The organism is Mesorhizobium sp. CAU 1732, from assembly GCF_039888675.1.
GTDB lineage: Bacteria > Pseudomonadota > Alphaproteobacteria > Rhizobiales > Rhizobiaceae > Aerobium.
In genome coordinates this window covers 1,632,014-1,688,172 of sequence record NZ_JBDQQR010000001.1, presented here as the reverse complement: position 1 = coordinate 1,688,172, position 56,159 = coordinate 1,632,014, and the positions used below count along the sequence as shown (strand labels likewise).

General features: G+C 63.3%; 51 protein-coding genes, 1 tRNA gene and 2 pseudogenes (1 of these 54 cut by a window edge). 26 read left to right on the top strand and 28 right to left on the bottom strand.

The window, feature by feature from the left end:
* From AAFN55_RS08250 to AAFN55_RS08225, 6 genes are all read right to left on the bottom strand, one after another.
* A protein-coding gene (locus AAFN55_RS08250; protein ID WP_347798372.1) for a bifunctional (p)ppGpp synthetase/guanosine-3',5'-bis(diphosphate) 3'-pyrophosphohydrolase crosses the window boundary here: on the bottom strand, window positions 1-1,951 show its 5' portion. Its footprint begins 278 nt before the window's first position; only the first 1,951 of its 2,229 coding nucleotides appear in the window; it begins with the start codon at window positions 1,949-1,951; its stop codon lies off the left edge, out of view.
* A 108-nt stretch (window positions 1,952-2,059) separates the two neighbouring features.
* Window positions 2,060-2,455 carry a DNA-directed RNA polymerase subunit omega gene (gene rpoZ, locus AAFN55_RS08245; RefSeq protein WP_347798371.1) on the bottom strand — a complete coding sequence of 132 codons (396 nt, stop codon included), beginning with the start codon at window positions 2,453-2,455 and terminating at the stop codon, window positions 2,060-2,062.
* A gap of 91 nt (window positions 2,456-2,546) precedes the next feature.
* Entirely contained in the window at window positions 2,547-3,185 is a 639-nt protein-coding gene (locus AAFN55_RS08240; RefSeq protein WP_347798370.1) for a phosphoribosyltransferase family protein, read from the bottom strand.
* Window positions 3,182-3,856 carry an energy-coupling factor transporter transmembrane component T gene (locus AAFN55_RS08235; RefSeq protein WP_347798369.1) on the bottom strand — a complete coding sequence of 225 codons (675 nt, stop codon included), beginning with the start codon at window positions 3,854-3,856 and terminating at the stop codon, window positions 3,182-3,184. The genes AAFN55_RS08240 and AAFN55_RS08235 overlap by 4 nt, the downstream gene beginning before the upstream one ends.
* A complete protein-coding gene (locus AAFN55_RS08230) occupies window positions 3,853-5,370 on the bottom strand; it encodes an ATP-binding cassette domain-containing protein (protein ID WP_347798368.1) in 1,518 nt (505 codons plus the stop codon). Before AAFN55_RS08230 ends, AAFN55_RS08235 begins: the two co-directional genes overlap by 4 nt.
* Window positions 5,371-5,390: 20 nt before the next feature.
* Window positions 5,391-5,963, bottom strand: a complete 573-nt coding sequence (locus AAFN55_RS08225; RefSeq protein ID WP_347798367.1) for an aminotriazole resistance protein — start codon at window positions 5,961-5,963, stop codon at window positions 5,391-5,393.
* A gap of 254 nt (window positions 5,964-6,217) precedes the next feature.
* Here AAFN55_RS08225 and AAFN55_RS08220 point away from each other — a divergent pair, with 254 nt between their 5' ends.
* From AAFN55_RS08220 to AAFN55_RS08210, 3 genes are all read left to right on the top strand, one after another.
* Entirely contained in the window at window positions 6,218-6,808 is a 591-nt protein-coding gene (locus tag AAFN55_RS08220; protein ID WP_347798366.1) for an NYN domain-containing protein, read from the top strand.
* Window positions 6,808-7,476 (top strand): uracil-DNA glycosylase, encoded by a 669-nt coding sequence (locus AAFN55_RS08215; protein WP_347798365.1) that lies wholly within the window; start codon window positions 6,808-6,810, stop codon window positions 7,474-7,476. Before AAFN55_RS08220 ends, AAFN55_RS08215 begins: the two co-directional genes overlap by 1 nt.
* Window positions 7,477-7,693: 217 nt before the next feature.
* Window positions 7,694-9,361: an amidohydrolase gene (locus AAFN55_RS08210; protein ID WP_347798364.1), complete on the top strand. Its 1,668-nt coding sequence runs from the start codon at window positions 7,694-7,696 to the stop codon at window positions 9,359-9,361.
* Between the two features lie 232 nt (window positions 9,362-9,593).
* Here AAFN55_RS08210 and AAFN55_RS08205 read toward each other — a convergent pair whose 3' ends face one another.
* From AAFN55_RS08205 to dapA, 3 genes are all read right to left on the bottom strand, one after another.
* A complete protein-coding gene (locus tag AAFN55_RS08205; protein ID WP_347798363.1) occupies window positions 9,594-10,463 on the bottom strand; it encodes a lysophospholipase in 870 nt (289 codons plus the stop codon).
* A gap of 264 nt (window positions 10,464-10,727) precedes the next feature.
* A complete protein-coding gene (gene smpB, locus AAFN55_RS08200; RefSeq protein ID WP_347798362.1) occupies window positions 10,728-11,201 on the bottom strand; it encodes an SsrA-binding protein SmpB in 474 nt (157 codons plus the stop codon).
* Window positions 11,202-11,226: 25 nt separating this feature from the next.
* Complete coding sequence (gene dapA, locus AAFN55_RS08195; protein WP_347798361.1) at window positions 11,227-12,108, bottom strand: 4-hydroxy-tetrahydrodipicolinate synthase; 882 nt, start codon at window positions 12,106-12,108, stop codon at window positions 11,227-11,229.
* A gap of 271 nt (window positions 12,109-12,379) precedes the next feature.
* Between dapA and AAFN55_RS08190 the strand changes: the two genes are divergently transcribed.
* Window positions 12,380-14,470: a lytic transglycosylase domain-containing protein gene (locus AAFN55_RS08190; RefSeq protein WP_347798360.1), complete on the top strand. Its 2,091-nt coding sequence runs from the start codon at window positions 12,380-12,382 to the stop codon at window positions 14,468-14,470.
* Between the two features lie 43 nt (window positions 14,471-14,513).
* A complete protein-coding gene (locus tag AAFN55_RS08185; RefSeq protein ID WP_347798359.1) occupies window positions 14,514-15,410 on the top strand; it encodes an alpha/beta hydrolase in 897 nt (298 codons plus the stop codon).
* 114 nt (window positions 15,411-15,524) lie between these two features.
* Here AAFN55_RS08185 and AAFN55_RS08180 read toward each other — a convergent pair whose 3' ends face one another.
* Window positions 15,525-16,586: a porin gene (locus AAFN55_RS08180; RefSeq protein ID WP_347798358.1), complete on the bottom strand. Its 1,062-nt coding sequence runs from the start codon at window positions 16,584-16,586 to the stop codon at window positions 15,525-15,527.
* A gap of 596 nt (window positions 16,587-17,182) precedes the next feature.
* On the opposite strand from AAFN55_RS08180, the gene AAFN55_RS08175 reads away from it, so the two are divergent.
* A complete protein-coding gene (locus AAFN55_RS08175; protein WP_347798357.1) occupies window positions 17,183-18,223 on the top strand; it encodes a porin in 1,041 nt (346 codons plus the stop codon).
* A gap of 242 nt (window positions 18,224-18,465) precedes the next feature.
* The gene (locus AAFN55_RS08170) at window positions 18,466-19,437 is read left to right on the top strand and encodes a site-specific integrase (protein ID WP_347798356.1); all 972 of its coding nucleotides are present in this window, start codon (window positions 18,466-18,468) and stop codon (window positions 19,435-19,437) included.
* A gap of 317 nt (window positions 19,438-19,754) precedes the next feature.
* On the opposite strand, the gene AAFN55_RS08165 is transcribed toward AAFN55_RS08170, so the two are convergent.
* Together AAFN55_RS08165 and AAFN55_RS08160 are read right to left on the bottom strand one after the other, a co-directional pair.
* Window positions 19,755-19,845, bottom strand: a tRNA-Ser gene (locus AAFN55_RS08165).
* Window positions 19,846-20,051: 206 nt separating this feature from the next.
* Window positions 20,052-21,905 (bottom strand): EAL domain-containing protein, encoded by a 1,854-nt coding sequence (locus tag AAFN55_RS08160; protein ID WP_347798355.1) that lies wholly within the window; start codon window positions 21,903-21,905, stop codon window positions 20,052-20,054.
* Window positions 21,906-22,311: 406 nt separating this feature from the next.
* Between AAFN55_RS08160 and AAFN55_RS08155 the strand changes: the two genes are divergently transcribed.
* The 3 genes from AAFN55_RS08155 to AAFN55_RS08145 all read left to right on the top strand — a co-directional run bounded on the left by AAFN55_RS08155 (window position 22,312) and on the right by AAFN55_RS08145 (window position 25,854).
* Complete coding sequence (locus AAFN55_RS08155; RefSeq protein ID WP_347798354.1) at window positions 22,312-23,370, top strand: porin; 1,059 nt, start codon at window positions 22,312-22,314, stop codon at window positions 23,368-23,370.
* Window positions 23,371-23,481: 111 nt separating this feature from the next.
* Window positions 23,482-24,657: a serine hydrolase gene (locus AAFN55_RS08150; RefSeq protein WP_347798353.1), complete on the top strand. Its 1,176-nt coding sequence runs from the start codon at window positions 23,482-23,484 to the stop codon at window positions 24,655-24,657.
* An 87-nt stretch (window positions 24,658-24,744) separates the two neighbouring features.
* Window positions 24,745-25,854: a pyridoxal phosphate-dependent aminotransferase gene (locus AAFN55_RS08145; RefSeq protein ID WP_347798352.1), complete on the top strand. Its 1,110-nt coding sequence runs from the start codon at window positions 24,745-24,747 to the stop codon at window positions 25,852-25,854.
* Between the two features lie 21 nt (window positions 25,855-25,875).
* Here the strand turns inward: AAFN55_RS08145 and AAFN55_RS08140 are convergent, their stop codons facing one another.
* The 3 genes from AAFN55_RS08140 to AAFN55_RS08130 form a co-directional block, all read right to left on the bottom strand.
* Window positions 25,876-26,796 carry a helix-turn-helix domain-containing GNAT family N-acetyltransferase gene (locus tag AAFN55_RS08140; RefSeq protein WP_347798351.1) on the bottom strand — a complete coding sequence of 307 codons (921 nt, stop codon included), beginning with the start codon at window positions 26,794-26,796 and terminating at the stop codon, window positions 25,876-25,878.
* Between the two features lie 122 nt (window positions 26,797-26,918).
* Window positions 26,919-28,718 (bottom strand): NAD(P)/FAD-dependent oxidoreductase, encoded by a 1,800-nt coding sequence (locus AAFN55_RS08135; RefSeq protein ID WP_347798350.1) that lies wholly within the window; start codon window positions 28,716-28,718, stop codon window positions 26,919-26,921.
* 191 nt (window positions 28,719-28,909) lie between these two features.
* Window positions 28,910-29,860 carry a LysR family transcriptional regulator gene (locus AAFN55_RS08130; RefSeq protein ID WP_347798349.1) on the bottom strand — a complete coding sequence of 317 codons (951 nt, stop codon included), beginning with the start codon at window positions 29,858-29,860 and terminating at the stop codon, window positions 28,910-28,912.
* Window positions 29,861-29,942: 82 nt separating this feature from the next.
* Between AAFN55_RS08130 and AAFN55_RS08125 the strand changes: the two genes are divergently transcribed.
* The 3 genes from AAFN55_RS08125 to AAFN55_RS08115 all read left to right on the top strand — a co-directional run bounded on the left by AAFN55_RS08125 (window position 29,943) and on the right by AAFN55_RS08115 (window position 33,712).
* Window positions 29,943-30,413, top strand: coding sequence for a (2Fe-2S)-binding protein (locus AAFN55_RS08125; RefSeq protein WP_347798348.1), 471 nt, complete (start codon window positions 29,943-29,945; stop codon window positions 30,411-30,413).
* On the top strand, window positions 30,410-32,614 hold the full coding sequence (locus AAFN55_RS08120) for a molybdopterin cofactor-binding domain-containing protein (protein WP_347798347.1): 2,205 nt from the start codon (window positions 30,410-30,412) through the stop codon (window positions 32,612-32,614). Before AAFN55_RS08125 ends, AAFN55_RS08120 begins: the two co-directional genes overlap by 4 nt.
* 84 nt (window positions 32,615-32,698) lie before the next feature.
* On the top strand, window positions 32,699-33,712 hold the full coding sequence (locus tag AAFN55_RS08115; RefSeq protein WP_347798346.1) for a MerR family transcriptional regulator: 1,014 nt from the start codon (window positions 32,699-32,701) through the stop codon (window positions 33,710-33,712).
* A 3-nt stretch (window positions 33,713-33,715) separates the two neighbouring features.
* Here the strand turns inward: AAFN55_RS08115 and AAFN55_RS08110 are convergent, their stop codons facing one another.
* Window positions 33,716-34,714 carry a murein L,D-transpeptidase family protein gene (locus AAFN55_RS08110; RefSeq protein ID WP_347798345.1) on the bottom strand — a complete coding sequence of 333 codons (999 nt, stop codon included), beginning with the start codon at window positions 34,712-34,714 and terminating at the stop codon, window positions 33,716-33,718.
* Window positions 34,715-34,999: 285 nt separating this feature from the next.
* On the opposite strand from AAFN55_RS08110, the gene AAFN55_RS08105 reads away from it, so the two are divergent.
* From AAFN55_RS08105 to AAFN55_RS08095, 3 genes are all read left to right on the top strand, one after another.
* Entirely contained in the window at window positions 35,000-35,617 is a 618-nt protein-coding gene (locus tag AAFN55_RS08105) for a TetR/AcrR family transcriptional regulator (protein ID WP_347798344.1), read from the top strand.
* The gene (locus AAFN55_RS08100; protein WP_347798343.1) at window positions 35,610-36,773 is read left to right on the top strand and encodes an isovaleryl-CoA dehydrogenase; all 1,164 of its coding nucleotides are present in this window, start codon (window positions 35,610-35,612) and stop codon (window positions 36,771-36,773) included. Before AAFN55_RS08105 ends, AAFN55_RS08100 begins: the two co-directional genes overlap by 8 nt.
* A gap of 79 nt (window positions 36,774-36,852) precedes the next feature.
* Complete coding sequence (locus AAFN55_RS08095; protein ID WP_347798342.1) at window positions 36,853-38,460, top strand: carboxyl transferase domain-containing protein; 1,608 nt, start codon at window positions 36,853-36,855, stop codon at window positions 38,458-38,460.
* Between the two features lie 163 nt (window positions 38,461-38,623).
* Here the strand turns inward: AAFN55_RS08095 and AAFN55_RS08090 are convergent, their stop codons facing one another.
* From AAFN55_RS08090 to AAFN55_RS08075, 4 genes are all read right to left on the bottom strand, one after another.
* A complete protein-coding gene (locus AAFN55_RS08090) occupies window positions 38,624-39,121 on the bottom strand; it encodes a hypothetical protein (RefSeq protein ID WP_347798341.1) in 498 nt (165 codons plus the stop codon).
* 195 nt (window positions 39,122-39,316) lie between these two features.
* Entirely contained in the window at window positions 39,317-40,243 is a 927-nt protein-coding gene (locus AAFN55_RS08085) for an alpha/beta hydrolase-fold protein (RefSeq protein WP_347798340.1), read from the bottom strand.
* 454 nt (window positions 40,244-40,697) lie between these two features.
* The gene (locus tag AAFN55_RS08080; protein WP_347798339.1) at window positions 40,698-41,222 is read right to left on the bottom strand and encodes an N-acetyltransferase; all 525 of its coding nucleotides are present in this window, start codon (window positions 41,220-41,222) and stop codon (window positions 40,698-40,700) included.
* A 2-nt stretch (window positions 41,223-41,224) separates the two neighbouring features.
* Window positions 41,225-41,491: a YjhX family toxin gene (locus AAFN55_RS08075; RefSeq protein WP_347798338.1), complete on the bottom strand. Its 267-nt coding sequence runs from the start codon at window positions 41,489-41,491 to the stop codon at window positions 41,225-41,227.
* Between the two features lie 574 nt (window positions 41,492-42,065).
* Here AAFN55_RS08075 and AAFN55_RS08070 point away from each other — a divergent pair.
* Both AAFN55_RS08070 and AAFN55_RS08065 read left to right on the top strand, forming a co-directional pair.
* Window positions 42,066-42,209, top strand: a complete 144-nt coding sequence (locus AAFN55_RS08070; protein ID WP_347798337.1) for a hypothetical protein — start codon at window positions 42,066-42,068, stop codon at window positions 42,207-42,209.
* Window positions 42,190-42,651 (top strand): hypothetical protein, encoded by a 462-nt coding sequence (locus AAFN55_RS08065; protein ID WP_347798336.1) that lies wholly within the window; start codon window positions 42,190-42,192, stop codon window positions 42,649-42,651. Before AAFN55_RS08070 ends, AAFN55_RS08065 begins: the two co-directional genes overlap by 20 nt.
* A gap of 240 nt (window positions 42,652-42,891) precedes the next feature.
* On the opposite strand, the gene AAFN55_RS08060 is transcribed toward AAFN55_RS08065, so the two are convergent.
* Complete coding sequence (locus AAFN55_RS08060; RefSeq protein ID WP_347798335.1) at window positions 42,892-43,443, bottom strand: hypothetical protein; 552 nt, start codon at window positions 43,441-43,443, stop codon at window positions 42,892-42,894.
* Between the two features lie 44 nt (window positions 43,444-43,487).
* Entirely contained in the window at window positions 43,488-44,087 is a 600-nt protein-coding gene (locus AAFN55_RS08055) for a DUF922 domain-containing protein (RefSeq protein WP_347798334.1), read from the bottom strand.
* Between the two features lie 115 nt (window positions 44,088-44,202).
* Here AAFN55_RS08055 and AAFN55_RS08050 point away from each other — a divergent pair, with 115 nt between their 5' ends.
* The gene (locus tag AAFN55_RS08050) at window positions 44,203-46,170 is read left to right on the top strand and encodes an acetyl/propionyl/methylcrotonyl-CoA carboxylase subunit alpha (protein ID WP_347798333.1); all 1,968 of its coding nucleotides are present in this window, start codon (window positions 44,203-44,205) and stop codon (window positions 46,168-46,170) included.
* Window positions 46,171-46,784: 614 nt separating this feature from the next.
* On the opposite strand, the gene AAFN55_RS08045 is transcribed toward AAFN55_RS08050, so the two are convergent.
* On the bottom strand, window positions 46,785-47,042 hold the full coding sequence (locus AAFN55_RS08045) for a sel1 repeat family protein (protein ID WP_347798332.1): 258 nt from the start codon (window positions 47,040-47,042) through the stop codon (window positions 46,785-46,787).
* A 437-nt stretch (window positions 47,043-47,479) separates the two neighbouring features.
* On the opposite strand from AAFN55_RS08045, the gene AAFN55_RS08040 reads away from it, so the two are divergent.
* Window positions 47,480-47,818 (top strand): DUF2147 domain-containing protein, encoded by a 339-nt coding sequence (locus AAFN55_RS08040; protein ID WP_347798331.1) that lies wholly within the window; start codon window positions 47,480-47,482, stop codon window positions 47,816-47,818.
* Window positions 47,819-48,041: 223 nt separating this feature from the next.
* Here the strand turns inward: AAFN55_RS08040 and AAFN55_RS08035 are convergent, their stop codons facing one another.
* A complete protein-coding gene (locus AAFN55_RS08035) occupies window positions 48,042-48,341 on the bottom strand; it encodes a hypothetical protein (protein ID WP_347798330.1) in 300 nt (99 codons plus the stop codon).
* 169 nt (window positions 48,342-48,510) lie between these two features.
* Between AAFN55_RS08035 and AAFN55_RS08030 the strand changes: the two genes are divergently transcribed.
* The 4 genes from AAFN55_RS08030 to AAFN55_RS08015 all read left to right on the top strand — a co-directional run bounded on the left by AAFN55_RS08030 (window position 48,511) and on the right by AAFN55_RS08015 (window position 51,597).
* Window positions 48,511-48,678 (top strand): hypothetical protein, encoded by a 168-nt coding sequence (locus AAFN55_RS08030; RefSeq protein ID WP_347798329.1) that lies wholly within the window; start codon window positions 48,511-48,513, stop codon window positions 48,676-48,678.
* A 22-nt stretch (window positions 48,679-48,700) separates the two neighbouring features.
* Window positions 48,701-48,898 (top strand): hypothetical protein, encoded by a 198-nt coding sequence (locus tag AAFN55_RS08025; protein ID WP_347798328.1) that lies wholly within the window; start codon window positions 48,701-48,703, stop codon window positions 48,896-48,898.
* A gap of 94 nt (window positions 48,899-48,992) precedes the next feature.
* Window positions 48,993-50,495 (top strand): AMP nucleosidase, encoded by a 1,503-nt coding sequence (locus tag AAFN55_RS08020; RefSeq protein WP_347798327.1) that lies wholly within the window; start codon window positions 48,993-48,995, stop codon window positions 50,493-50,495.
* 67 nt (window positions 50,496-50,562) lie between these two features.
* Window positions 50,563-51,597, top strand: a complete 1,035-nt coding sequence (locus AAFN55_RS08015) for an endonuclease/exonuclease/phosphatase family protein (RefSeq protein WP_347798326.1) — start codon at window positions 50,563-50,565, stop codon at window positions 51,595-51,597.
* 105 nt (window positions 51,598-51,702) lie between these two features.
* Here AAFN55_RS08015 and AAFN55_RS08010 read toward each other — a convergent pair whose 3' ends face one another.
* Window positions 51,703-53,415, bottom strand: coding sequence for an electron transfer flavoprotein-ubiquinone oxidoreductase (locus AAFN55_RS08010; protein ID WP_347798325.1), 1,713 nt, complete (start codon window positions 53,413-53,415; stop codon window positions 51,703-51,705).
* 271 nt (window positions 53,416-53,686) lie between these two features.
* Here AAFN55_RS08010 and AAFN55_RS08005 point away from each other — a divergent pair, with 271 nt between their 5' ends.
* Window positions 53,687-54,286 (top strand): hypothetical protein, encoded by a 600-nt coding sequence (locus AAFN55_RS08005; RefSeq protein ID WP_347798324.1) that lies wholly within the window; start codon window positions 53,687-53,689, stop codon window positions 54,284-54,286.
* 30 nt (window positions 54,287-54,316) lie between these two features.
* Window positions 54,317-55,189, top strand: a complete 873-nt coding sequence (locus AAFN55_RS08000) for a uracil-DNA glycosylase (RefSeq protein WP_347798323.1) — start codon at window positions 54,317-54,319, stop codon at window positions 55,187-55,189.
* Window positions 55,190-55,220: 31 nt separating this feature from the next.
* On the opposite strand, the pseudogene AAFN55_RS07995 reads toward AAFN55_RS08000, so the two are convergent.
* The 3 genes and pseudogenes from AAFN55_RS07995 to AAFN55_RS07985 all read right to left on the bottom strand — a co-directional run.
* Window positions 55,221-55,415: pseudogene (locus AAFN55_RS07995) on the bottom strand (hypothetical protein); the annotation flags it as partial.
* Between the two features lie 194 nt (window positions 55,416-55,609).
* Window positions 55,610-55,744: pseudogene (locus AAFN55_RS07990) on the bottom strand (ABC transporter); the annotation flags it as partial.
* Entirely contained in the window at window positions 55,723-56,124 is a 402-nt protein-coding gene (locus AAFN55_RS07985; protein ID WP_347798322.1) for a hypothetical protein, read from the bottom strand. The gene AAFN55_RS07985 and the pseudogene AAFN55_RS07990, both read right to left, overlap by 22 nt.
* Window positions 56,125-56,159: the final 35 nt, after the last annotated feature.

Here is a 56,159-nt window from a genome sequence, read left to right as displayed (position 1 = left end):
TCCACCGCTCCGGCTGGTCGTCGAACGCGGTCAGCGATGGCGACTGGATCGGATAGATCGTGATGCCCGATCCCGGCTGGATGATGCCGACGATGCGGTCTCCCGGCACCGCGCCCTCGGGCGCGAAGCTGACCGGCAGGTCTCCGCGCACGCCGCGGATGGGCACCGCATCGCTTTTCGTTTCGGACTTCGCCTTGCGTGACGACGAGCGGCCGGGAATCTGGAACAGCATGCCCGCGGCATTGCGGATATTGAACCAGCCCTCCTCGCGCGCCTTCACCGACTGGGCAGAGCGATCCTCCTTGTGGTCGGGGAAAACCGCCTTCATGACGTCGGGAGACGACAGCTCGCCGCGACCGACGGCGGCCAGAACGTCCTCGACCTCCTTGCGGGCAAGGCGATGCAGGACGGGCTTGAGCTGATCCTTTGTGAAGGTCTTGCCGGCACGCTCGAATGCGCGTTCGAGGATACGGATGCCGAGACCCGAATACTGCTTGCGGATGGCGTTCTTGGTGGCGCGGCGGATCGCGGAACGCGCCTTGCCGGTAACGACGATCGATTCCCACGCAGCCGGCGGCACCTGCGCCTTGGAGCGGATGATCTCGACCTCGTCGCCGTTCTTCAGCTCGGTCATCAGCGGCATGATCCGGCCGTTGACCTTCGCGCCGACGCATGTGTCGCCGACATCGGTGTGAACCGCGTAGGCGAAGTCGATCGGCGTCGCGCCGCGTGGCAGCGCGATCAGCCGGCCCTTCGGCGTGAAGCAGAAGACCTGATCCTGGAACAGCTCCAGCTTGGTGTTTTCGAGGAAGTCTTCGGGATTGTCGCCTTCCGCGAGCGCCTCGATGGTCTGGCGCAACCAGGCATAGGCGTTGGTATCCTTGGAGATCGCGTGGCCCGAGCCGTTGGCCTTGCCGCCATGATCCTTATAGATCGAATGGGCGGCGACGCCGTATTCCGCGACCGTGTCCATCGCCTGGGTGCGGATCTGTAGTTCGACGCGCTGGCGCGAGGGACCGACGATCGTCGTGTGGATCGACCGGTAGTCGTTCTGTTTCGGCGTCGAGATGTAATCCTTGAAGCGGCCCGGAACCATCGACCACTTCATGTGGATCGCGCCCAGCGCGCGATAGCAATCCTCGACGTTGGCCACGACCACGCGGAAGCCAAAGAGATCCGACAGTTGCTCGAAGGACAGCGCCTTGGTCTCCATCTTGCGGAAGACGGACCATGGCTTCTTCTGGCGGCTCTTGACCTCGGCATAGAGCGCATCGTCGACGAACAGTTCCGAGAGCGCGTGCTCGATCTCGCCGATGACGCCCTTGTTGCGGGCGAAAATCTCGGCCAACCGTTCGGTGACCGCCTTGTGCGCCTCCGGGTTGATATAGCGGAAGGCGAGTTCCTCGAGCTCTTCGCGCATGTCCTGCATGCCCATGCGGCCGGCCAGCGGGGCATAGATATCCATCGTCTCTTCGGCGATCCGCAGGCGCTTTTCCGGCCGCATGTGATCAAGCGTGCGCATGTTGTGCAGCCGGTCGGCGAGCTTGACCAGCAGGACGCGGACGTCGTCGGAGATCGCGAGCAGGAGCTTGCGCAGGTTCTCCGCCTGCTCGGCCTTCTTGGAGACCAGGTCGAGCTTCTTGAGCTTGGTCAGTCCCTCGACAAGCTTGCCCATGTCGGGGCCGAAGAGCGTGTCGATCTCGGCGCGGGTGGCGGACGTATCCTCGATCGTGTCATGCAGGAGCGCGACCGCGATCGTCGCCTCGTCCATATGCATGTCGGTGAGGATCGCCGCCACTTCGAGCGGGTGGGAGAAGTACGGATCGCCGGAGGCACGCTTCTGATGCCCGTGCTTCTGCATGGCGTAGACATACGCCTTGTTGAGCAACGCCTCGTTCACGTCGGGCTTGTAGCGCTGGACGCGCTCGACAAGCTCGTACTGACGCATCATGGGCGGATTTCCTGCTCACCAAAACAAAACATGCGCCCGCGGCTTGCGGACGCATGCTTTAGATAAACACGATTTCGCTGCCGATAAAGGCAGCAGCCGCAACAGGCTTTAGAAATCGTCGCTCTTTTCAGGCGCAACGAGGTTTTCGATGCCTGCAAGCAGGTCTTCCTCGGTCATCCGGTCGAACGTCACGACTTCGTCGTCGCTGTCCGCATCGGCGGAAGCGGCGCTCGTGGCATCCGGAATCTCGGGCAGATCGGCTTCCGGCTCGTCGACTTCGACGTGCTTCTGCAACGAGTGGATCAGATCTTCCTTCAGGTCGCCCGGCGAGAGGGTCTCGTCGGCGATCTCGCGAAGCGCCACAACGGGGTTCTTGTCGTTGTCGCGATCGATCGTGATCTGGGCGCCCTGGCTGATCTGACGGGCGCGGTGACCGGCCAGAAGAACCAGTTCAAAGCGGTTCTCGACCTTGTCGATGCAATCCTCAACGGTGACGCGGGCCATTCGGTGCCCCTTTCATTGGTGGAATTGTCGGAGAGTTGCCGGTCCATAACGCGAACGGCCACGAAAGACAAGCGCGATGCACGGGCCGACGCTACAGCAGCGTGTCTTCTATCGGCTCCCACTTGCCATCACGCGGCGCAAATTGCGGGATATGGGCAAGACTGTGGATGAGCGACGCGTCCTCTCCCAGCGTTTCCTGCCAGTCCTTGGCCTCGGTCAGAATCACGCCGATGCCGACGACCGTGCCGCCGGCCTTCCGCACGAGTTCGACGGAGCCCTTGAGGCTGGAGCCGGAAGCGACGACGTCGTCCACAACCACGACGCGCTTGCCGGCAAGAAGCGGCGTGGCGCGGCGATCGAGAAGCAGGCGCTGTTCGCCCTTCGACGTGATCGACGAGATCGTCTGGACCAGCGCGTCGCCGAGATGGATCTTCGGCGATTTCTGCAGGACCACATAATCGTCGAGCCCGAGCGCGCGCGACACTTCGATCGCCACCGGGATGCCGAGCGTCGCCGCGCCGACCACGATTTCCGGCTCAAGCGGCTTCAACTTCCCGGCCAGCTTCGCGCCGACATGCTCGCCAAAACGTACCCCCAGGTCGATCACCATCATCAGCGAGATCGCGAAGTCCGGCTTGATGGCGACGATGGGCAGGTGAATGTCCATGCCCGCGACGTCCACAATCCAGGTCTGGTCGGTAACGGGGCTGGCGGCGGTTTCGTCGGTCATGCGGCAGGTCCTTTGCGTGGCAGTTTTGGTTCGACCATAAGCCCGACATTGCGCCATGTGGTGCGCTTGCGGGAAAGCTCGAACCCATAAATGGAGAGCGACAGCGAGATCGCGTGCGCCATGCGCACGGCCTGCACGAGAAGCGGCACGCCGCGCGCGAGCGCGAAGCGCAACCGCATCGGCAGCGAGACGTCGTCGATCTCCATGCCGCGTGCGCGCTGGGCGTCGCCGATCCGTTCGAATTCCTCGCGCAACATCGGAATGATGCCGAAAGTCAGCGACAGGACGAGCGTCGCGATGGGCGGCAGGCGCGCGGCGCTGCACGCAGCAAGGATCGAGCCGGGTGTGCTCGTCTCCATCACGAAATAGAAAACGGCCGTGGTGGTCACCAGACGCGCAGCCATCCCGGCCGCGGTCGGAAGCGCCGTCTGAAGCGTCTCGCCCTGAATCAGCAGGTTCGCGATCCAGCTCGCCATCACGAGCAGGACGAGAAGCGACGCGCCTTTGAGATAGCCACGCATGCCCGGAACCCGCGTCACCAGCAACAGCGCAACGATCATGAGCGACAGCGCGACGCCGAAGCGCCAGTCCGGCACGAACCAGGCGACCAGCATCACCGCGAATGCACCAGCCAGCTTGACGAAGAAATTGACGTCATGGATGGCGTTCATGCGGCGGCTCCGCGCGTCTGGACAGTAGGTGCCGGCCAACCGAGCGCTTTGAAAGCCGGTGATGACCAGCCGGCATGGGTCGCGCCATCATAGGCGATCTGTCCGCCTTCGAGGATCAGCAGCCGCGTCGACACCTCCTGTACGAGGTCGAGGTCGTGCGAAATCAACATGATGGCGCGGCCAGCCGAAACGGTGGAATCGATGAACAGGTCGAGCATGCGGCGGCCATGCAGATCACGCGCGAGCAGCGGCTCGTCGAGGATCGCCACGCCGGCCTGCGCGGCATCCGCGCAGGCAAGGCCGACCAGCGCCTGCTGCCGCGCCGAGAGTGCAAACGGGCTTGCCTCGGCGAAACCGGCGAGACCGTATTTCTCAAGCGCCTCGCCCGCCCTTTGACGCGCGCCGTCATCGGCCGGTCCACCTGCGGTGATCGCGAACAGGACCTCTTCGACCACGGTCAGGTTGAACAGGATTCGCCGCATGTTCTGCGGCAAATAGGCGATCGATCGCGCCCTGCGCGCGACCGTCCAACCTTCCGCACTTTCGCCATGGATGCTGATCGTTCCGGCACTGATCTTCGCAAGGCCAAGGATCGACTGGAACAGGGTGGTCTTGCCGGCCCCGTTGCGTCCGACAAGCGCCACGACCTCCCCTGCCCTGATGGCCAGGGAGACATCTTGCAGGACCGGCGTGCCGTCGGGCCGGGCAAGCCGGGTGCGAACGCCCGAAACGGACAGCAATTCGGCGCCCGGCTGCGGCCGGTGGTGTGCCGTTGCAATGCCCCTTGGAGGCATGATCCCCGCATCGAGCCAAACCTGCGACGTTGCCATGACGGATTGCGCGGAATGCGGCGCCGACACCGTTCCGTTCGCGAGAAACCGGACGCTTGTGGCAAGGCCTTCGAAAGCGCCCGGATCCTGCTCTGCAACCAGCAATGCGGGAATATCGCCGCCAAGCTTCGTCAGGATGCGCACGAGACGCGCGCGCGCGGCGGGATCGAGACCGGTCGTCGGCTCGTCGAGAACGAGCAGGCGCGGGGCCGCCGCAAGTGATGCGGCAATCGCGACCATGCGCCGTTCGCCGCCGGACAGCGTGAGCACGCGGCGTCCTCTGAGCGCGTTCAACTCGAGTTCCTCGATCAGCAGATCGACCCGATCGCGGATCGTTGCCTGCTCGACCCCGCGATTTTCCAACGGAAAGGCAATCAGATCCTCGACCCCGAGATCCCAAAGCTGATCCTCGACATTCTGCGCCACGCTGCCGATGGTGGTGAAAAGCGTATCGCGAGCCATGTTCGAGAGCGGTATGCCGTCGAACGAAACGGTGCCCGCAAACGTGCCCGGCGAGACCAGGCGCGGCATGACGCCTGCGGCCACGTTGAGCAGCGTCGATTTTCCGCTGCCCGCAGCACCGCAGACGAGCGACCGCTCGCCTGCGGCGACCGTCATCGAGGCCCCGGCAAGCACCGGTGGTGCTTCGCCGAAACCGACATTTACCGCATCCAATTCAAGCACTGTATTGCCTTGCCAATCTGTCAGAAGCGCGTGAAGCCCGCCGGGTGCGCGCTTTTGAGAATCTTGAGCGCCGGAATCACCAGGAGGGGCGTGCCGATGAGCATCGGGACGATGTCCGAGAGACCCAGATACATCACGGCCCACCAGAACGGGAAGATGCCCAGATAGGCAAGGCTTGCCGAGACGAACACGACCATGACAAGTCCAACAACGAGGCAGACTGCCGCAATTTTGATCAGCGCATTGCGATCAAAACGTGTCTTGGCAGGATCGAACATCAGCCCCGGAACCAGACCGGTAAGACCCACCATGATGCCATCGACGATGAGCGAGTGAGCGGGAATGAAGGTGCCGGCCAGAAGCGACCAGACGATTGTGCCGAGATAGCCGCAGATGAAGCCGCTCTTCCAGCCGAGCAGTATGCCGACCAGCGGCGGAAGAAACGCGAAAATGCGCCACTGGATCACCCCCGGAACGAGCTGGATCGGATTGGCATAGGCCCAGAGCACACCGGTTGCAGCGGCCGCAACGATGGAGAGAACGATTGGAAAGAGGGTATTGCCCTCAGGTTGAACTGCGGTAGCGTTTTGCATGACGAGGAATCCCCATTTTGCCTCCCGCCCCTGCTTAGCAAGTTGCATGCCGATCCGAACACGATCCTCCGCCGCACAGAATTTTCGACACCGGCAGGGACGATAGCAATCGCGTGATTTGAAGCAACGGCACTAGGAATGTCGAGTTATCGTCGTTATCTCGATCTATTACACACTGACGACTTTGGTGATTGCGGCGGTTTCGCCGGCTGGCTTTTTCGACCGGACCCATTGAACACCCAAGGATTTTCAGCATGTTCGACCCAAGGGAAAAGATAGCGCTCTTCATAGATGGAGCCAACCTTTATGCGGCATCGCGGGCACTCGGCTTCGATATCGACTACCGGAAGCTGCTGGCCAGCTTTCACAAGCGGGGGTATGTGCTGCGTGCGTACTACTACACCGCGCTGATCGAGGATCAGGAATACTCGTCCATCAGGCCGCTGATCGACTGGCTCGACTACAATGGCTACAAGGTCGTGACCAAGCCGGCCAAGGAATTCACCGATGCCGCCGGCCGCCGCAAGATCAAGGGGAATATGGACATCGAGTTGGCGGTCGATGCGCTCGAACTGATCGAGCATGTCGACCACTATGTCATCTTCTCCGGCGACGGCGATTTCCGCACGCTGGTCGAGGCGTTGCAGCGCAAGGGCCGCAAGGTATCCGTCGTCTCGACCATGTCGTCGCAGCCGCCGATGATCGCCGACGATCTGCGCCGGCAGGCCGACTACTTCATCGATCTCATGTCGCTGAAGAACGAAATCGGGCGCGAGCCGAGCGAACGTCCCGTTCGCAAGGTCGAGCCCGACCAAGAACCCGAATACGACGAAGACGATTTGTGATGCATGCAGAAGTGGCCGAAAGGCCTGAACCGCCGCGCAACTGCGCGCTTTGTCCACGTCTGCATGATTTCATCGCGCTCTGGCGCGAGCGCGAGCCCACATGGTTCAACGCGCCGGTGCCGACATTCATCGCGACAGAAGGCGACGAGACGGTGCGACTGCTGATCGTCGGTCTTGCGCCGGGACTTCGCGGCGCGAACCGCACCGGACGCCCGTTCACCGGCGATTATGCCGGCGACCTCCTCTACGCGACGCTCAACCGGTTCGGCTTTTCGCGCGGCACGTTCCAGGCACGCCCCGACGACGGGGTCGAACTCATCGCCACGGCGCTTACCAATGCGGTGCGGTGCGTTCCGCCCGAAAACAAACCCGTCGGCGCCGAGATCAACACCTGCCGGACGTTTCTCGAGCCGACCATCGCGCGCTTCCCAAAGCTCGAGGCGATCGTGACGCTGGGTACGATCGCGCACCAGTCGACCGTTCGCGCGCTCGGCCAGCGCGTCGCCGCCCTACCCTTCGGCCATGGCGCGCAGCACCAGGCGGGCCCGGTGCGGCTTTTCTCCAGCTACCACTGCTCGCGCTACAACACGAACACGGGCCGCCTCACCGAAGAGATGTTCGTCAGGGTCTTCCGCGACGTGCGCGCCTATCTCGACGAGCGTTCCTGAATTAGCGTGATGGGTTGAAAACCCATCCGTGCTCAGGCGCTTCAAGAATGCCCATTTCCCCTTGAGTTTTAGCTCAGTTTTCAAGGCGCTAGCTTGCAAGGGTTAGCTCCTGCAATCCATCCTGAAAGCCACCAAGCACGGGAAGATGGTTTACATATAAAATATCGAAGCCTAAATTACCTTGCGTAACGTCTCAATGACACTCGAGGGGAAGAGCATGATCGGCAAAGCTTTGCGACTTGGTGGAATCGCCACAGCCCTAACATTCTCGTGCGCGCATTTTGCGATAGCTCAATCGGCGGATGTGGCTGACGCAATTTTTCACAACGGAAGGATCATCACCGTCGACGCAGATTTCTCAGTCGCGGAGGCATTCGCCGTAAAGGATGGAAAAATTTTAGCGGTGGGAACGAGTGCTGCTATCCAGGAGATGGCCGGCGACGATACCCACGTGACCGATCTGGACGGCCAGACCGTAATCCCTGGCCTGAGCGATGGGCACCTTCATTCCGTTGGCGGGGGACCGGGTATCGATCTGTCGCAAACACGTTCAATGGAAGAATTTTTGGCGCAGGTCGCTGCGGCCGCCAAAGAGGCGGGGCCAGACGACATTCTAGTTTCTAATAACGATTGGCACGAAGCACAGCTTAGCGAGCAAGTTACCCCGACAGCGGACCAACTGGAAGAAGCAGCGCCTGGCATCCCTCTGGTTATCAGGCGAGGTGGTCACAGTTACTTCCTGAATCATGCGGCGCTGGATAAGTGGGGCATCACGAAAGACACGCCGGTTCCGGCGGGTGGTTCGCTCCCCAAAAATGATCGTGGAGAACTCACAGGCGAGGTCACCAACAATGCGCGGACCTTGGTGCCGCTGCCCCCATCCCAGCCGCAGACACTTGACGATCTGCTGGCGGAACAAAAGGTCATGAATTCATACGGCCTGACCAGTGTTCGCATTCCTGGAACGACCGTCTCGCACTACCGCCAACTCATTGAGTTGCGTGATACCGACAGGACATCTGTGAGGTATAGCGTTCTCTTTAGAAACGTTACCCCCGAGACGCTTGGGCAGGAGAATATCACGCCCGACGAGGGTGACGAATGGGTCCGAGTCTGGGGCATCAAGATGGGCGTGGACGGAGGCTTCGAGGGCGGTCATATGACCAAAGCCTACGAAGAGCCGCGTGGAAATGGGGGCACGTACTTCGGATTGCAGCTTCTGAGCCAAGAGGATTTCAATCAGCAGGTGTCCGCGTGGAACGATGGAGGGTGGCGCGTCACAGTACATGGCGTGGGCGATGCCGCACTGGACCAAATTCTGGACGGCTACGAAGAGACCAATAAGCAGCGCTCTATATTGGACCGCGGATGGGCTATCGAGCACGCATTTGTAAGTCGACCGGATCAGTACCCGAGAGCGAGAGACCTGAACCTTCAGCTCTCTGTTCAAAACCATTTGTATTTGGCTGCCCCAACACTGCATGGATACTGGGGTGATGAACGAGCAAACCATGTAACGCCCCTCAAGACGTACCTTGAAGAAGGATTTCTGGTTGTTGGAGGTACTGATTCGGCAGTCATCCCAGTAAACCCATTTTGGGTCCTGTACCACTTTATCTCTCGAGACACCATTAGTGACGGCGTCTATGGCGAGGACGAAGCTATATCTCGCGAGGATGCACTGAAGCTTTTGACAATAAACTATGCCAAGATGACTGGAGAGGAAAAGCTTAAAGGATCGATTGAGCCTGGGAAATTCGCGGATTTCGTTATTATCTCTGACGATTATCTCGCTATTGAAGAGGACGAAATCGAGAATTTACGCGCCGTTTCAACGTATGTTGATGGTGTAGAGGTCTACAATAGCGATGGCACACGCCCCTAAGGTCGAAATGCCTGCTTGATCCTCGTGGATTTCCATACTGTTGGGCATCTCTGCGAGAGGTGCCCATTTCCACCCCCTTACGCCACCCGCAATCGCATATTGGTGGCTTATGATAAGCGGCGAGAATTCATTTTTGATGGCTATGCCGTCTCGCGGGCCAAGGTTCGGTTTGCCAGATCCACCCTAGGCGTTGGATGCGACCTTCGACCGCCGGCAGGCAGCCCATCCTAAATTAGAAGGGGCCCGTTGCGGCGCGTGGCAATCGATCCTCGATCCAGCCCACGATATCGGCCATCACGTCCTCCTTGCCGTAGTCGTTCAGGAGGTCGTGATAGTGGCCCTTGTAGAGTTTGAGCGTCTTATCCTTCGATCCGGCGGTGTCGTAGAAGAACTGGCTGCCCGCCGGCACCGTCGCCTTGTCTTCGGTGCCGTGAAGGATGAGAATCGGAAGCGTGATCTTCGGGAACGAGACCTTCAGGGTCTCGTCGGCGCGCGCCAAGGCGGCGACCGTCTTTGCGGGCTGTGATTCCCCTGCGATCAGCGGATCATTATCCAGCGTACGCACCGCTACGGGATCGCGCGAAAAGTCCTTGTTCCTCAGCGTGAAGACCTGAAGCCTCGGTGCAACCGCGCTCAGTCCTTTCAGGAGGCTCAACACAATGTCGGGCGCAGGCACCTTGTAGGCGAAGCTCTCGCAGATCAGCCCGGCCAGTTCCGACTGATGATCGAGCGCATAGGTGCAGGAGATCACGCCGCCCGCACTGTGCCCGAGGAGGAATATCGGCAGTCCCGGCTCCCGCGACTTTGCGAGCGATATCAGCGTGCCGAGATCGTCGGTGTATTCCGAGACATGATCGACGTAGAAGCGTTCGCCCTCCGACTTGCCCCTGCCCCGCAGGTCGACGGCATAGACGGCAAAGCCGTTGGCTGCGAACTCCTCCGCGACGCCGGCATATTGCCCGCCATGCGAGTTGAACCCGTGGCATATCGCAACGACCGCGCGCGGCTGCGTCTGGGGATGCCACGAGCGAAAGACGATTCTGAGCCCCTTGGGGCTGCTGAAACTCTCCTCACGCGCCGCGCTTTGTGAAACGCCGACCATCGTAAGCTCCACGAGCTGCAATGCCGGGCGAACGGTCGCCCGACAGCTATGCTACCCCGCATGCCCGGTTCTTATGCAGTTTCGAAAGAAGGAGCCTCGTCAGACCACTCACACGAAGTGTCCGCCCACACGCTTCGGCCTGTCAACTGGCCGCATTCATGTAAAGCGTCAATTGACCGCAACTATTCGAGGTAGATCGCGGGCAAGATATGAATTTGGTCGGAGAAACGTCTGGGGAAACGCGATCGGTGCGGTTCGTGGAACCTAACCGCGCTCCTTGAGGAGCCGGCCCTTTTCGCGCGCCCAATCGCGCTTCTTCTCGGTCTCGCGCTTGTCGTGCAATTTCTTGCCGCGGGCGATCGCGAGCAGAAGCTTGGCGCGTCCCTGATCGTTGAAGTAAATCTTCAACGGCACCATGGTCATGCCTTCGCGATCGACCGACTGCGCAAGCTTTGCCATCTCCTTCTTGTTCAGAAGAAGTTTGCGGCGGCGGCGCGGCTCGTGGTTGAAGCGATTGCCCTGGAGATATTCCGGCAGATAGGAGTTGATCAGCCAGATCTCGCCACCCTCGACCGAGGCATAGCTCTCCTGGATGTTCGCATGGCCTTCGCGCAGCGACTTCACTTCGGTGCCGGTCAGCACGATGCCCGCCTCGTAGGTGTCGATCACCTCGAAGGAAAAGCGTGCCTTGCGGTTTTCAGCCGCAACCTTGTTGTTCGGATCTGATTTCTTGTTCATGTCGCCCAAACGCGCCCGAGGCGCGTCAGTTCAATAGCCCCGCATGGATCAGCGCGGCGTCGATGCGTTCGGCCGTCGCGCTTTCCACGGTGACGAGCGGCGAACGCACATGGTTTTCGATCTTCCCCAGGCGCGACAGCGCATACTTGGAACCCGATACGCCCGGCTCGATGAAGATCGCCTTGTGAAGCGGCATCAGCCGATCCTGAAGCTCGATCGCCTTCTCCTTGTCGCCGTTCAGCGTCGCTTCCTGGAATTCGGCGCACAGGCGCGGCGCGACATTGGACGTGACCGAGATCGCGCCGACGCCGCCATGGGCGTTGAAGCCCAGTGCCGACGCATCCTCGCCCGAAAGCTGGATGAAATCCTTGCCGCAGGTGATGCGCTGTTCCGACACGCGCTCGACCTTGCCGGTCGCATCCTTCACGCCGACGATGTTCTTGAACTCGGCTGCAAGGCGTCCCATCGTCTCCGGCGTCATGTCGATCACCGAGCGGGGCGGGATGTTGTAGATGATGATCGGCAGGCTGGTCGCCCGCGCGACGGCTGCGAAATGCGCGTAGAGACCGCGCTGGGTCGGCTTGTTGTAATACGGTGTCACCACGAGAACCGCATCCGCGCCGACGGCTTCGGCATGCTTCACCAGTTCGATCGCTTCGGCGGTGTTGTTCGAGCCGGCGCCCGCGATGACCGGAACCCGGCCGGCCGCAACCTCGACGCAGATCTTCACGACTTCGCGATGCTCGGCGTGGCTGAGCGTCGGCGATTCACCGGTCGTGCCGACGGGAACGAGCCCGCTCGTGCCTTCCTTGATCTGCCATTCGACGAGAGCCCGGAACGCATCTTTGTCGAGGGCGCCATCGCGCGTGAACGGCGTGACGAGCGCAGTAAGTGACCCTCTGAACATGATGCGAACTCCTGGATGCCGGCCTGTAGCACGGCGTGATGATACGACACGCGGGCTTCTAGCCCAGCGCGCGGTCGCGCACCATAGTCTTGACACTTCCATGCGGCAAGACGCAGCCGAAACTGGCTAACGGAACGGCTTCGCGTGGGCCAGCCCGGAGCGCCGGAAGCGCGACGATAACCTTTCGTTTACTCTATCTTCACCAGCCTGTTCCAGGCTTGCAGCATGCCCATCCCGTTCGTACCATTCCTGCACAAGGGATAGACAGCCAATGCTCTCAACCAGCCGTGTCGCGCTTGCCGGCATCGCCCTGCTTCTGACGCCCGGTTTCGCGCTGGCCAACGCCGCGCTGCCCGAGATCGTGCCCCTGCCCTTCGCGCGCCCGCAATCGCCTGCCGGCTCTGCGATCGACAGCGCCCTGAAGACCGGCTCGGTGCTGGCCGCCACGGCGCCCCGCATGGCCGCCGACCTTGCGACGACAGGCAGTATCTCCAAGCTCAAAAGTGGGCTCGACGCGCTTTCGGCCAACGATCTGGCGCAAGCGCGCCTCGTTCGCAACAACCTCCCGAAAACGTCGCTCGATCGCAAGATCCTGACCTGGGCCATCGCGACCCAGGGCGGGGCCGACGTTACGAGCGGCGAGATCACCGCAGCCGCGCGCGAGTTGACCGGCTGGCCGGGCATTTCGACGCTGCGGGTCAATTCCGAGCGCGCGCTCTATCGCGAGGATCCCGGTCCACGAATCGTCCTCGACGCGTTCGGCCCATCCAAGCCGCAGACGACCGAAGGCACCATCCTGCTGGCGCGTGCCCACCTCGCTGTCGGCGATGCCGATGCGGCGCGGGCGCTCCTGGCGCCTTATTGGCGAATGCAACGGCTCGACGCGAAGGACGAAGCTGCGATCATCCGCGAGTTCGGCGGCGTCATTCCGAGAGCCGACCACCGGTTCCGCATGGAGCGCATGCTCTACGCCGACCGCCTCGCATCCGCCGAGCGCGTGGCAAAACTCGCCGGCGCGACTGAACTGGCAAAAGCCGTCGCGGCTGTCTCGCGCGATGCCAAGGAAGCGGTCAAATTGCTGGCCGCTGTGCCCGAAGACCAGCGCTCCGCACTTTATACCTTCGCCGAATCGCGCCAGCTTCGCCGTACCGGAAAGTATCGCGAAGCCGCCGACATCATGCTCAAGGCGCCGAAGGAAGCGGCCAAGCTGGTCGACCCGGATGCGTGGTGGGTGGAGCGGCGCGTTTTGTCGCGCGAACTGCTCGACCTCGGCGACGTCGACACCGCCTACACGCTCGCGGCAGCCCATGCCGCCGAAAGCCCGGCGCTCGCCGTGGACGCCGAGTTTCACGCCGGATGGTACGCCTATCGCGGCAAGGGCGACCCCGTGACCGGTGCCCGCCACTTCGCCCGCATCGCCGAGATCGCGGAAGGCCCGATATCGCTGTCCCGCGCCTATTACTGGCTCGGGCGCGCAGCCGAATCCGGTGGTCCGGGTGATGCGAATGCGCTGTTCGAGCGCGCGGCATCCTACGGCACCGCTTTTTACGGCCAGCTTGCCGCCGCAAAACTCGGCCGCAACACGCTCTCCACCACCTCGCCATCGGCAAGCGATGCGGAACGCGCCGCGTTCGAGCGCCGCGAGGCCGTGCAGGCGATCAAATATCTCGAGCAGGCAGGTCACGAAAACCGCGCCGATGCACTCTATCGGGCGCTGGCGCAGAATCTGAAAAGCCCCGGCGAACTTGCCATGCTCGCGGCGATGGCCGAGAGCCGTGGCAATCACTTCCTTGCGCTGCGTGTCGGCAAATGGGCTGCCGCACGCGGCCTCGATGTCGGATCGCTCGCCCATCCCGTCGGCGCGATCCCCGCAAACGCCAACATATCGGGCGCCGGAAAGGCGCTTGCCTATGCGATCGCGCGGCAGGAGAGCGAGTTCAATGTCGGCGCGCGCTCGGGCGTCGGCGCACTCGGCATCCTGCAATTGATGCCGGGAACCGCGCGGGACATGGCGCGAAAGGCCGGCCTTGCCTATACGCCCGCCAAGCTCACCACCGACGCGGGCTACAACGCGACGCTCGGTTCGCAATATCTGGACGAGCAGTTGGCCCGTTTCGACGGCTCCTACATCCTCACCTTCGCCGGATACAATGCAGGCCCCCGCCGCGCGCAGGACTGGATGGAGCGCTATGGCGATCCGCGCGGCAAGGATATCGACGCCGTCGTGGACTGGATCGAGCGCATCCCCTTCACCGAAACGCGCACCTACGTGCAGCGCGTGATGGAAAACTACCAGGTCTACAAGATGCGGCTGACGGGGCGCATGGACATCGCCGACGATTTGATCGACGGGCGGACGTGACATCGTGGTTTCAAAAGGCGCGGCTGCACAGTCGCACTCTGACGTGATCGATCATGATGGTTTCGTGGAGCGCCGCTTTTCGGCGCCCGACGGCCTGACGCTCAGCGCGCGCATCTATGGCGAACAGATAGACGGCGGCTTGCCGGTGGTCTGCCTGCCGGGACTGACCCGCAATGCGCGCGATTTCCACGATCTGGCCGTTCATCTGTCACGAAACGCGCGGCTCCCGCGCAAAATCGTCGCGTTCGACTATCGCGGCCGTGGCCAATCCGCCTACGATCCCGACTGGAAGAACTACGATCTGATGGTCGAGACGGGCGACGTTCTGGCCGGCCTCACGGCATTGGGCATCGAGCACGCAGCCTTCATCGGCACATCGCGCGGCGGTCTGATCATCTTCCTGCTTGCAGCGATGCGGCCTGCCGCTTTGCGCGCGGTGGTGCTCAACGATGTCGGTCCCGTCATCGAAGGTGCCGGCCTCGCGCAGATCCGCGCCTATCTGGAGCGCGCGCCAAAGGCTGCGACGTTCGACGAGGCCGCAAAAATCCTCAAGGTTGCGAACGGCGCAGCCTTTCCCGCGCTTGCTGATGCCGATTGGGACCGCATGGCGCACGCGATCTATCGCGAGGACGGCGGCAAACTCCGTCCCGATTTCGACCCGAACCTCATGAAGACGCTGAAAGGCATCGACCTCAGCGCGCCGCTGCCGGTCTTCTGGCCGCAATTCGTGGGTCTCGGTGCCGTCCCCGTGCTGGCAATCAGGGGCGAGACGTCGATGCTGCTCTCGCCAGAAACGCTCGCGCAGATGCGCAAGCGGCACAGCCGCATCGAGACGATCACGGTGGCTGGCCAAGGCCATGCGCCCATGCTGGACACCGGCGACCTGCCGAAGCGCATCGAAGCGTTTCTGGATCGCACGGAAACAACGCCCGTATCGTAAAGGGCAGCAGGCGCAACGCGCCATCTGCCGGCCAATCACACGTCGACCCTATATATGAAGCAAAGAGCCCGGCGGTTTCCCGCCGGGCTCTTCGTCGTTCAAGCCGTCAGCTTATTAGAAGCTGCGGTCGAAACGGATGGTCGAACGGATGCGGTCATCATCGCCACCACCGACGAAGTCAACCTTGCCGTACTGGATTTCCGGACGGATACGCAGGCCGGTGACCGGACGCCAGTCGAGACCGGCGGTCACTTCCCATGAGCCGTCGGCACCGGCGTTGTACTCGGTGTCGTACCACTGGAACGCACCAGCAATAGCGAGCTTTTCGGTCACGTTAGCCTTGGCATAGACGAGAGCCGAGAACTCGGAGTCGTTCGCGAACAGAGCGTCCTTGCCAACGCGGTACCAGGAGCCAGCACCGCTGCTGTAGAACACCTGGCCGCCGAGAGCGACGATGCCGAGGTTGCCGTTGACGGCAAGCTTCGCACCGAACTCGTCAGCGAACGTGTCATAGCCAACCATGGCGCCGACATTGCCCCAGCCCTGCGTGAAGTTCACGCCGCCTTCGACGCCAACTTCGAACTGGTCGGTGTAGTCGATCTCGACAGCAGCGACGACAGCCGAGAAGCCGTTTCCGCCGTTGAAGGTGTAGGAGACTTCACCCGAGTTGCGGAAGCCGTAATCGGCATCGAACGGGCCGAACGGCGAGCCGTAGCCGAGGAAGCGCGAGTACGGGGTGTCGCCCTTACCAATGCGGAAGGTGCCCATAGCCTGCTGCAGTTCGATGAACGCATGGTTGAGCTGGATCGCGGTGGTCGAACCGCCAAAGCCCGAAGCCCAGTTGATGCGGAGCTCAGCGAAGCCGCGCAGCGTGCCCCACTCGGTCTCGTTACGGACGTCGAAGGTCGGAGCGAAACGAGCGAACTTCGTGAAGCGATCACCGCCGTCCTCAGCAGCACCCCAATCCGAGTAGCGCATTTCGTAACGGATGTAGCCGCCGATCTTCAGGCAGTTCTCGGTACCCGGGATGTAGAAGAAGCCTGCACCGTACATGTCGCAGATGCGGACGTATTCCATTGGCTCCGGCTCAGCGATCACGATCGCATCGGCAGCGCGGGCGCCGGTTGCAGCGACGAGAGCCGCTGCGGAGCCGAGAAGAAGGCTCTTGATGTTCATTTTCTGACCTCCAGTCAAAAGTTAAAAAACGGGTCTGGGCTTTTTTGGCTGAAGGACAGCTTTCCCTGCCCCATCCCCAATTTCGAAAAAGATGCGCACCGCGCTCCCTCTTCGAAGACGACCATACGCATCGCGCCGCGCCGTTCAACAAGGATTGCCTATCTATGGACACATTCGGCATTCGATCCAAAATCCCTGTTGCACAAATGACACGATTTGGAGGGTCGCGGTAAGCTTCCATTAACGAACGGGGGTCTGGCCGCGCCCGAAACAGCGCCTCGCGGCCCGATTTGGGCCGTCAACCACACCAGGCTGTGATTCCCGTTGCGAGAATGCACCTCGGAATCAGTGAGACCGGGTCGAGAGGCCGATCAGGCCGTCAGATCGGCGGCTACTGGACACTGCCGTGCCTCTAAAGAGCGACAAAAGCATTGCCGCCAGCCGCCGCGCCCTGGGGCCAAATCGGCTCGGTCGGCGCATAGAGCGGCCTGCCGCGCGTCGCCGAGCTGACGCCGGAAAGAACCGCCCAGAATCGATACCGCAAAGAAATCAGCACCTTAACGGGCCCCTTCATTTTCTTGACTGGAGGTCAGAAAATGAACATCAAGAGCCTTCTTCTCGGCTCCGCAGCGGCTCTCGTCGCTGCAACCGGCGCCCGCGCTGCCGATGCGATCGTGATCGCTGAGCCGGAGCCAATGGAATACGTCCGCATCTGCGACATGTACGGTGCAGGCTTCTTCTACATCCCGGGTACCGAGAACTGCCTGAAGATCGGCGGCTACATCCGTTACCAGATGAACTACAACGAAGACGGCGCGGGCGCGGACAGCTACAGCTTCACGAAGCAGGCGCGTTTCGCTCCGACCTTCGACGTCCGCACCGAGACCGAGTGGGGCACGCTGCGCGGCTTCGCCGAAATCCGTTTCAACTGGTTCTCGGGTCTTGTTCCGTCGACCGTCACCGAAGTGAACCATGCGTTCATCGAGTTGCAGCAGGCCATGGGCACCTTCCGCATCGGTAAGGGCGACACCCCATACGCTCGCTTCCTCGGCTACGGCTCGCCATTCGGCCCGTTCGATGGCTCCTACGGCTTCAACAACTCGGGTGAAATTTCCTACACCTTCAACGGCGGCAACGGCTTCTCGGCTGTCATCGCTGCTGTCGAGATTGCCAACAGCAACAAGTTCGACGTTGGCGTCGAAGGCGGCGTGAACTTCACGCAGGGCTGGGGCTCCGTCGGCGCCATGGCCGGTTATGACACCTTCACCGAAGAGTGGGGCGCAAAGGCTGTCGTGAACGCAACGTTCGGCCTCTTCTCGGTCGGCGCTCACGCCTACTACAGCAGCGGCGACAGCATCTACGCGATCGACAACCCGTTCGGCGGCGTGTCGGAAATCTCGGTCCTCGCCTATGCGAAGGCTAACGTGAACGAGAAGCTCGCTGTTGCGGCTGCCGTTCAGTGGTTCGACGACGAGAACGCATTCGACGACACCTGGCAGCTTACCGGTGGCCTCGACTGGCGTCCGGTTTCCGGCCTGCGTATCCGTCCGGAAATCCAGTACACGAAGACCGATGCTCCGGCTGGCTTCGACGACAGCAACTGGCGTGCAGCCCTCCGCTTCGACCGCAGCTTCTAAGGCGTCGAACGGATAAGAAACGAACGGCCCGACCACCGAAAACGTAGTCGGGCCGTTTTGCAAGCGAATGGGAAGCTGCGGGGGCATGCTTTCCCGATGGGAAATGAAATGGGGGAATCGATAACGAAAATTTGAAGAGTCCGCCCAAATGACGTTCGAGACACTTGCAATCCCTCTAATATGCACTCATTGTTTCGGTGGGGAGATCGTGAGCAATACTCACGATTTAAGGGGGGAATAACATGCCGGCCAGGTCTTTCCTGGAGCGGGAGGATGACGCGTCGCAGAACGCGCAGTTCCCCGCTTACGAATTCTCGTATTCATTGGGGTCTTTCTCGGTCGTCGAGGAATTTTCGCTATCTGATCTGTATACCAAGTACAAAGACCTGCTCTGGGATCACGGCAGTCACAAATACAACGTCACCTCATTCATACGTGAACTGGATGAAATCCGGCTCGGCAAAAAGCAGAGCGCCTTTTCAGACCAGGACATCGACTTCCTCATCGGAAAACTGCGCGAACGCGGCAACAGCAACGCCACCATCAATCGAAAGATGGCGGCGCTCAGCAAATTGCTGCGGAAGGCGTGCAAGATGGGGGATATCCATAATCTGCCTGACTTTCGTCGCCAGAAAGAGCGGGCCGGCCGGATTCGCTTTCTGACGCGGGACGAAGAACTGGCGCTGTTCACCGCGCTCGGCCTGCTCTCGAGCGAGTACAAGGCCTTGAGCATCTTTCTGGTGGACACCGGCGCGCGCCTCGGCGAGGCCGTCGGGTTGCGCTGGAGCGACGTCGCCAATGGCCGCGCAACGTTCTGGCTGACGAAGTCGAACCGCAGCCGGACCGTACCCCTCACTCAGCGCGCGCAGGACGCCCTCGTCCTGCAGCGCAACAGAACCCAGGGGCCGTTTCGCCATCTCAGGCAATACAAGTATCGCGCTGCGTGGAATCTCGCCAAGGACAACGTCGGATTGGGCGACGACAAGGACGTCGTTCCACACGTCCTGCGCCACACATGCGCCTCGAGGCTGGTGCAAGGCGGGATCGACATTCGACGCGTGCAGATGTGGCTGGGTCACCAGACACTTCAGATGACCATGCGCTATGCGCATCTCGCCACGCACGACCTCGACAGTTGCGTCGTGATTCTCGAGGACCAGGCATGCAAGCGCACCGAGAAGCGTGCGCGTCGCGTCGAGGCGGTGGCCGGGTAGGTCCCAAAGTCCTTTTTGCGGTGGAGCCGCCGCCAAGCACGCCCGGACGCTGCACTTGCCGGTAGGTTGCCCGGCAGCGCTGCCGCTCGTGAGATCGGTCGCCCGCGCCAAATCAAGCCCGTTTCCGTCGGCGGCGAATTCTGGACGCGATCAACGTCCGGCCTGCAGCAGCGCGATCACGTCCAACGAACGTCTTGGAAGAGGTCGGATCCGCGTTTTGCTCTGAATCAGTCGTAATTCCGGCCAGACCATCAAGCTGAGCGCGGAATCGGCGGGCCGCTATGGCACGTGATGGGTGGGCAGCGATCTGCGGCAGATGGCGGAGAGGATGGGATTCGAACCCACGAGAGCCTTTTGAGCCCTACTCCCTTAGCAGGGGAGCGCCTTCGACCACTCGGCCACCTCTCCGTTGCCCGCTCGATAAAGAAAATGTCGCGCACAATCAACAAGCCACTGACGTTCACGTGCAGAATCTGCGTCCCACGGTCTCCGCACGTCGCGTACGTCGTCATGCCGGCTACGAAACGACCCGGCAAACGTGGATTACGGGCGCGAACGGTTCCGTATAGCGCTATGGGCGCCCCCACATCGGCGCGGTACGCGAGGGCCCTGGTTCAGGCGTCGGTCCGGCGCGTTTTCAGTGACTTGCCGTCGCGTCCCTGCGCGAAGCTCATGAGGAGTTCGCTCGCATCCGCAGCCGTAACCGGCCGCGAATAGTAGAAACCCTGCCCCAGCCGGCATCCCATCGCCAGCAGCCTCTCGGCCTGCTCCTCGGTCTCGACGCCCTCCGCCACGACACGCATGTCGAGCTTTCCGGACATCGCAATCAGCGATTCCACGATGATGGCGCTTCGCTCGTCATTCATGAGCCGTGAGACGAATGATTTGTCGATCTTGACGATGTCGACGGGAAAGTCGAGCAGGTGGGTCATCGAGGCGTAGCCGGTGCCGAAATCGTCGAGCGCGACGCGAAGCCCCTGCCTTCGCAACTCGCTGACGGCCTCGGCTACGAAACTGTCGCCGCTGCCCATGAAGACCGCCTCGTTTACCTCCAGGATGAAGTGTTTCAGAGGCACGCCCGCGGCCGCGAACGCCTCGCCCAGACGTGTCACCAGATCGCCGCGCTGGAAGTCCGCGGTCGTCACGTTGAACCCGACATGCTGGTACGCGATGCCCAGATCGAGCCAGTGACGCACATCGAGCGCCACTTGCTCCAGCATCCTGCCGGTAATCGCATAGGCGAGCCTCGGGTCGCTGAACGCCTCCTCGAACTCTCCCGCCGCGTGGAGCGATCCGTCCGTCTCTTCGATCCGGGCCAAGGCTTCGAGGCCGATGATCTCGCCGGTGTCGATCCTCACGATGGGCTGATAGTAGGGATAGACCCGCCCAGCGGCCAGCGCGTCGCCGACGCGGGTTATGACGGCCATGCGGTGCGTGATCGAGGTGCGCATCCCCTGGTGAAACGCAGCGAAACCGCCACGGTTCGTGGCCTTGCCATGATAAAGGGCGAAGTCGGCATTCTGCAGCAGCGTATCCGCATCCATCGCCCCCGGCTCGAAGAGCGCACCACCCACGGTGACATAGGCCGGGATCGCGTGCTCCAGATGCTGGACGGGAATCTCCATGTTGCGGATCAACTCGTCCGCCATGCGCGCGAGATCGACCCCCGAGGCGCAATTGCGCAGGATCAGCCCGAATTCGTCTCCGCCGAGGCGATAGGCTTCCATGTCCGCACCGAACTCCAGCAGTCGGCGCGAGACCGCCCTGATCAGCGCGTCACCCGCCTCGTGGCCGAGCATGTCGTTTGTGGATTTGACATGGTCGAGGTCTGCCACGAGCAGGCCGAACGGTCGATCGAGCCGGGTGAGCTGGTTGAGCCTGAGATTGAAGCTCGCGCGGTTCGGAAGCTTCGTCAGCGCGTCCAGATAGGCGACCTTGTGCAGTTGCGCGAAGAGTTGCTGGTGCTCGATCGCGATCGCGCAGAGTTGCGTGCAATGCGCCACGATCTCGCGATCGAATGAGTCGGGACCGCGCCGCGTGTCGTAATAGAATGCGAACGTGCCGACCACGTTGCCGTCCCGCGCCTTGATCGGGCTCGACCAGCACGCCTTGAGACCCGGCGGCAAAGCGAGATGTCTGTAGTCGTCCCAAAGCGGATCGGTCTCGATGTCGTGGACTTCGACCGGCTCGCCCCTGAAGGCTGCGGTGCCGCATGAACCGACATTCGGCCCGATCGGCAGCCCATCGAGCGCACGAGAGTAGGCGCGCGGCAGGAAGGGCGCCGCCAGCGGCCGCAGCCGTCCCTCCGGATCGACGCCCAGGATCGAGCAGATGACGCCGTTTTGAGTCTCGCCCACCCTTCGACAGATCAGGTCCGCGATCCTGGCGACAGGGTCGCCATAGGCGATCATCCCGAGGATCTCGCCTTGCAGTGCGTTCAAGAGAGCAGCGATGCGGCTCGTCTGCATTGTGGCAGGCTCTTTCGAGAGTCCTCTATCGGCCGATTTTGGCCCTGTCAGCTTAAAGAAGCGTCAAGTGCATGCCTTGGATTCGTTGATTGAAGAGGCAAAGCAGCCGTTATCGAGGCCAGCATACACCTATCCGCCAGCGGGCGCATTTGGTGCGAAAACGTTTTAATCGATGCAGCGACCGCGCAATGCACAAAAAATCATCACACACTCGTAACATTTTCGACACAGTCGGCTTCCCGCGCGCTGAAACCGGCGGGTTGGGCATGCAAATTCGATTGAATGAAGCCGGCAAATCCCGGAAAGATTCGGTCGGGACACAAAGGCTTCCGTATCGCACTCTTCCCAAGCGCGGAACCGGCCGGGGCGGCCCATGCTGATCATGGTTTCATCGGAGAGATTCAGAATGAACATCAAGGGCCTTCTTCTCGGTTCGGCAGCGGCGCTGGTCGCTGTTTCGAGCGCACGCGCGGCGGATGCGATCGTCATCGCCGAACCGGAGCCGATGGAATATGTGCGCATCTGCGACATGTACGGCGCCGGCTACTTCTACATCCCGGGCACGGAGAACTGCCTGAAGATCGGCGGCTATATGCGCTACGAAATGCTCTACGACGAGTTCGGCGGAGTAGATGGCGGCTACAGCTTCACGAAGATGGCCCGCTTCGCACCGAACTTCTCGGTGAAGAACGAAACCGAGTGGGGCACGCTGACCGGCTATGCCGAAGTCGAGTTCGACTGGTACTCCGGCGTGGGATTTGAGAATCCGATCACGGGCGACGTAACCATCGGAAGCCTCACGAGCATCAACCTGCTCTACGCCTACATCTCGCTCGAGACGGCATCGGGAACCTTCCTGGTCGGCAAGACCGAGAACCCCTATTCGCGCTTCCTTGGCTTCGCAGGCCCGACACTCTTCGAGGGTGCCTATCCCTATTATGCATCGGGTGAGGTCTCCTACACCTACACCAACCAGAACGGCTTCTCGGCCATCCTCGCTGCCGTCGAGATCGAGACCAGCGACAAGTTCGATGTCGGCATCGAAGGCGGCTTCAACTTCGAGAAGGATTGGGGCTCGATCGGCGCGATCGCCGGTTACGACATGGACGCCGAATCCTGGGGCGCGCGCGCCGTCGGTCGCTTCAAGGTTCCGAGCACGGAAATCGAAGCAACCCTCCAGGGCTTCTACAGCTCGGAAGACACCCCCGGCATCTACCACGTCTACGATCCCTACGGCGACGTGACCGAGTGGTCCGTCCTCGCTGGTGCAAGCGTTGCACTGAACGAGAAGATCGGCCTCGCAGGCAGCGCCCAGTGGTTCGACACGGACGCATGGCAGTTCATTGCCAACGTGCCGTTCACCCCGGTCGATGGCTTTGCGGTCACGCCTGAAGTCGTATACTCGACCGGCGATGGCCAGAGCGACTTCTGGCTGGGCCGCGTCCGCTTCCAGCGCTCCTTCTAGCTCCAGGCTTCCTGGACCAACGAACCCGGCGGGCAACCGCCGGGTTTTTTGTTGACTTGGCGGTGGCGCGACGGCCTATCAGCGGCACGCGACAACCCGATGGAGGACTATGTGACCGAAACCGTTCAGCGCGCCGATATCACGCTCGCAAACTGGCGCGTTCACCCCTTCAGCCGGTACAGTTTCCAGCATGTCGCGGAGTTCGTGCCGGTGGCGGACATCCAGCCGCCCCGCGCCAGCGAAGAGCCCTCGCCCGGTCCCGCGGCGCTCAGCAGCATCAGCCTCAGCGATCGTGACGGCACGGCCATTTCGCCGATCGATCACATGAAGCGCTCGTATACGGACCATCTGGTTGTGATGCGCGACGGCGCGGTCATTGCGGACTGGGTCGCCGACGGCGTCGATCCCGTGCGCCCGCACGTCGTCTTCTCGATCTCGAAATCGGTGACCGGCCTGCTTGCCGGCATCGCGGCGGGAGACGGGCTGCTCGATCCCGAAGCCCTGATCCCGACCTACGTGCCCTCCATGCGCGGATCGGGCTACGCGGACGCGCGCGTCAGGGACCTGCTCGACATGACGGTCGCGCTCGATTTCGACGAAGAATATCTCGACGATGGCGGCGCCTTCGACCGCTACCGCCGTGCCATGCTGTGGAACCCAGAGCGGGCCGGCTCCACGCAAGAGACGATGGAGGGGTTTCTCGCGACGCTTGCCAAACGCGGCGACGACCACGGCAAGCGCTTCTACTACGCATCGCCCGACACCGATCTGCTCGGCCTCGTCATCGAGCGCGCGACCGGCGTTCGCTACCACCGCTATCTCGCGGATAAGCTCTGGGCACCCATGGGCGCGCGCGGCGCGGCCTATGTCACGGTCGATCGCGTCGGGACGGCCCGCGCGGCGGGCGGCGTCTGCATCACGGCGCCGGACCTCGCGCGACTGGGGCAACTGGTGATGGATGGCGGACGCGCATCCGACGGCACGACGGTGGTCCCCGCAGACTGGATTGCCGATCTCCACGCCAACGGAAACCGTCAGGCCTGGGTCGACGGCAACTTCGCCGCCGTGTTCGCCAATGGCCGCTACCGCTCGTGCTGGTACGACGTGGGCGACGGGCGCGGCAGCTTCGCCTGTATCGGCATCCACGGACAGTGGCTGTGGGCGGACCCGAAAAGCCGTGTCGTCATCGCCAAGACCGCCTCGCGTCCCGATGCGAGCGACGATATCGCGACGGCGCTGGAGGTCGACATGCTGGGTCAACTCGCCCGCGCCTTCGAGGGCATCTGACCCAGACGGCTCCTCCGAAATCCGAATTCCACTTTGCGGTGCGATGTTCTATTGCATCGAGATCGTTTGACTGGAGACTTCCGCGCCATGCCGACGCGCCCTCGCCTCACCGCGCTTGCCGAAACCCTGCCCGCGACCGTTCCCTTCGTCGGCCCGGAAGCGCAGGAGCGCGGCAGGGGCCGGCCGTTTCGCGCGCGCATCGGCGCGAATGAGAGCGGCTTTGGCCCCTCGCCCAAGGTTCGCGAGACGATCGCCCGCGAGGCAGGCGAGATGTGGAAATATTGCGACCCGGAGAACCACGATCTGAAGCATGCCCTCGCCGCGCATCTCGGCATCGGCGCGCAGAACGTGGTCGTCGGCGAAGGCATCGACGGACTGCTCGGGCTCATCGTCAGGCTCTTCGTCGAGCCGGGAATGCCCGTGGTCTCGTCGCTGGGCGCCTATCCGACGTTCAACTACCACGTCTCGGGTTTCGGCGGCCGGCTCGTGACGGTTTCGTATGTGGACGACCGCGAGGACATCGACAGCCTGCTGCAGGCCGTGCGGCGCGAGAACGCCCCTCTCGTCTATTTCGCCAATCCCGACAATCCGATGGGCACCTGGTGGGACGCCGACGACGTGGCGCGCCTGATCGAGGGGCTGCCGGAAACGACGATGCTGGTGCTCGACGAAGCCTATGGCGAGACCGCGCCGCAATCGTCGATACCGCCGCTCGATGTCGCCCGGCCGAACGTCCTGCGCATGCGCACCTTCTCCAAGGCCTACGGGCTTGCCGGCCTGCGATGCGGCTACGCCATCGGCGAGGCGGACACGATCAGGGCCTTCGACAAGGTCCGCAATCATTTCGGCGTCACGCGCATGGCGCAGGCGGCAGCGCTCGCCGCGCTCGGCGACCAGCCATGGCTCGAAAGCGTCGTGGACCGTGTCGCAACGTGCCGCGAACGGATCGCCCGGATCGCTGAGGCTAACGGGCTCTCGACCCTGCCATCGGCAACGAATTTCGTGGCGATCGATTGCGGCGGAGACGGGGCGCTGGCGCTCGAAATCATGCAGGGCCTGCTCGCCCGCGACGTTTTCGTGCGCAAGCCGATGGCCCCCGGTCTCGACCGCTGCATCCGCGTCAGCGTCGGGCCCGACGATGAGATCGACCTGTTCGAGGAGGCGCTGCCCGCAGCACTGGCCGAGGCGCGCGGCTGAGCAGGCCTCGTTGTTTGTGCCTTACAGGTCCAGCAGCCACTGTTCGCCGACGAGGTCCTTGCCGAAACTGTGGCGCGGCTCCTCTCTCACCTGCACGAAACCGGCCCGTTCGTAGAGCCGTCGCGCGTGGTCGAGCACGCTGATCGTCCGCAATTCGAGCTGGCGATAGCCGCAGCGGCGCGCCTGGGCGATGCATTCACCGACCAGCATGCCGCCGACGCCCCAGCTTCTGGCCGATGCCTCGACATGAAGCATGCGAAGCCTTGCGCGGTCATCGCCCTGATGCACGAGAAACACGGCGCCGATGCGCTGAAAGCCGCGCTGGGCAATCCAGCAGAAATCCCTCCCCGGCTCGAAATTCTGGATGAACTCGGCGCAGTTCCGGGCCAGCCGTCCCTCGAATTCGATCGTCCAGCCATACTCGGTGGCGTAGAGCGTCGCCTGGCGTTCGATGACCCAGCCTATGTCGCCGGGTCGATGCGCACGCAGGGTCACGGTGGCGGGCGAGGTGTCACCGCCAAGCGCTTCCTCGATCGCAATCATCGCCTGCGTGAGCGATGCCCGCTCCTCATCGTCCAGAGAACTGAGAATCGAGGCGGCAGATCGATCCGCCCTCTCGTGCACGCCATTCAGGACTTTCTGGCCTTTCTCGGTCAATTCGAGCGCACGACTGCTGCCGTCCCCCGGATCGCCGACATCGAGAACCAGCCCCAGCTCCGCAAATCCGCTCAGGATGCGCGCGAGATAGGCGATATCGAGCCGCAGATCGGCCGCTATCGCAACGGCCTCGGGCCGCGATCGGCTTCCAAGCTCGAAGAGCACGCGCGACTGCGCGAGCGTGAATTCGCTATCGGCCATCCTCTCGTTCAGCACGCCCATCCTGCGCGTGTAGAAGCGATTGAAAGCCCGCAACCTCTGAACGCTGTCGTCTAACCTCTGCACACCCCATCCCTCCCATGACCGCGCCACCGTCAGCGCAACCAGTACGATGAGTCAATGCGTTCGTCTTCAGAATGCGGATGCGCCGGCCGGCGCGCAATCCGGCCAGCGGTCAGGCGTCGCAATCAGCCTTTGTGATGCACCGGCTGAAGTCCGTAGACCGAAGTCGGAATGCCTTCCATCCGCGCCTTCAACTGCAGCGCGAGAAACTGCGAATAGTGGCGCGACTGATGCAGATTGCCGCCATGCATCCACAGGGCCTCCTGCTGGGTCGGCTTCCACATGTTGCGCTGCTCGCCTTCCCACGGTCCGGGATCTTTCGGCGTTGCCGAGCCGAGGCCCCAGCACTTGCCGATCCTGTCGGCGGTCTCCTTGTCGATCAGGTCGGCCACCCATCCGTTCATGGAGCCGTAGCCCGTCGCATAGACGATCACGTCGGCGGGGATTTCCTTGCCGTTGTCGAGCTTCACGCCGGTTTCGGTGATCTCCTCGACCTGGCCTGCTTCCAGTTTGATCTTGCCGTCGATGATCAGTTGCGAGGCGCCGATGTCGATATAGTAGCCTGAGCCGCGCCGCAGATATTTCATGAACAGGCCGGACTCGTCCGTGCCGAAGTCCAGCCTGAAGCCGGCCTTTTCGAGATCCTCGTAGAACTTGGCGTCGACCTCGCGGATCTTGTCGTAGATCGGGATCTGGAACTCGTGGAGGATCGCATAGGGCAGTGAGGCGAAGATCAGGTCGGCCTTGGCCGTCGTCATGCCGCCCTGCACGGCGCGCTCGGAATAGAGATCGCCGAGACCGATCTCCATGAGCGAATCCGAGCGCACGATATGCGTCGTCGAGCGCTGGATCATGGTCACGTCCACGCCGGCCTCATAGAGTGCGGCGCAGATGTCGTGGGCCGAATTGTTGGACCCGATGACGACCACCTTCTTGCCCTTGTAGCCGTCCGGCCCGGGATGTTTCGAGGAATGGTGCTGCTCGCCCTTGAAGCGGTCCATGCCCTTGAAATCCGGCACGTTCGCCTTGCCCGACATGCCTGTCGCGAACACGAGTTGCTTTGGCTTCAGCGTGATCTCCTTGCCGTCACGCTCCACGACGACGGTCCATTCCCCGGTCTTCTCATCGTATTTCGCGGACTTGGCCGTGGTGTTGGTCCAGTAGTTCAGCTCCATCACCTTGGTGTACATCTCGAGCCAGTCGCCGATCTTGTCCTTGGGCGAGAAGACCGGCCAGTTCTTCGGGAAATCGAGATAGGGAAGGTGGTCGTACCAGACCGGATCGTGGAGGCAGAGCGACTTGTAGCGCTTGCGCCACGAGTCGCCCGGACGCTCGTTCTTCTCGACGATGATCGTGGGAACGCCGAGCTGGCGCAGCCGCGCGCCGAGCGCGATACCGCCCTGCCCGCCGCCGATGATGACGACATAGGGCTGCTTCTCGAAGCCGAGCGTGCGGAGTTCCTCCTCGCGCTCCTCGATCCAGTTCTTCGAGCCGACATTCTGGCCGTGCTTCGCGCCGAGCGGGCGGGTGAAGCCGGATTTCTCCTCATGTCCCTTGAGTTCGACCATCGTGGTCAGAAGGGTCCAGATCAGTCCGTCCTTGAACCGGACGAGCCCGTAGCCGCGCGCCACATCCGTCTCGAAGCTGATCCAGGCCTCCATGACGCCATCGGCCTCGCTTGCTTCCTCGCCCTCCGCGACCTGCCAGTTCGACGGCTTCACGTCGGCCAGGCGGGCGATGAGCATGTCGCGGACCTGGTCGCGGCCCTCCATCGTCTTGATGTTCCAGGTGAACGCGACGAGGTCGCGCCAGTAGCATTGCTCGGCGAAGAGAGCGACGGCGGCCTCGACATCGGCGGATGCAAGCGCCTTGTCGAGCTTGCCGAGAAGGGCCTGAACCTTGGTCGTCGGGGTCTTGTCGAGCATCGTGTTTCCTCCACTGGCTGTGATGTGAATCGCGCGTCGAGCGCCTCTTGGGCCGGCTGACGAGAATGCCGCGCATTGCGGACGAGCGCCGCTCTTCCCTCGACGCTCCTCGAAACGGCATCCTGTCGCCTCGCAAGCCGGGGCACAACTCGCCAATGGTACAAGAGCAGCCGACGGCCTTCGCCGAACGGTTATCTGAGGCGACGCGCCGTTTCCTCGCGCTCGAAATCCACCAGCGAGGCGCGCATATGGTCGACGAAGGCACGCAGCTTGGGCAGTGCCTGGGCGCGGCTCGGGAAATAGATGTAGAGGCCGGGCGTCATCGGCAGATAGTCCGTCAGGACCGTCTCGAGCCTGCCGTCGGCAATCTCGTCGGCGATCAGCGGTTCGGCGACATAGGCGAGGCCGATGCCGTCGCGCGCGGCCGCGATGTTGGCGCCTGTGTCGTTGACGATCAGCGGCCCGTGCACAGGCACTTCGAGCGTCCGGTTGCCCTCCCAGAACTCCCAGCGATAGATCGATCGCGAACTCGTCTGGCGAAAGCGGATGCAGCGGTGGTCCGCAAGACCCTGCGGCGTCTCCGGCCTGCCGAAGCGCGCAAGATAATCGGGCGATCCCGCCACGACGAAGCGGAAGCGCGGGCTGACGCGCACCGCGACCATATCGGCCTCCAGGGATTCGCCGAGGCGAAAACCCGCGTCGAACCCGCCGGACACGATGTCGGTAAAACCGTCATCGGCGAAGATTTCCACTTCGACATGCGGATGGTCACGCAGGAACGACGGAAGCACGCGGCTGATCACGGAGGCGATGACGCCGCGCGATGCGTTGATGCGAAGCAGGCCGGAGGGCGTCGCGCCCAGCGCGTTTGCCGCGTCGAACGCATCCTGCAGCCCCTGAAGCGCCGGCCGCGCGTGAGCCAGAAGCCGCTCGCCCGCTTCCGTCAGGCCGACGCTGCGCGTGGTGCGATGCAGGAGCGCCACGCCGAGGCGCTGTTCCAGCCCCTTCACCGTCTGGCTGATGGCCGATGGCGACACGCCGAGTTGCGTCGCGGCCGCCGTGAAGCTGCGCAGTTCCGCGACCCAGTAGAGCGCCGGAAGCGCGTCCAGGCCGCCTCTGAATTTTGTGAAGTCCAGCTTCATGACGCATGCACATTACACCGGGTTCTCTTAATGGGAAAGATCGTCATCATGGCGCGAAGCATGGCTCACTCCGGAGATCGCCTTGACCATCCGCTTCACCCTGAACGACCAGCCCTTCGCCTATGAAGGCGATCCCGAAAAGCCGCTTTTGTGGGTGATCCGCGACGAAGCTGGCCTGACGGGAACCAAGTTTCGCTGCGGCATCGCCGCCTGCGGTGCATGCACCATCCACGTCGACGGCATCGCGACGCGCTGCTGCACGCTTCGCGCGGCCGACGCGGCGAACACCGAGGTTCGCACGATCGAGGGGCTGCGCGGGCCGGCAGGCGAACCGCACCCCGCGCAATCCGCCTGGATCGACGCGCGCGTGCCGCAATGCGGATATTGCCAGTCGGGCATGATCATGGCCGCCACCGCGCTGCTTGCCGAAAACCCGGAACCGACTGATGCCGATATCGATGCGGCGATGACCAATCTGTGCCGCTGCGGGACCTATCCGAGGGTGCGCGCGGCCATCCATGCGCTTGTGCGCGAGAGCGGGGTCCCGTCATGAGGCGGCGGGCATTCCTGCTTGGGGCCGGTGCGGCGGTCGGCGGCCTCGTCGTCGGCTACAGCGCGTGGTCCGCCTCGTTCGAGCGCCAGGCGGAAGAGCTTCTTGCCGGCGATCCCGGCCACCTGTTCGGCGGCTGGATCAAGATCGCGCCGGACGACACGGTGACCGTCTACGTCCCGCATGTCGATATGGGGCAAGGCACGCATACCGCGCTCGCCATGCTTGCTGCCGAAGAACTCGACGCGGACTGGGCAACGGTTCGCACCAGACGCGCACCGGGCGAAAAGCCGTTCGCCAACCGCTTTCTCGCGCGCGGCTGGATCATCGACGACCAGACCTATCCCCTGGTGGACGGGCTGGTGAACACGGTCTTCGTCGAGGCGGCGCGCCAGATGAACCTGCAGATCACCGGCGGCTCGACCGCCGTGCGGTTCACCGGCCGGTTCGGCATGCGGCTGGCAGGCGCGACCGCACGCGCGCTGATGGTCGAGGCCGCGGCCCGCCGGTGGAACGTACCGCCAAGCCAGATCAAGGTTTCCGAAGGCATCGTCAGCCATGCCGGCTCCGGCCGCAGCGCGCGGTTCGGTGAACTGGCCGAGGCCGCATCCCGTCTGCGCCCACCAAGCGCGCGGCCTGTCTTCAAGGACCCGTCGACATGGCGGGTCGCGGGAACGTCGCCGCTGCGCCACGACATCCCGCCGAAGACCGACGGCTCGTTTTCCTATGGCATCGACCTTACCCTGCCGGACATGCTGCACGCAGCCGTCTCGTCGGCGCCGGTGCATGGCGGGCGGCTGATATCGGTCGACACGGCACCGGCGCGATCCGCCGCCGGCGTTTTCGAAATCGTCACGACGGAACGCGCCGTTGCCGTGATCGCGTCAAGCTGGTGGGAAGCCCGCAGGGCGCTCGATCTGCTCGCCCCGAACTTCTCCGACGATCGCCCCGCGATCCACGACCGCGACAGCCTCCGGGCGGCCCAGGACAGCGCGCTTTCGGCCGGCGAGCCGGACGAACTCGTCTCGCTTGGCAATGCCGGCCAGACGATCCAGGCATCGCCGCCGGACAGGATCGTCGCGGCGCGCTACCGCGTTCCCTGGCTTCATCACGCCGCAATGGAACCGGTCAACGTCACGGCGCAGCTTGCCGATGGCCACCTGACCGTCTGGGGCGGGGAACAGGACGCGCTTCTGGCAAAGGCACAGATGATGGAGCTGTCGGGCCTCGGCGCGGATGCCGTCACATTCCACGGCCTTGCAGCCGGCGGCGCGTTCGGCCGGCGTGTATCGCCCTCCGCCGACTATATGGAGCACGTCGTGCCGCTGGCGCGCGCCGCCTCGCCACGGCCGGTGAAGCTGATCCTGCATCGCGAAGAGGAATTCCCGCAGGGTGCCTATCGACCGGCACTGGCGACCGACATCTCCGCGTCGCTCGGCGATGACGGAATGCCCACCGCATGGTCGCAAACCTTTCTGGCGGGGCCGACCCGCAACGAAGGCTATGCGCTTCCCTATGCCATTCCCAACCAGTCGCTCCGCGCGATCCCCTTCGCCTCCCATGTCAGGACAGGCACATGGCGCGCGGTCGCGCACACGCAGCACACCTTCTGGACCGAGTCCTTCATCGACGAACTGGCGCATGCCGCGGGGCACGATCCCTACGACTATCGCCGCCAGTTGCTTCCCGAAGGCTCGCGATGGCAGCGCGCGCTCGACGCAGTCGCGCAGGATGCCGGATGGGCCGAACCGTCTGCGCCGGGCACCGGGAAAGGCATCGCGATCGCGGAAAGCTACGGCACGATCGCCGCGCATGTCGTCGAGATCGCGCTCGACGCGGCAGGCCGCCCGTCCGTCACCCGCGTCGTCGCTGCCCTTGATTGCGGAACCGTCATTCATCCCGACACGGCGCTCCAGCAGGTCGAAGGTGCCATCATCATGGGGCTGAGCGCCGCCATGCGCGAGGAAATCACGCTGAGCGACGGCGCGGTGGTCGAGCAGAGTTTTCACGACTATCCGATCTTCACCATGGCCGACACGCCCGCCATTCAGATCCGTTTCCTTGAAAGCGACGGCGCATGGGGCGGCCTCGGCGAACCGGGCCTGCCGCCGGCCGCACCCGCCCTCGCCAACGCCGTGTTTGCCGCCACCGGCCGGCGCATCCGCGACCTGCCGATCCTGCGCGCCTTCGATGGGGCAGCCTGACACCCCGAACATGCGCAAAGCCTGTTGACTCGGCCCCAGGGGCCGCCCCGATAAGGGTGGCGATCAACATCGCAGAGGTGATTCATGACGTCGTCAGCCCGATATTTGAATGCGACCGAGGCCGCGAACCGGCTTGGCGTCTCGGCAAAGGCGCTCCGGCTCTACGAGCAGCGCGGGCTCATTGCGCCGCTCCGCACGGCGTCGGGATGGCGCAGCTACGGTCAGGACGCGATGGCGAGGGGCGCCGAGATCGTCGCCTTGCGCGAACTGGGTTTCAGCCTCGCGCAGGTCGAGCGCGTCCTCAACGGCGACGCCGCCGGATTGGAGCCGGCGCTTGCCGCGCATCAAGACGATCTGCAGAACCGTTTACGGCAGCTCGTCTCCACGATCGGGACGGTTGCATCACTCCGCGACGACCTCGCTCGCGGCAGAACGCCGACTGCTGGCGAACTCACGCGCCTTGCAGCGTCGGGAAGCGAGTTCAGCATTGCCTTCGACCTGCCCCATCCATGGGGCGGCGAGCGGTTCGAACTGGGCCGCATCCGCCCCCTCACCTACATCGTCGGCCCGCTGGGCAGCGGCAAGACGCGTCTGGCGTATCGGATCGCAGAGACGGTCCCGAATGCCGTGTGTCTCGGCCTCGATCGGACGGATGCGGCGGTAACGGCAGACCCGGACCTCCGCTCACGCGTCGATCACACGCTGTCCTGGCTTGTCGAGGACGGCGCCACCGTCTCCGACGCGCTGATCGCGCTCATGGCCGGTCTGGAGGCGGACGGGCGGTCGCTCATCGTGGTTGACATGATCGAACAGGGGCTGGATCAAGCGACGCAGGAAGCGCTGATCGCCCATCTGCGGCGACGCGCAGCGTGTGCACGGCCCATCGTCATGCTGACGCGGTCGAACGCGATCCTCGATCTGGCTTCAGTCGGCACCGACGAGGCGATCATCCTCTGCCCCGCAAATCACAGCCCGCCGAGTTTCGTCGCACCCTATCCCGGCACCCCCGGCTATGAGGCGGTCGCGACCTGTCTTGCGACACCGGAGGTTCGTGCACGGACGGAAGGCGTCATCGCGTGGCGGCCCAAGGTCGCCTGACGGCTACCGCTCGGCCGGAACCTCGGCGCGCTCTTTCTTCGGCTGATGCGGATCGGCGAGTGCTGCCTCGGGGCGGCTGATCGGCACGGCGGTCTGAGACGTCCGCTTGGCAAACCCCGTTGCGCCGTCACGCTGCAACAGACGGCGGAATGACGGATGCATGCCGCCATCCGAATAGGCGTATGACGAAAACGCCGTTCCCGATGTCACCAGCGATGCGATCGCACGGTCGTCCGCGTCGCGGCGGGCGGCGATTGCGGGATCCGTGTCCAGTATGGGCTGGCACTGGGCCAGCGGATCGGTTGGCACGGTGCCGGTCGCGTCCGGGCCGAAAGAGTATTGGCCGCCACAATAGCCGACGGCCGGCTGCTGCTTGGTGACCTCGAAGGCGTCGTAGCCCTTCTTGAGGTTGGTCCAGAATGCGTAATTCGGATTTTCGCGGTTCTTGGCCATGTTCTGCGGCGTCATCCGGAACGGGAACGCCTGAACCTGGAACGAGGTCTGGCCGCCGCGCAGCGCCTCGCGGGCGACCGCATAGATTTCGGCGACCCCTTCGTCGGTCATCGCGTAGCAACCCGACGAGGAGCACGCGCCATGCACCATCAGCGCCTCGCCCGTATGGCCGAGCGCCGCCTCGAGCCTGTTCGGATAGCCCAGATTGAACGACAGGTAGAATTGCGACTTCGGGTTCATCATGTTCGCCGAGACATGGTAGAAGCCTTCGGGCGCCTGCCGATCGCCATTGCGCGTCTTGGGACCAAGCTGGCCCGACCAGCGGCACATCGGGTAGGTCTTGAGCAGCGCATAGCTGCCCGACTTCGTGCGCTTCCAGATCTCGAGTTCGCTCTCCTGCTTGAAGATGCGGACCAGGATCGGATCGCGCTGCGTCATCGACTTGCGGTTCATTTCCGCGACGAGACTGGCAGGGATCGGCTGGATCGCCCTGGTGTCGAGGTCGAGCGTGCTCGACACGCAGCCCGTCGCCAGCACGGCAACAAGCATAAGTGCTCCAGCTCTCATAGAACGTAAACGCAATGAATGGCTCCAACGAAGAAGCGGACAATCTGTATGGCGCTCAGGCGCGCATATACCACTCGCGACAGCCTCGGTCATCATGATTAACGTTGTGTTTAGAACCGCGCTTTTTTACGGCGACACGATCGCGTGAACGATTGTGGTCCGATCGTCTGGGCACGAAGGCATCTGGAAATCGCCGGCTTCGTCACAGGCGCGCCTCTTGAATGAATTGAACGTTCGTTTTATTATCTCCCTTGAATGGGAGGAACGATGGCGCGAACGATCGGATCGGATGGCGGGAGGACGGAAGCGGCGATCCGTGACGCGGCGATCAACCTCATTGCGCGCTACGGCTACGAGGCGGTCTCGATGCGCCAGCTCGCGGCCGAGGTGGGCGTGCAGGCTGCGGCCCTCTACCGCTATTTCCCGACCAAGGAAGATTTGCTCTTCGCGCTGATGCGCGGCCACATGGACGCGCTCGTCGCGAGCTGGCGGGATGCGAGCCCCGGCGATGGCGACCCGGTCGCGCGGCTGTCGTCCTTCGTCACCAACCACATTCGCTTCCATGTCGAGCGGCGGCATTCCACTCATGTCAACAACATGGAACTGCGGTCGCTGTCGCGCGACAACCTCACCGCCATTCTCAAGCTGCGCGGCATCTACGAGAAAGAACTGCGCCAGATCCTGCGCGAGGGCGCGGAAACCGGCGCCTTCGAGATCGACGACGTCACGCTGACCGCAATGGCGATCATCCAGATGGTCACCGGCGTCATCGTCTGGTTCCGGCCGGACGAGCGCCTCTCGGTCGACGAGGTGACGCAAACCTATCATAAAATGACGATGCGCCTTGTGGGCGCTCGCGACTTCAGGGAGATGCCCCATGTATGACCACGCGATGAATTTCGGGCTCGGCGAGGACATCGACGCCTTGCGCGACATGGTGCGCCGCTTCGCACAGGAGCGGATCGCGCCGCAGGCCGCCGAGATCGACCGGTCGAACGAATTCCCCGCCCCGCTCTGGACCGAGATGGGCGCGCTCGGCCTTCTTGGCATGACGGCCGACCCCGACCATGGCGGCACCGGCATGGGCTACCTCGCCCACGTCATCGCCATGGAGGAGATTTCCCGCGCGTCCGCGTCGGTCGGCCTGTCCTACGGCGCGCATTCCAACCTCTGCGTCAACCAGATCAACCGCTGGGGCACGCCGGAGCAGAAGGCGAAATACCTGCCGGGGCTGTGTTCCGGCGAAACCGTGGGCGCGCTCGCCATGTCGGAAACGGGTTCGGGCTCGGATGTCGTGTCGATGAAGTTGCGCGCCGAAAAGCGCAACGACCGCTACGTTCTCAACGGCTCCAAGATGTGGATCACGAACGGGCCGGATGCCGGCACGCTGGTGGTTTACGCGAAGACCGAGCCGACCATGGGCTCGCGCGGCATCACCGCCTTCCTGATCGAGCGCGGCATGAAGGGCTTTTCCGTTGCGCAAAAGCTCGACAAGCTCGGCATGCGCGGCTCCAACACGGGCGAACTCGTGTTCGAGGATGTCGAGGTGCCTTACGAGAACGTGCTTCACGAAGAAAATCGCGGCGTCGAGGTCTTGATGTCCGGGCTGGATTACGAGCGCGTCGTCCTGTCGGGGGGGCCGCTCGGCATCATGGCGTCGGCGATGGACGTCGTCGTGCCCTACACGCAGGATCGCCGCCAGTTCGGCCACGCGATCGGCGAATTCCAGCTCGTGCAGGGCAAGCTTGCCGACATGTACACGACGATGAATGCCTGCCGCGCCTATGTCTACGCCGTGGCGTCGGCCTGCGACCGCAAGGAGACGACGCGCAAGGATGCCGCCGGCTGCATCCTCTACGCCGCCGAAAAAGCGACGCAGGTCGCGCTCGATTCCATCCAGCTCCTCGGCGGAAACGGCTACATCAACGACTACCCCACAGGCCGCCTCCTGCGCGACGCCAAGCTCTACGAAATCGGCGCCGGCACCAGCGAGATCAGGCGCTGGCTCATCGGGCGAGAGATGATGGGCGAGGCGGTCTAGTGAGACCGCGCCATCTCGCCCCTTCCCAATCGCGCCCATCCGATTCATCCTGCACCGCGCCACGCGAACGAGGAACCGCATGCCCGTCCTGAAATCCCAGCTCTCCACCGCCTCCGACGCCTTCAAGGCCAACGCGGCCCGCATGCAGGCGCTGGTCGCCGAGATTTCCGACAAGGCCGCGATCGTCCAGCAGGGCGGCACGGAAGAGGCGCGCAACCGCCATATCGGCCGCGGCAAGCTGCTTCCGCGCGAGCGTCTCGCGCAGTTGCTCGACACCGGCACGCCGTTTCTCGAGATCGGGCAATTCGCGGCGCACGGGCTCTACATGGACGAGGTGCCGGGCGCGGGCATGATCTGCGGTGTCGGCCGCATCGAGGGCACCGAGTGCATGATCGTCGTCAACGACGCGACGGTGAAGGGCGGCACCTACTATCCGCTGACCGTGAAGAAGCATTTGCGCGCGCAGGAGATCGCGCTGCAGAACAATCTGCCCTGTATCTATCTGGTCGATTCCGGCGGCGCGAACCTGCCCAACCAGGACGAGGTGTTTCCCGACCGCGACCATTTCGGCCGCATCTTCTTCAACCAGGCCAACATGTCGGCCGCCGGCATCCCGCAGATCGCCTGCGTGATGGGCTCGTGCACGGCGGGCGGCGCCTACGTTCCGGCGATGTCGGACGAGGCGATCATGGTTCGCAAGCAGGCGACGATCTTCCTCGGCGGACCGCCATTGGTAAAGGCCGCGACCGGCGAGGACGTGACCGCCGAAGACCTCGGCGGCGCGGACCTTCACACGCGTGAATCCGGTGTCGCGGACCACTACGCGATGGACGACGAGCACGCGCTCGCCATCGTCCGGCGCATCGTCAAGAACCTCAACCGCCGCAAGGCGCCTGCGCTCACCATCCAGCCCCCTCGCCCGCCGCTGCATGCGCCCGAAGAGCTCTACGGCGTCGTCCCCACGGACCTGCGCCAGCCCTATGACGTGCGCGAGGTCATTGCGCGCCTTGTCGACGGCTCGGAGTTCGACGAGTTCAAGGCGAATTACGGCACCACGCTTGTCACCGGCTTCGCCCATCTCCACGGCATGCCGGTCGGCATTCTGGGCAATAACGGCGTGCTGTTTTCCGAAAGCGCGCTGAAGGGCGCGCATTTCATCGAGCTGTGCTGCCAGCGCAAGATCCCGCTGATCTTCCTGCAAAACATCACCGGCTTCATGGTCGGCCGCAAATACGAGGCGGGCGGCATCGCCAAGGACGGCGCCAAGCTCGTCACGGCGGTCGCCACCGCACAGGTCCCGAAACTCACCGTCATCATCGGCGGCTCCTTCGGCGCGGGCAATTACGGCATGTGCGGCCGCGCCTACTCACCGCGCTTCCTGTGGATGTGGCCGAATGCGCGCATCTCGGTCATGGGCGGCGAGCAGGCCGCGACCGTGCTCGCCATGGTCAAGCGCGAGGGTTTCGAGCGCAAGGGCGAGGACTGGCCGGCGGAAGACGAAGCGAAATTCCGCAAGCCGATCCTGATGAAATACGAGCATGAGGGCCACCCGCTCTATTCCTCGGCCCGGCTGTGGGACGACGGCATCATCGACCCCGCCAAAACCCGCGACGTGCTGGCGCTCAGCCTGTCGGCGGCGCTCAACGCCGAGGTGAAGGACACGAAGTTCGGCGTGTTCAGGATGTAGACGGGGCCGCTGCTTCCGCCTGAATAGGCCCCCGACGACCCCTGCATGGTGCAGTGTCGAACGATCGGCAAGCAGTCATGGCAAAGCACCGCATCTCTACGATCCGTTTCGCCAGCGTCCATCTGCACTATGCCGCCAAGGCGGTGAAAAGCGCACCGGCAGGTCATGAGGTATCGTGGGCCGGATGCGGTGCGCCGGGGACGAACGCCGCGAGCCGCGACAGGGCGGCAAGCATGTCGCGACATACCGGTATCCGACTGGCCGGCATCCGACATGCTAGCATCCGCTTGGCCGGCACCGCGGCAGAGTCGCCGCCGATCTGCCGGCACGCGGCGGAGAGCCGCCTTGCCTGCCTGTCGAGGTGCCCTGCCAGCGCGCGAAGGCTGATCGCGAGACGCACGGCATCCCCAGGGCCTGCGCCCACTGGGCCGATTGGCATCGATGCGGCCGGCATGTCCGGGCCGACGACGACGTCGCGCGCCACGGCCTCGGCCTGCCGCAGGAACAGGAGCACCAGACCGCGGACGATGGGGGAGCGGCCGGCGGCCAGTTCGGCGAGGCCGGCCAGCGCACACAGCATGGCGACGATGCGGCCAAGCGCCGCCCGTTCCTCATCCATCCCCCGCTTCCAGTCCATCGCCGCCACTCCGTTGTTCAGCACGGCATTGTCCGGGAGGCGCAGAGGGAGGTGGATAGAATTTCCGCACCATTGCTGACACATGCTGACACCGTGATGTGTCTGGACGTGGCCGAAAGCGATGGCGGAAAAGGGAACGGCGATCGTGGGGTGGGGAGAGGACTGGCAGCTGTCGGGATGACGGGGCTGGAAAACCGCCTTTCAGCCCCGTTCCACTTATCAGCGTAGCGTGAGAAGATATTTCAGGCCATGAGTGAAGCCACGCGGCGCGACGGTAAGGTGATCCTCGTCGTCCAAAACAACCGACCTTAGCTGCAGGCTAGGGTATTCGCGGCTCTGCAACACTGATTCCAGCGCCAGATTGTCGGCAACCATGTCCACGGTCTGGCTGTAACGCAAATCGCCTTTGCGTTTGGCTTCATACTCACCGACATAGAGGAGGACCTTTGCCGGCAGGTCGTCGTTATGGCTCGCATAGTCTGCTTCCATCTTGAGTGCATGGCGCTTGTCAAACCAAAGAGATGGGCTACCGAGGATATAGCCGCTGAACAAACCGGGTTCGCTGAAGAGTATCTGTGCACCCAGCAACGCGCCGTAGGAATGGCCCAGAAATAGCGACCGATCAGGGTCAACCCGATAGTGGCCAGCGACGAATGGTTTCACCCGATCGGCCAAATATTTCTGGTAGGCCGCACCTTGCCCATGAATGGTGCCAGGTGGCGAACTACTCGGCCCGTTTGGTGTCGGGGTGTAGTCTCGGCGGCGACTCGCAGCACCGTCCTCGCCCTTGCCATACGACAGACCAACGAGAATAAACTCCTCAATCTGCGGTCCTTCGACGTTAAGGCGGCGACCGATCTGCCGGACTATAGGGAAAGCGTAATCGGCATCTGTGACGTAAAGCACGGGGTAGAGCCGCTGCGGCTGCTCAGCATAGGACGGCGGCAAGGCCACAAAAACTTGGTAGCCCCGACCGGATACTGGGTCAGGCACATCCCACACTTCACTGCCGATGATCTCATAAGCGTGCCCTTCTCCCAGCTGCGCTTGCGGAGTCGATTGGGCGTAGGTGTGAATCGTCCCACCAGAGACACCGAGGCCAGCAATAATGGCAATCAAAAAGGTCTTCAAAATATATCGCCGCATCAAGTTTTCCGCGCTCAGGAGTGGTGTTGGCGCGGATCGCTAGCGACGGACGGGCGCTGCATTAAGGCGAAGATCTTGTCAAATCCGTTCGTGCTTAACAAACGATGAGTACGCAGAATCTTGGCTTTGGTTTTCGATCATGGACGCCGCAAGGCTACCCATATTTCGTCGCGACTAATGCATGCTACTGCCTGCCGTTGCACCATGTCCGGTCTGCGTCGCGTCAATCAAGCCGCGTGACGGCTGGAATGGGGTCGGACATGGAAGTTGCTCTATCGCGGGTGCCCAAGGGTCCTCGGAAGGGCTCGTCTGGGGTGGGAAGGCGACCGTTTGCTTCTAGCCACGAGTGCTGCCACAGCCGACACGAACGGCCGAGATGAGGGACATGGGCGCGGACCAGCATGCATGTGGTCCGCGCCCATATCGGGTTCGTTGAAGGACGCGGACGTTTCGCTCAGTTCGCGTCGAAGGCAAGGTGATAAGCTACGGACCCTTCTGGCATCGGAAACTCGAAGGCTTGTGCCATAAAATACTCGGGCGGCACGCCCTCGTAGCGTAGCCTCGAATCCTGCTCGAACCCGAAGCGCGTGTAGAGATGCGGATCGCCCAACACGACGCAGCCCTTCGCCCCATTCGCCTTCAAAAGCGCCAACCCTTCGAGAACGAGGCGGGAGCCGATCCCATTTCCTTGTCGATCGGGATCGACTGAGACTGGTCCGAGGCCAAACCATCCCTCGTTCCGTCCGTCCACCGTAATGGGCGAGAAGGCGATGTGGCCGATCACCACGCCGTCGGCTTCCGCGACCAACGATATGGTCATAGATTTGGCTTGACGCAGGGCATCAACAATAGCGCCTTCGGTGCCGGAACTGTGCTCGGCTTTCGCAAAGGCGGCTTGCGTCACCTCCCGTATGGCAGCCGCGTCGCTCGGGGTTTCAGGACGGATTTGAGTGTTTGCTTTATGATCGCTGGTAGTCATTGTCATTTCCTTATCGATTGTCGAGCTGGGCGTGCACTGACGAGCGGCCCTTCCAACGAGATGCGGTAGGGTCCCGATGCCTTCGATTCCACGAGCCGCTTGCGCCGCAGCTTGGAGAAGACGCCGAGCGTGCAATCGGACAGAAGGTGGCCATTACGGGTGAAGCAGGAAACCGAAAGAATGCTGCCGCTATTGGATCGCTCGTGGCGGATGAAACCGCCCTGCCCCAGCACGTGCAGGACGCGCTGTTCGTTACGTGAGATGTTCATGGGAATGCCTGTGAAAATAAACGCGCACGCATTCGCCCTCGGCGCACTACGCCAAGATGAATGCCGTTCGCCGCCTCACTCGATCGAGGCAGTTAGCGGTTGTTCACAAGCTCCAACATGGACAATCCCTCATTTGGTTGGATGGGATGGAATCGATTTATCGCGAGCGGCAGGCTTCCGTCAATGCGACAGCGGCTACGTCTGCTTTCAGGCATGCAATTTCGAGGATTGAACGGCTGAGAAGGAGTCGAAAGCGGACTGTGGGAGATGAGTTGCTTGGCGGCGAAACTTCGGGCTGGATGGTCGGAGGGGCCATCGCCGCGGGGTCTGTGCGCCTCTTTTCAAGGCACTGATCGCACGACGCGCTGAAAGAGCGCCGCGGAACTGAACCTGTTGAACGCTCCAAGTGGGCGGCGACGGGGTCAACCATCTCTCATAGGTAATTTTTCCTATTTTTATCCCCACCGCTTGAAATGGCCGTACGCTTCTCCCGGATGAAAACGGGAAAGGCTGAAGGTAAAACTCAACAACAGGAATGTTGAGCACATTGCTGCATAGGAAGATCAGCGCCAGGATGAGTTCAGGTGATATCAATTTCGGCGGAGCCGTCCGTCGAAACTGGATGGAAAAGCTGGAATTCGGTACCCAATATAACATGGGTCTGGAGATCATCGAGGATACGTTGAAGGATTTCGGCTATGATCCCGCACGATTCTGAACTCGGCATCGATACGCTGCGAGATCGCTTTCTGAAGTATTTGGAGATTCATCAGCTTGCGATTCGGGATGTCGACATACCGAAGGCGAATCGGAATCTCCTCAAAGTAATACGGTATGGAGATGCGCTGGCGCGCACTCCCATGGGCAAGGATGTGCTGGAGGATCTTATAGGGAACCCACTCCCATTTGTTCGACTTCGCGCGGCGCAATATGTACGTAAGTGGACACCCGAGCGCGCCATCCCCGTACTGGGGAAATTGCTGATCGAGGAATTCCCGCCAGACATGTCACCCGACGAAAGGGTCGAGTTGCGCATCAGCGCCAAATACGCGCTCTACGGCTTCTTCGGCGTGAAGAGTTGGGATCCCAATGACCTGATCGAACCCTTGCGCAGCTATGGTATTGAACTGCCGTATCGCGACCATTCCCAATGGCAATGAAGGGCGCTTTCTGCGCCCATAGGGCTGACTTCCCTTCTCCCCGTTCACGGGGAGACGGTGCCCGAAGGGCGGATGAGGGGCAGCGCGAACGGTGGACGTCTTTGCGGAAGGATAAGGGCAACCGGCACAGGATTAGCCACCGCCGGACAACTTCGTGCCGCCCCTCATCCGGCACTTCGTGCCACCTTCTCCCCGCAAGCGGGGAGAAGGAAGAGCGCGCCCGCTCGGCCACTTCACGCTTTAGCCGTCGCAAGCCGTCTGCGGATCGAACGCCTCGGTGCTGGTGATGAAGCGCAGTTCCACAGTCGTCTTCGCCCCGTCCCTGTCCGCTCGAAGCATGCCGTTCGCCTCGCCTGCTTCCGCCGGTGTTTCGATCAGCCGTTCATTCACGCGGCCGGGCACGAGGTCGATCGGCTCCACGTAATTCGGCGCCTCGAAGGTGTAGATGGCGTCCACCGAAGTGAAGAGCAGGCGCACGGCCGCGCCGGCGGGGAGCACGATCGCATCGCCCGGGCCACACTCGACTGAAACATCCTCCGCGGGATATTCGCGGTCGAGGCGGTACTCGACCGAAAGCGCGCCGTCGTCGGCTCTGACGAATACCGAGAGCGCGCCGATCGGCGGCATGCCTGATGGCGCGGTCAGGAGTTCGGCTGCTGCAAGGCAGTCAGCCTTGGCCGAAGCGAACAGTTCGGCGCAGAATTCCTGCGGTGTCATCACCTCCTCGGCCAGCGCCGGGCCGATGAGCGTCGTAAGGGCCAGCCCAAGAGCGGGCCTCAATGCGGTGGTCATTCGCCGTACACCTTTCCGGAGCCTGACTTGCGATGCAGGCCCGCTCACCCGCCATTCGCCAGGTTCAGCACCAGTTGGTGCACGTTGCCGCCTTCGCTCAACTCGGCGCGGTCGAAGTCGCGGCTTCTGGCGCGCTGGGCTTGTGAGAGCGGGCCAAGGCGCGACTGCAGTTCGGCGCGGACCTTCTGGCAGCCGGGGTCGTTGGGGGCCGAGAGGCCGATCGAGGTGGCCTCGATCGCCTTGACCAGGTCGACGATCATCTCGCCATGCACCTTTTCGTGCGCGGTGACGCCGTCGATGAAGGTTTTCCAGTTGGTGCGCACCGGCTCGGGCAGGTCGCCGCGCGGTTTCGGCAGCCGGTAGGTGATGGTGAGGCTCGGCCGCGCCGTGGCGAGCACGCAGGAGCCGTCCGGCTGCGGGCGATAATCGCGCGACCACAGGAGCTTGAAATCGGTGAAGGCGATCGCGCGGCCGATGCCCGCCTTCGGGCCGTTCTCGCCGATCGATTGATAGAGCTCAATGCCGGATTTGCCGGAGATCGCGTAGTGCTCGACCTGCTCGGCAGCCTGCCATTGGGCGCTTGCGGTGGTGGTCAGCGCGGCGAGCGATGCCGCTGCAAGGCCCAGTCGAAAAGTCCGTGTCACGCGCGCCTCGTCGTCGGTTTCGGGTTTTCGCGACCTTAAAGACAGTTCTTCGCGCGGCAAAGGGGTGGAAATCGCCGCATTGCCTTGTATGGATGGTTATCGAGGAGGCCACATCATGTTTTCAAAAATCCTGATCGCCAATCGCGGCGAGATCGCGTGCCGCGTGATCCGCACCGCGCGCAAGATGGGCATTGCGACCGTCGCGGTCTACTCCGACGCGGATGCACGCGCGCTCCACGTGGAGATGGCCGACGAGGCGGTGCATATCGGGCCTTCGCCCGTCGGTGAGAGCTACCTCGTCGCCGAGCGGATCATCGCGGCGGCGAAGGCGACAGGCGCGGAGGCGATCCATCCGGGCTACGGGTTCCTTTCGGAAAACCCCGATTTCGTCGATGCGGTCGAGGCGGCCGGGCTCGTCTTCATCGGACCGTCGGCCTCGGCCATCCGCGCGATGGGCCTGAAGGACGCCGCCAAGCGGCTGATGGAGAAAGCCGGCGTGCCGGTCGTTCCGGGCTATCACGGCGAGGGCCAGGAGATCGTCATCCTCGCCTCCAAGGCGCGCGAGATCGGCTATCCCGTGCTCATCAAGGCGCGCGCCGGCGGCGGCGGCAAGGGCATGCGCAAGGTCGACGATCCCGACGCGTTTCCCGAGGCGCTGGCATCCGCCAAGCGCGAGGCCAAGGCCTCGTTCGGCGACGACCGGGTTCTGGTCGAGAAATATGTCGACAAGCCGCGCCATATCGAGGTGCAGGTCTTCGGCGACAAGCACGGCAACGTCGTGCACCTGTTCGAGCGCGACTGCTCGGCCCAGCGCCGCCACCAGAAGGTCATCGAGGAGGCGCCCGCCCCCGGCATGACCGACGCGATGCGCGCGGCGATGACCGATGCGGCGGTGAAGGCCGCGCAGGCGATTTCCTATTCGGGCGCCGGCACGATCGAGTTCATCGTCGATGCCTCGGATGGCCTCAAGCCCGACCGGTTCTGGTTCATGGAAATGAACACGCGGCTGCAGGTCGAGCATCCGGTGACCGAGATGGTGACGGGCGTCGATCTGGTCGAATGGCAGTTGCGCGTCGCGGCGGGCGAGCCCCTGCCCAAGACGCAGGACCAGATCTCGCTCGACGGACACGCCTTCGAGGCGCGGCTCTATGCCGAGGATGCGGCCAAGGGTTTCCTGCCGGCGATCGGCACGCTGCATCACCTGCGCTTTCCCGAAGGTCCGGGCATCCGCGTCGAAACCGGCGTTCGCGCCGGCGATGCGATCTCGCCCTTCTACGATCCGATGATCGCCAAGCTCGTCACCCATGGCGCAAACCGCAAGGCGGCGCTCGATCTCTTAAGCGAGGCGCTGGCGGACACGCAGATTGCGGGGTCCGTGGTCAACACCGCCTTCCTGGCGGCGCTGGCGGCCGATGCGGATTTCGCGGCAGGCGACGTCGATACGGGGCTGATCGCGCGCAAGCAGGATGCGCTCACGGCGCTTGCCGAACCGCAGTCCGCGCATCTGGCGGCGGCCGCGATCGCCGCAGCCGACATCGCGGCCGACCGCAACGCGGCCGATCCCTGGTCGTCGCTGGCGGGCTACGCGCATTTCCACGCCACGCCCAAGCGCATCCGCCTGGGCGTCGGGGACGAGACTGTCACGTTCCGGCTGAGCGTCGCTGCCAACGGCAATGTCGACTTGCGCTTCGGGGATGGTGTCGAGGGCACGCGGATCGCGCCGTCGCGCCTGCCGACCGCGCGCTGGCCCGGCCATGTCACGGTGTTTTCCGGCACGGCGAGCCACACCTTCACGGTCGCGGACCCGTTCGCGCTGGCCGAGGCCGCATCCGGCGGCAGCGACGCCTTGCGGGCGCCTATGCCGGGGTTGGTGAAGGTCGTGCGCGCCGCTGTCGGCGAGACGGTCGAGAAGGGCCAGCCGCTGCTGGTGCTCGAAGCCATGAAGATGGAGCATACGATCGCCGCGCCGCATGACGGGGTCATCGCCGAGATCGCGTCGGAAGGCGCGCAGGTGACCGACGGCACGGTGCTGGTGCGCTTTGAGGAGATCGAAGAGGCAAAGCCCGCAAGCCTGCTCGGCTAGAGCGTTTCAAGTTATACCGGAACACCCCCTCCACCACGTCGTGGTCCCCCTCCCCCACAGGTGGGGGAGGATCGAGGTTGCGGACGGCCGCTACGCTGGTTCCTCCCCTGCGAAGCGGGGGTCCGAAGGATGGGCGGGACAAGCGGCTCGCCCCCAGGACCGCCGAAGGCGGTTGGGGGTTCGGTCAAAAGCGATTCCACCTCATCCGGAACCGCTTTGGTGTTCGAAATAGCGAAGGCCGCGCCGGCTTATGCTCCGGTCGCGGCCTTGATGCCCTGGCTATCGCCCTTGCGCCCCCCGCGCCAAAAGCCTTGCCGTCCCTGTTTGCGGCGAACCGTCATCGCGGCTCGCTCGTTCTTGCAGTCCCCCCGGTGGTTTTCCCCGGCTATCGCCCTTGCGCCCCCGCGCCAAAAGCCTCGCCGTCCCTGTTTGCGGCGGGCCGTCATCGCGGCTCGCTCGTTCTTGCAGTCCCCCCGGTGGTTTTCCCCGGTATCGCCCTTGCGCCCCCGCGCCAAAAGCCTTGCCGTCCCTGTTTGCGGCGAACCGTCATTGCGGCCCGCTCGTTCTTGCAGTCCCCCCGGTGGTTTTCCCGGTATTCAGTCTGGAGCGGTTTCTTAGTGAACCGTCATCCATTCGCGGGCTTCGCGCAGCGCCTTGGCGATGTCCGTCTTGCTCATCGTGGCCGAGAGTTCGGAGCGCAGTTCGGCAGCGCGCTCGGAGCCCTTGATGGCGGCGATGTTGAACCATTTGTGCGCCGCGACCAGGTCGGTGTCGCAATCGCGGCCGGTGGCGTACATCAGTCCGAGTTCGAACAGGATTTCCGCCTGGGCGGTGGAGCCGATGCCGGCTTCAAGCATGTCAAAACGAGCCATTTGTCTGTCCCCTGCTTCTGTCCCGAGAGCCGGTTTTCCGGTGCGTCTCGCTGTGTGATCCGATGCTTCACAGGATGCCGGGGAGGCTTGAATCCGTCGTTAAATGGCGTGCTTAATTTGCGGAAAACAAAACTAAAACAAGAGGTAAAGCTCGGATTTCGTTAAGGATAGGAGTCCGCGCATTGCTCGGCTTTTGACGAAAATTCGTCGAAAATTCTGCCGGCCCGGGGAAAGCCTTTGATAACCACGAGTCCAGCGACGAATTTTGACGAGCGCGGATTTCACGCTGAAAATCGCGATCTGCGGCAACCGCGAAAGCCGTTTCGAGGATGTCGCAAGGTCTCTTCCAAGCCACCGAAAGTTGGATTACGCTTACGTTTGCGTAAGGCGATAGTCCGGCACTGCGCAATCGGGAGACGCCGGACGGGAGGAACCACATGCTTCGTATAGTTACGCTCGCTGCGGCGAGCTTCATGCTGGCCGGGATAGCTCAGGCCGACCCGATCGAAGGCAATTGGAGGACGGATAGCGGGGCGACGGCCCAGATCGCCGGATCCGGCGGCGGTTTCACCATCACGCTGCGCAGCGGCGAACATAATGGCAAGCGCATCGGCCAGATGAGCCCCAATGGCGACGGCAAATACAAGGGCACCATCACGGACCCCGCCGACGACAAGACCTATTCGGGCAACGCGACGCTCAAGGGCAACGCGCTGGCGATGCAGGGATGCGTGGCGGTGGTGTTCTGCCGCACGCAGAACTGGAAGCGCCAGTAGCTCCGAGACTGCGAGAGGCCGGGGCCATGCCGCCGGCCTTTTATCGTTTCTAAGTCAGGCTTCTACCGAAACACCCCCTCCACCACTTCGTGGTCCCCCTCCCCCGCTTCGCAGGGGAGGATCCGAGGCCGCGGACAATCGCTACCTGGATCCTCCCCCATTTTCATGGGGGAGGGGAACCACGAAGTGATGGAGGGGGTGTTTCGCAAGCAGCGATTCCACCTCATGCGGAACCGCTTTGGGCAACCATGCGCCCGACCTGGCCAAACACCGCAAGAAGCCCCACCACCAGCCCGACATAGTGCAGCCTGGTCTTTGCGAACCCGGCCACTGCGCCCGCGCCACTAAAAAACCTGGCCGGATAGTAGACGAGCGCGGTGGCGAGATAGGAGAACAGGATCGGGCCGATCAGGAGCCCCACTCCGCGGCCCCAGTTTCCGTCTGACGCCGCAGCGGCGGCCGCCGGGGACAGAAGGATCAGCGAGAGAACGATCAGAACCGAAAGCGTGATCGCCTGATGCATGCGCAACTTCCCCCGAAACACAGTCGACCTGCCAGTCTCCAGCAGGGTTCGCTCACAGTGACTTGATTTATCGGCGTTTACCACCCTGAACCGCAGATGAACGGCCCTCTCAGGGTCGGTTCAGGGCAATTGCGGCAATCTCCTGTCAAGACTGAGGGAGACGAAACACATGCTGGCCCGCCGCTTCACGATCGTATGCCTGCTGGTGACCATCTTCGGAATGGGCCTCGCCGTTCTCGTGGCCGAGAAGAGCCGCCCGTCCTACGCCTACAACAGCCACCATTCGGCATGCGACGCAGGCAAGCTCTTTTCATGCGCCCTTGGCGCGCAGCGCTAGCAACACACGAACTGGACCCGAAATGACGCACCGCCCGACACATAGCCGCTTCGGCCTCATCCGCGCCCTGCCCCGCGTTGCGCTTCTCACCGCGGCCCTGTTCGCTCCGCTCATCGCCATGCAGGCCGTGGAGGCGTCTTCGGACACGATCATCGTGCAGAGCATGGAGCGCGTCAGCGGTGCGGGCATCGTTCTGATCGCCGGGCTTCGCCGCGCCTGAGCCGCGACCACCACCTGCGATCGTGAAACTGATTCAAGCCGAAATCGGGGATGCTCCCCCTCGAAACGTCATGACCAAGTCTCTATAGTGGGTCATGGAAAAGCGAATCTACCCATCCCCCATCGAATCTGTCTCGACGCCGGAGCCATACGCCCGCCAGAGCTTCACTGACGCGCAGGAAGCCGTCGACGCCCTGAAGTCGCTCTATGAGCGCAACACCGCGTTTCTTCGCGACCGCTTCAACGATCTCGGCAAAGGCAACGACCAGCAGCGCCGCTACCGCGCGTTCTACCCCGAGGTCGGGGTCTCCACGTCGTCCTACACGCAGATCGACTCGCGCCTGGCCTACGGGCATATGCCGGCTCCCGGCCACTATGCGACGACGATCACCCGCCCCGACCTGTTCGAGAGCTATCTGCTCGACCAGTTGAAGCTCCTGATGCGCAATCACGGCGTGCCCGTGACGGTGGGAGAGTCGGAAACGCCGATTCCCGTGCACTTCGCGTTTCTCGAAGGCACGCATGTGGACGCATCGGTTGCGGACCGCATCCAGCGGCCGCTGCGCGATCTCTTCGACGTGCCGGACCTGAACGGCACCGACGACCACATCGCCAACGGCACGTTCGAGCCGTTTCCCGGCGATCCGATGCCGCTGGCGCCGTTCACCGCGCAGCGCATCGACTATTCGCTGCACCGGCTTGCCCATTACACGGCGACCAGCCCGAGCCATTTCCAGAACTTCGTCCTGTTCACGAACTACCAGTTCTACATCGACGAGTTCTGCGTCTTCGCACGCGATCTGATGGCCAATGGCGGCGGCGGCTATGAGAGCTTCATCGAGCCGGGCAACGTCACGACCAACGCCGGCGAAACCATGCCGCATGACGGCGCGACGCTGACGCGCATGCCGCAGATGCCGGCCTATCACCTCACCAAGCCCGGCCACTCCGGCATCACGATGGTGAATATCGGCGTCGGTCCCTCCAACGCCAAGACGATCACCGATCACATCGCGGTTCTTCGCCCGCACGCCTGGCTGATGCTGGGCCACTGCGCCGGCCTGCGCAACACGCAGGCGCTGGGCGACTACGTGCTGGCGCATGCCTATGTGCGCGAGGACCACGTGCTGGACGACGATTTGCCGGTGTGGGTGCCGATCCCGGCGCTTGCGGAAATCCAGGTCGCGCTGCAGGAGGCGGTGGCCGAGGTCACCGGGCTCTCGGGCTACGATCTGAAGCGGATCATGCGCACGGGAACCGTCGCCACGATCGACAACCGCAACTGGGAACTGCGCGAGCAGCGCGGCCCGGTCCAGCGTCTGTCGCAATCGCGCGCCATCGCGCTCGACATGGAATCCGCCACGATCGCCGCCAACGGCTTCCGCTTCCGCGTTCCCTACGGCACGCTTCTGTGCGTCTCGGACAAGCCCCTGCATGGCGAGTTGAAGCTGCCCGGCATGGCGACCGAGTTCTACAAGCGGCAGGTGGCCCAGCATCTGACCATCGGTATCCGCGCGGTCGAGAAGCTTGCCGAGATGCCGCCGGAGCGTCTGCACTCGCGCAAGCTGCGCAGCTTCTCCGAGACCGCGTTCCAGTAGGCGCGGTCGGTAACCATACGGCGCATTCAGTCTTGATCGCGCCGCATTCCTCGACCACCTGACGATTATGAACTACCTACGGGGCTCCATACTTCTGAGGCTGGCCGCGCTCGGAACGCTTCTGGCGATTTCGGGCGCGCTGACATTCGGCTATCTGGGCTGGCTGCACCCTGCCTTCGATTCCTTTTCGCACTTCCGGATTCATCTCGCGGCCGGGCTCTTCGTGGCCGGCATCCCGCTTCTGCTGCTCTTCCGGTACTGGCCGGAAGCGATCTTTGCCGCACTCTTCTCGGTCACGACGATCGTGCAGACCGTCGGCCTCCCGCTTCCCTCGCAAGTCTCGACCGTCAACGCATCGTCAACGCCTCATGCCGGCGCGGTCTATCGCTTGCTGCACATGAATTTGCGCTATGACAACCCGACGCCGGAGGCCGTGTTTTCCCTGATCGGGCGGGAAAAGCCCGACATCATCACGATGAACGAGGTTTCGGCCTATTGGGTCGAGAAACTGGCGATCCTCAAGGGAGCCTATCCCTACCAGCTCATCTGTCCGCCGCCGGCCTATATCGGCGGGACCGCCATCGTTTCGCGGCGGCCCTTTGCCGAGGGCTTCGCGCCCGAATGCGGCGACCGCGGGTCGTTCGGCCATGTCAGCCTCGACATGAACGGCCGCAAGCTGGACGTCGCCTCGCTGCATCTGGGCTGGCCGTGGCCGTTCGAGCAGCCGTGGCAATTGCCGCATATCGAGCCGCTTCTGGGTGCGATCGACGGCACTGCGATCATCGCTGGCGACCTGAACGCGGTGCCGTGGAGCCAGACCGCCAAGCGCGTCTCGGCCGCCGGCGGCACCGAGCTCCTGCGCGGGATCGGGCCGACCTATCTCGACCGCCGGTTCCCGGCCTGGATGCGGCCGCTGATCGGCCTGCCGATCGACAACATGATGGCGAAGGGCGGCATCGTGCCGGTCGGATTGACCCGCATGGAGGCGGTGGGATCGGACCATCTGCCGATCCTGTTCGAGTTCATGCTGATGCCGCAGGAAGAGCCCGCAAGCGTGCTGCACGCGGATGCGGGGTCTACAGCGTCGAAATCGCCCATTTAATCGAAGTAGGCGCTGCCCCTCATCCGCCCTTCGGGCACTGGGGCGAGCCACGCGTCTCGCCCGTCCTTCGGACCCCCGTGAACGGGGAGAAGGAACTCTCAGCCGTCACATGTTCGGATAGACAGGCCCCTCGCCGCCCTGCGGCGGGACCCAGTTGATGTTCTGGTTCGGGTCCTTGATGTCGCACGTCTTGCAGTGGACGCAGTTCTGCGCGTTGATCACGAAGCGCGCTTCCGGGTTGTGACGGTCGCCGCCGCCCTTGTCGTCCGAGCCGGGGCCGCCGGCGAGCGAATTGCCGTCGGCATCGACCCATTCGTAGACGCCTGCCGGGCAGTAGCGCGTCGACGGGCCGGCATAGACCGCGTATTCCGATGCCTTCTGCAAACCCATGTCCTTGACCTGAAGATGGACCGGCTGGTCCTCCTCATGGTTGGTGTTGGACAGGAAGACGGACGACAGCCGATCGAAGGTCAAGACGCCATCGGGCCTGTCATAGTCGATCTTCTTGTGCTTCGAGGCCGGCTCCAGCGACGCGGCGTCGGTCTTGCCGTGCTTCATCGTGCCGAAGGGGGAGACGCCGAAGAGCGTGTTGAGCCACATGTCGAGGCCGCCGAGGCCGACGCCGATCCACAGGCCGAACCTGGACCACAACGGCTTGACGTTGCGGACCTTCTTCAAATCCTTGCCGATGTCACTGTCGCGCCATGCGGCTTCATAGCCGGCGAGCTCGTCGTGGGTGCGGCCGGCGGCGATGGCTTCCGCCACATGCTCGGCCGCCATCATGCCCGACAGAACCGCGTTGTGAGAGCCCTTGATGCGCGGCAGGTTCACGAAACCGGCGGAGCAGCCGATCAGCGCGCCGCCGGGGAAGGACAGCTTCGGAACCGACTGGAACCCGCCTTCCGTGATGGCGCGCGCACCGTAGGAAATCCGCTTGGCGCCCTCGAACGTGTCGCGGATCGCCGGATGCGTCTTGAAACGCTGGAACTCCTCGAAGGGCGAGAGATAGGGATTCTTGTAATTGAGGTGAACCACGAAGCCGACGGCAACCTGATTGTCCTCAAGGTGATAGAGGAACGAGCCGCCGCCGGTCGCGCCGCCGAGCGGCCAGCCGAACGAGTGCTGCACGAGGCCGGGCTTATGCTTTTCGGGCGCGACCTGCCAGAGTTCCTTGAGGCCGATGCCGAATTTCTGCGGTTCACGATCCTCGCCGAGCGAGAATTTCTCGATCAACTGCTTGGCAAGCGAACCGCGCACGCCCTCGCCGATCAGCACATACTTGCCGAGAAGCGCCATGCCCGGCGCATAAGCGGGTCCGTGCGATCCGTCGCGCTCGACGCCCATGTCGCCGGTCGCCACGCCGATCACCGCGCCTGCCTCGTCGTAGAGCACTTCGGCGGCGGCGAAGCCGGGATAAATCTCGACGCCCAGCGCCTCGGCATGGCCGGCAAGCCAGCGGCAGACATTGCCGAGCGAGACGATGTAGTTGCCGTGATTGTTCATCAGCGGCGGCATCAGGAAATTCGGAAGCCGAACCGAACCCGCAGGCCCAAGCAGCAGGAAATGATCGTCGGTGACCGGTGTCTTGAACGGGTGGTCGCTTTCGGAGCGCCATTCCGGCAGCAGCCTGTCGATGCCGATCGGATCGACGACAGCGCCGGAGAGAATGTGTGCGCCGACTTCCGCGCCTTTTTCGAGCACGACGACGGAAAGCTCGGGGTTGACCTGCTTGAGCCGGATCGCGGCGGACAGGCCAGCCGGCCCCGCGCCAACGATCACCACGTCAAACTCCATGCTTTCGCGTTCGATCTCGCTCATCGATGACTCCTCTGCGTCCCGCCCGTCGGCACAAGAACTACCCTTTGCCTGCGCTCATAGCGCATCAAGAACGCCAGCGAAACCAAGATGGATGCGGCGTTTCGCACAAAGAGCACGCTCGTCACCTACAGTTAGATAACGTTGACGTAAACGTCAAACAACTCGCCCGAAATGTGCGGGTGACCGGGCCTGGCTGTGCACCGAAGGGTGAACGCGAGGCATCTTCTTGTTTCGGCGATTTGCAGATACCCTGTGCGGGACAGGAGACCGCATGCGACGCTCCTTGCCGACCCTCCTTCTGCCAGGCGCGATGCTCGCCATGGCAACGACGGCCCAGCCAGCCGACGATCTCGGTCGGTGGCACGCTGGCCCCTATTCCTATTCGGATGAGCTCGGTGGCTTCGCCATCCTCGCCATCTCCGGCACCGGCACGATCGAAGACCCGGTGGTGCTGACGCAGGAACTGTTTTCGGCAAGCCCCGTCACGCTCGTCATCCATGCGGAAAAGCCGATCCGGCCACACTTCATGAGGGGCGATTTCGCCACCGGCTTCATCCATCTGCGGCTGATCACGATCAATGGCAGCGGTTTGCCCTGGCTGGAATTCGAGTTCGAACTGCAGGAGATACGCGGTGAGCCGAGCACCTTCGGTGACGGGCTGTCCTTCGACCAGCGCAAGACCGACAGTTCGACGACGCGATCCGACCGCTACGCGGAATTCAGCCGGGATTACGAGCCCTATGACCGGCTGATCTTTCGCGAAGGCCATACCGATGCGGGCCAGACGGTCAGTTTCGAGTTCCTGATCACGGATTTCACGCCGCGTGCGCAGTACTTCATCGTGCAGGATCCGACGATACCCTCGTCATGAGGCTTGTCGCGGCGAGCCGGGCGCGCGACAATGGCGGCTTCTCATCAATCCAGATCGGAGCCCCTGCCCTTGACCGACGTCCGCGAACTTCTCCGCTTCTATGCGGACGCCGGCGTCGACGAGGCATTGTTGGACGAACCGGTCGATCGCTTCGCCGAATCGCATGCCGCGACAGCGGCCCGAGCGCCGGCTGCCGAGACGAACACAGCCAGCCAGACGGAGCGGTGGCGCAGGACCGAGCCTGCACCGGCTCCCCGTCCCGCCGCGCCCCCGACCCTGTCGGTGCCAGACGAAGCGCAGGCTGCGCGGGCGCGCGACATGGCGCGGGAGGCAGCCTCGCTTGACGAACTGCGCGCGATCGTCGCCGGCTTCGATGGCTGCAACCTGAAATTCACCGCGAAGCAGATGGTCTTTGCCGACGGCAACCCGCAAGCGGACCTCATGCTGATCGGCGAAGCGCCGGGCCGCGACGAGGACCTCGAGGGCCTGCCTTTCGTGGGGAAGTCGGGGCGGCTGCTGGACCGAATCCTGGGCGCGATCGGCATCGACCGCACGAGCGCCTATATCGCCAACGTCATTCCGTGGCGGCCACCCGGCAACCGCACGCCGACGCCGCTGGAAACCGAAATCTGCCGCCCGTTCATCGAGCGCCAGATCGAACTGGCCAATCCCAAGGTTATCATGACGCTGGGCGGTCCTGCCGCGAAGGTGGTCCTGCACGCCAATGAGGGCGTTTTGCGGATGCGCGGCAACTGGAAGGTTCACACCACAGCCGCCGGCCTGACCATTCCGGCCATGCCGACGCTGCACCCGGCCTATCTCCTGCGAAATCCCGCCCACAAGAAACTTGCGTGGCGGGATTTCCTCGACGTCAGGGCGAAGCTGGAAGAGCTTCGCGGGTAAATCAGGCCGCAATACTGCGGCGCTGGAAGCGCATATCGCCGCCAAGCAGCACCTGGCCCTGCGCCTCGACACCGCTGGTGATCGCGCGCGCCACGGAATTGACGCCGCCGATCGCCGCGACGCCCAGCGCGATGCAGGTGATGAAGATCAGGAACCCCGCCAGCCCGCCACGCATCTCGCGCAAGGCAAATCGAAGAGCGAGGCGGAACGTGTGCGAGGTCGTCATCGGGCTACGCTCGCGGTGCGGGATGACACGGTGTCTGTGGCGAAGAACCCCCACAAGGGGGAGGGGGACGCCCACGCGGTCCCACAGTTCCGAGCGCTGCGCAAGGTAAGTTGGTCGCGACGCTGTTGACCTCCCTCCCCCTTGTGGGGAGGGATACAGAGTGGGGGTCCGACCGGGAAAACCAGGGTCCGCAATCACGCTCGCACCGCCTGCAATTGCGGCGCGGTCTCGATCCGGCCAGACCGCATCGCGATCTGGCGGGAGCAGCGCGCCGCGAGGCTGGGATCGTGCGTGACCAGCACCAGCGTCAGGCCGCTACGCCGCGGCTTCCAGCCTTGAGCACGGACGCCTGCAAAACCGCGAACAGGGCGACCGCAAGCGCCTGGGCGACGATGAACGCCGTGCCGAGCATGTTCGGCTGGATCAGGCCCGAGACGAGCAAGCCGAAGCTCGCGACCACCCAAAGCGCGTTGATCAGGACGATCTCGGTGAGCCAGGAGCGCGGAACCGCGGGGCGACGCGCCGCCGCGAACAGCAGGACGGCGACCGGAAGCAGCGCGACGCCCGCCCAGAAGAGCAGTCCCTCCGGCAGTTGCAGAAGCGGTCCGAGAGCGCTCGCACCAAAGATCGTCAGCGCAGCCGCGCCGATACCGGTCATGCCGTCCGCGATGAGCGTGTTGCGCAGGAAGGGGGTGTTTTCGATGGACATGGTCGTCTCCTTTCACCGTGTGGCAGGCTGCCTTC

Excerpts from the sequence above, each read along its gene's own strand:
- AAFN55_RS08220 (WP_347798366.1), top strand. The coding sequence starts at position 6,218 with ATGTTCGACCCAAGGGAAAAGATAGCGCTCTTCATAGATGGAGCCAAC.
- AAFN55_RS08085 (WP_347798340.1), bottom strand. The coding sequence starts at position 40,243 with ATGCGGCGATATATTTTGAAGACCTTTTTGATTGCCATTATTGCTGGC.
- AAFN55_RS08025 (WP_347798328.1), top strand. The coding sequence starts at position 48,701 with ATGACGCACCGCCCGACACATAGCCGCTTCGGCCTCATCCGCGCCCTG.
- AAFN55_RS08070 (WP_347798337.1), top strand. The coding sequence starts at position 42,066 with ATGAGTTCAGGTGATATCAATTTCGGCGGAGCCGTCCGTCGAAACTGG.
- AAFN55_RS08030 (WP_347798329.1), top strand. The coding sequence starts at position 48,511 with ATGCTGGCCCGCCGCTTCACGATCGTATGCCTGCTGGTGACCATCTTC.
- AAFN55_RS07985 (WP_347798322.1), bottom strand. The coding sequence starts at position 56,124 with ATGTCCATCGAAAACACCCCCTTCCTGCGCAACACGCTCATCGCGGAC.
- AAFN55_RS08145 (WP_347798352.1), top strand. The coding sequence starts at position 24,745 with ATGCCGACGCGCCCTCGCCTCACCGCGCTTGCCGAAACCCTGCCCGCG.
- AAFN55_RS08215 (WP_347798365.1), top strand. The coding sequence starts at position 6,808 with ATGCATGCAGAAGTGGCCGAAAGGCCTGAACCGCCGCGCAACTGCGCG.
- AAFN55_RS08130 (WP_347798349.1), bottom strand. The coding sequence starts at position 29,860 with ATGAAGCTGGACTTCACAAAATTCAGAGGCGGCCTGGACGCGCTTCCG.
- AAFN55_RS08000 (WP_347798323.1), top strand. The coding sequence starts at position 54,317 with ATGGCGGCTTCTCATCAATCCAGATCGGAGCCCCTGCCCTTGACCGAC.
- AAFN55_RS08065 (WP_347798336.1), top strand. The coding sequence starts at position 42,190 with ATGATCCCGCACGATTCTGAACTCGGCATCGATACGCTGCGAGATCGC.
- AAFN55_RS08190 (WP_347798360.1), top strand. The coding sequence starts at position 12,380 with ATGCTCTCAACCAGCCGTGTCGCGCTTGCCGGCATCGCCCTGCTTCTG.
- AAFN55_RS08225 (WP_347798367.1), bottom strand. The coding sequence starts at position 5,963 with ATGCAAAACGCTACCGCAGTTCAACCTGAGGGCAATACCCTCTTTCCA.
- AAFN55_RS08135 (WP_347798350.1), bottom strand. The coding sequence starts at position 28,718 with ATGCTCGACAAGACCCCGACGACCAAGGTTCAGGCCCTTCTCGGCAAG.
- dapA (WP_347798361.1), bottom strand. The coding sequence starts at position 12,108 with ATGTTCAGAGGGTCACTTACTGCGCTCGTCACGCCGTTCACGCGCGAT.
- AAFN55_RS08120 (WP_347798347.1), top strand. The coding sequence starts at position 30,410 with ATGAGGCGGCGGGCATTCCTGCTTGGGGCCGGTGCGGCGGTCGGCGGC.
- AAFN55_RS08210 (WP_347798364.1), top strand. The coding sequence starts at position 7,694 with ATGATCGGCAAAGCTTTGCGACTTGGTGGAATCGCCACAGCCCTAACA.
- AAFN55_RS08020 (WP_347798327.1), top strand. The coding sequence starts at position 48,993 with ATGGAAAAGCGAATCTACCCATCCCCCATCGAATCTGTCTCGACGCCG.
- AAFN55_RS08035 (WP_347798330.1), bottom strand. The coding sequence starts at position 48,341 with ATGCATCAGGCGATCACGCTTTCGGTTCTGATCGTTCTCTCGCTGATC.
- AAFN55_RS08005 (WP_347798324.1), top strand. The coding sequence starts at position 53,687 with ATGCGACGCTCCTTGCCGACCCTCCTTCTGCCAGGCGCGATGCTCGCC.
- AAFN55_RS08205 (WP_347798363.1), bottom strand. The coding sequence starts at position 10,463 with ATGGTCGGCGTTTCACAAAGCGCGGCGCGTGAGGAGAGTTTCAGCAGC.
- AAFN55_RS08105 (WP_347798344.1), top strand. The coding sequence starts at position 35,000 with ATGGCGCGAACGATCGGATCGGATGGCGGGAGGACGGAAGCGGCGATC.
- AAFN55_RS08100 (WP_347798343.1), top strand. The coding sequence starts at position 35,610 with ATGTATGACCACGCGATGAATTTCGGGCTCGGCGAGGACATCGACGCC.
- AAFN55_RS08015 (WP_347798326.1), top strand. The coding sequence starts at position 50,563 with ATGAACTACCTACGGGGCTCCATACTTCTGAGGCTGGCCGCGCTCGGA.
- AAFN55_RS08045 (WP_347798332.1), bottom strand. The coding sequence starts at position 47,042 with ATGGCTCGTTTTGACATGCTTGAAGCCGGCATCGGCTCCACCGCCCAG.
- AAFN55_RS08050 (WP_347798333.1), top strand. The coding sequence starts at position 44,203 with ATGTTTTCAAAAATCCTGATCGCCAATCGCGGCGAGATCGCGTGCCGC.
- AAFN55_RS08115 (WP_347798346.1), top strand. The coding sequence starts at position 32,699 with ATGACGTCGTCAGCCCGATATTTGAATGCGACCGAGGCCGCGAACCGG.
- rpoZ (WP_347798371.1), bottom strand. The coding sequence starts at position 2,455 with ATGGCCCGCGTCACCGTTGAGGATTGCATCGACAAGGTCGAGAACCGC.
- AAFN55_RS08080 (WP_347798339.1), bottom strand. The coding sequence starts at position 41,222 with ATGACTACCAGCGATCATAAAGCAAACACTCAAATCCGTCCTGAAACC.
- AAFN55_RS08075 (WP_347798338.1), bottom strand. The coding sequence starts at position 41,491 with ATGAACATCTCACGTAACGAACAGCGCGTCCTGCACGTGCTGGGGCAG.
- AAFN55_RS08175 (WP_347798357.1), top strand. The coding sequence starts at position 17,183 with ATGAACATCAAGAGCCTTCTTCTCGGCTCCGCAGCGGCTCTCGTCGCT.
- smpB (WP_347798362.1), bottom strand. The coding sequence starts at position 11,201 with ATGAACAAGAAATCAGATCCGAACAACAAGGTTGCGGCTGAAAACCGC.
- AAFN55_RS08040 (WP_347798331.1), top strand. The coding sequence starts at position 47,480 with ATGCTTCGTATAGTTACGCTCGCTGCGGCGAGCTTCATGCTGGCCGGG.
- AAFN55_RS08155 (WP_347798354.1), top strand. The coding sequence starts at position 22,312 with ATGAACATCAAGGGCCTTCTTCTCGGTTCGGCAGCGGCGCTGGTCGCT.
- AAFN55_RS08240 (WP_347798370.1), bottom strand. The coding sequence starts at position 3,185 with ATGACCGACGAAACCGCCGCCAGCCCCGTTACCGACCAGACCTGGATT.
- AAFN55_RS08160 (WP_347798355.1), bottom strand. The coding sequence starts at position 21,905 with ATGCAGACGAGCCGCATCGCTGCTCTCTTGAACGCACTGCAAGGCGAG.
- AAFN55_RS08235 (WP_347798369.1), bottom strand. The coding sequence starts at position 3,856 with ATGAACGCCATCCATGACGTCAATTTCTTCGTCAAGCTGGCTGGTGCA.
- AAFN55_RS08180 (WP_347798358.1), bottom strand. The coding sequence starts at position 16,586 with ATGAACATCAAGAGCCTTCTTCTCGGCTCCGCAGCGGCTCTCGTCGCT.
- AAFN55_RS08170 (WP_347798356.1), top strand. The coding sequence starts at position 18,466 with ATGCCGGCCAGGTCTTTCCTGGAGCGGGAGGATGACGCGTCGCAGAAC.
- AAFN55_RS08010 (WP_347798325.1), bottom strand. The coding sequence starts at position 53,415 with ATGAGCGAGATCGAACGCGAAAGCATGGAGTTTGACGTGGTGATCGTT.
- AAFN55_RS08095 (WP_347798342.1), top strand. The coding sequence starts at position 36,853 with ATGCCCGTCCTGAAATCCCAGCTCTCCACCGCCTCCGACGCCTTCAAG.
- AAFN55_RS08060 (WP_347798335.1), bottom strand. The coding sequence starts at position 43,443 with ATGACCACCGCATTGAGGCCCGCTCTTGGGCTGGCCCTTACGACGCTC.
- AAFN55_RS08110 (WP_347798345.1), bottom strand. The coding sequence starts at position 34,714 with ATGCTTGTTGCCGTGCTGGCGACGGGCTGCGTGTCGAGCACGCTCGAC.